Here is a 57,671-nt window from a genome sequence, read left to right on the forward strand (position 1 = left end):
CAATGAATTCCCTTGTATCCACCACTTTTTCACATTTCACCCAACTTTCAGAAATCAGTTTAACTCTATTTGGATCACCTACGATAAGGGTAACTTCTCCCAGCATTCCTTTTTTTAATCCTTTTAAGTGTATACTCATATGAATTCCCCTTTTTATTTTGTCTTAAGCATTAGTACGCAACTTAATGAAATTAAATAAAGAACTGACAGAAAAGCCATTGCTACTGTTAAAGAATAGTTATCCAAAAAGAATCCAATAAACACAGAAGAAAAACCACCTACTGCTCGACCAAAATTGAAAATAACATTATTTGCTGTTGCTCTAATTCTTGAAGGATAGAGATTTCCAACAATTGCTCCATACCCAGCATTCATTCCATTGGCAAAAAAACCAACAATCGCTCCACCAACCAAGATAAGCAATGGACTATTCGCATACGAATAGATAAAAACAGCAAGTGCAGAAGATATAAGGAATAGAGAATATGCAGTCTTAGCTCCAATTTTATCCATAATCTGCCCGAAAAAAAGCATCCCAATCGACATTCCAATAATTGTAGCAATCATCCAATAAGACGAACCAGATACAGTCAATCCTAATTTTTTTTGCAAGATAGACGGCAACCAATTCATTAATCCGAAATAGCCTGCAACTTGTGCAATAGCCATTATTGATAAACGAATCGTCGTCATCGCGCGACCTTTTTGAAACAACTCAATAATCGATGGTCTTGAATCATTCACATTAGTCGCTTTCCATTCTTCAGGATCATCTAGTTTGAAGTAAGCAAAAATTGCTAAGAAAATTGGCAATGCACCAAATATAAATAATGCTCTCCAACCAAATACTGGAATAATCAATGCTGCTGCGATTGCTGCAATAATACTTCCAACTTGTCCCGCAATTGTGACAAAAGAATTTACTCGTCCTCTTCTTTCAGAAGAAAAGGTATCGGCCATCATCGACATAATAACTCCGTATTCTCCACCCCCACCAACACCGACAAAGAAACGCAAAACATACACAATTACAATATTATTAGCAAAGGCCATCCCGCCGGTCGCAATAGCGAAAATTGCTACTGTAAGTACAAACACTTTTGCTCGGCCTTTTCTATCAGCTAAAGTCCCAAAAATCAGTCCACCAGCAAGCATGCCGATATTCGTAATAGTTGAAATGAATCCCCCCGCTGTTCCACTTATACCAAAGTCTGTAATCATAGTTGCCAGTACATAAGAAAGCAACATCGTGCTCATGCTCTGTAATCCCAATCCACTCATAGACATCGCTAAAATACTTTTTTCTGGCCGACTCATTAGCTTTTTCTGATAGTCACGTTCTAAATTCTTCTCCATAATCTGCTCCTTTATAAAAATATTGACATTGATTGCTACGTAAATCCAAACGATTTTTACCTCTTCAAACAAAAAACAGACTCGATACATCCCACCGCTCGTGAAATGGATCAAGCCTGCATACCAGTTACTCTCCAACAATTTTTATTCAATTTTTCGATATTGTTGTGCTTGCGTTGCATTAATAACGTCCCCACGTTTCTTCCCAAAACCGATGCCTCGTTGCACTAGCACCCACTCTCCTTTCCATTCAATTTCTTTTGCGATTACTGCGTTATGCGACAACACTTGAACTACCACCATATTCCCACCCTTTCTGATAGTAAAAATCGACATAAAAAAAGAGGTACTAGACGACTGTCCAATACCTCTGACATAGCAAATAAACGAGCAATAACTTCCCTTAAAATTCTCCTAATTTTATCAAAAAAGTGCGATAAACCGGTAGAAATCCAGCAAAAAATTAGGTACAATTAACAAGGTTAGTGCTTGCACTAACTATGGCAACTTGATTGATCAGGTCCAACTGATTTTTCAAGGCCTTGTGGTTTAGCGCCAACTAAACTGCAAGGTGCCTTTTTTTATTCGATTTAAACTATCTGAGTCTATTCTAATGAAAACGATTCCTATCTGTCAAGCGAACAAGGGTAAAAAGTTAAAAAAGATAGAATTTTCCGATAAGAGTAAGCCAACTCATGTAGTAGAGCATTTTTTTATTCAAAATCTACAGGTCTTGCAACTTCATTGCTTTCATCAAATTCAAATGCAATAGCATCCAAAATACGTTGACTTGATTCTCCATCCCCGTACGGATTTGAAGCTTTTGCCATTGCATGATAGTGTTCCTCGTTATCGAGAAGTAATGAAGTTTCTTCAAAAACAGTTGCTTCATCCGTACCAACTAGTTTCAACGTTCCAGCTTCAATACCTTCTGGTCTTTCAGTTGTATCACGAAGAACTAGTACAGGTACACCAAGAGACGGTGCTTCTTCTTGAACTCCACCAGAATCAGACATAATCAAATGACTTTTATTGGCAATATTTTGAAAATCAACTACATCTAATGGTTCAATCAATTTGATTCGATCAGATTTAATCAGTGTATTTCTTGCCAGCTCACGAACTTTAGGATTTTTATGGATTGGAAAAACAACCGCAATATCTTCATACTTTTCAATTAATCGATTGATTGCATGAAATACGTTTTCCATAGGTTTACCAAGATTTTCCCGTCGGTGCATTGTCACTAGAATAATTTTTTTATCACTAAGTTCATCAAGAAGTTCATTTTTATAATCTTCTCGTACTGTATACTTCATAGCATCAATAGCTGTGTTCCCAGTGATAAAAATCCTGCTTTCCTCATGATTTTCTACCAACAGATTTTGTTTACTTTGTGTAGTTGGCGCAAAGTAAATATCCGCTAATACATCTGTCACTTGCCGATTCATCTCTTCAGGAAAAGGCGAATATTTGTTCCAGGTACGTAATCCTGCTTCAACGTGACCAATCTTAATTTGACGATAGAAGCCTGCGATAGATGCTGCAAAAGTTGTTGTTGTATCACCATGGACTAAAATAATATCCGGTTTTGCTTCTACAAGTACACTATCCAGCTCTTTGATTACACGACTAGTGATATCCGTTAACGTTTGTCCATCCTTCATAATGTTTAAATCATAATCTGGAGTAACTTGAAATACTTCCAGAACTTGATCTAACATTTGTCTGTGTTGTGCTGTAACAGTCACGATTGACTCAAAACGTTCATCTGCTTCAATAGCTTTCACTAATGGAGCCATTTTGATTGCTTCAGGTCGAGTGCCAAATACGGTCATTATTTTTATTTTAGTCATTTTTATACTCCTATAATTTGTAAGCATCATCAAGGAGATTGTGTGTATCTAAAATTAATTTTCCTTTTAGCTTATCCAAGTTTTCTTTTAGATGGGTATGTTCTACCATTAGAACAATAATTTGAGAATTCTCTAAGAACGAATCAAAGTCCGTCACTTGATTATTCATAATTTGCTCTTTTAACATTGGATCAAATACTCGAAATGGTTCAGCAAAATTACTTTCCATTTTTTCAAATAGTTGCAACGTTGGACTTTCACGGATATCATCTACATCTTGTTTGTATGTCATACCATAGATACCAATTTTATTTCTATCCGTGATATTATTTTCTTTCATGATCGTAGTTAGACGATCCAAGACCAATTCAGGCATAGATTCATTGATCTCTAACGCTGTTGAAATCAAATTTGTTAATCGGGGATAATCTCCCACCAAAAACCATGGATCTACTGGGATACAATGCCCCCCTACACCAGGTCCAGGACTTAGAATATTAACCCGTGGATGCATATTTGCAATTCGAATGATTTCATGCACGTCTAAGTCATCATGTCTAGCAATTTTAGTTAGCTCATTTGCATAGGCAATGTTAATCGCACGAAAAGTATTTTCTACAACTTTTGTCATCTCCGCAGTGCGGATATCCGTACAAACAATTTCACCTTCGCAGAAAGATGAATAAATCTCTTTTACCTTTTCCGCAACTTCTGGTTCATCTGCACCAATGGTACGGGAATTAAATTGAAGTTCCTTAATCATTTGACCGGGTAAAATACGTTCTGGAGCATGAACTAAATGTACGTCCTCTCCCAAAACCAAGCCCGCTTCTTCTACCAGTGGGCGAACAAAGCGATCAATCGTTCCTGGAGAAATAGTTGATTCAATAACTAAGATTGTTCCTTTTTTACAAACTTCCAATACCTGTTTTGTTGCGGCAATGACATAAGATGGATCAATTTTCTTATCCACTTTATCATAAGGTGTTGGAACGGTTATGATATAAAAGTCCGTTGAGGAATAATCATTTTCAAACTTGATACCTTTATTCAAGGCGTTATCAAATAACTCTTGTAGTCCTGTTTCTTCAAAAGTTAACTCGCCTTCTTGAAGTTTGTGTAACAGTTTTTTATTGTAATCTGTTCCTACAACCTCATTTCCATTTGCCGCCAACATTAGTGCTGTTGGTAAACCGATATAACCCAAACCAATTACGTTAATCATTTATCTTATCTCCTTTTGAAAATTGATATATAAACCACAAATAACCGAGATATACAATTGAAAAGAAAAATGAAATTAATTTCAAAAATACCAGAATATCTAAGTTACTTATTTTTATAATAAAATAAATACTTATTATTACAATCATGAACATTAATTGTAATAATAGATCTAATTTCTGTTTACCGACAATTATTAATGCAGGAGAGACCGTAGTTACGATAAATCTAATTCCAAACATAGGAGCAAGTATGACAACATATTCGCCTGCAACTCTCCAACTATTTCCAAAGAAAAACGAGAACAGAGTTGGTGAAAATAACATTAAGAAGATAGTCATTGGAATTGAGATTGCTAATTGTAACAGAAAAGTTTGCTTAAATTCTTTTTTAAAATTCGATTTGCTGTGATACGTTGCAGTTGCTCTCTCAAAAAAAATTCTCGAAACATTTCCAGATATCAAAGCTAGTGGTATTCCCAACATCCTAACTGAAATAGAATAGAATCCAACAGCTGAAAAATCAAATAATTGTTCAATAAAAATAGTAATTAATGAATAAGATAACCCATTAAAAAAGATAGCTGGAGTCGAATAGACAGGTTGTTTATATTCTTTCTTTAATATTTCTTGTACTTTGCTAAATGGTATAGTCCTTATTTCTTTAAATCTGGATCTTAACGATTTAGCTTGTTCACTAACTCCGGCAAATTGACCAATTGAATAAAATAAAAGCAAAGTAATTATACCGTTGTAGAATAGACCTATCATAGATACTATACCATTTTGAAATATACTTCGTATTATCGCTACTTTAGAAATTAATTTATAATTTCTTTCTTTATTATTATAGGCGGTAAACACATTAATTAATGAATAGGATACAAGTAATAGAAAGAAGAAGGGAATAGTGGAAAATAATTTTGTGTTATTTGTACCAACGATATAACACCCATAACCTATTGAAATAACGCTTGATAAAACTGTTCCTATAATTAGGCTTCCTTTAATCAGTGGAAAAACTTCCCTATCTTCTACAGAAATCACACTCATATCATATCTTAAGTTTATTACTGGCATAAAAATAGTTGCTGCTGATAATAAATATGTATATATTCCTATATTTTCTGCTGAAAATGCTCTTGTCATAACTGGGGCAAATATTATAGATATTCCTTGAGCAATAAGCGATCCTGAGAAGAGAACCACTAAAGATTTAAGATACTTGCTATCTAATCTCATAATTTTTTGATTATTTTTGCAGGATTTCCTGCCAAAATAATATTCCCTTCTTCAAATTTCTTAGTTACTACTGAACCTGCTCCTACTATCGTATTATTCCCAAGCACCACTCCCGGTAAAATAACCGAATTCATTCCAATCCAACAGTTATCCCCAATAATCACAGATTTACCTTCCAGATGGCTAGAAATATCATGTGGATCATGATTCGTAGTAATAATTCCGCAATTTGGTGCAACTTCACAATTTTTACCAATGATTATTTTAGCTTTATGCGCTTGATAATAACAACCGCTCATTTGGAAGACATTCAAGCTACTCACATCAAATTCAATATTTTTAAATGTTCCAATTAGGGTATTTTTCCCCATGGGCCATGGCGGAGTGCTATTTCTTCTAAAAATACGTTTTCCAAGTCCATTGAATGCCCATATAAATCCTAATCTTTTATCATTAAAAAATTTTCCATCTAAATATTTTTTTTCATAAAACAAAGAAAAAAATAGATATAAGCATTTCCTAACGAATTTAGAGTAAATTATAGTTTTCATCTGTATTTATATTAGCCTTTCCCTTTCTAGATATGAGAGAACCTATAAGAAATACTAAACCTAAGGTAAACATATTCTGAGTTATAAAAATAATCATTGATGGCGTTGAATAATAAATATTGAAAATTACTCTGGACAGGATATACGACCAAAAATACAATGATTCATAACTTCTGGACTTATTGAGTATTTTTTCAATTATTGTAGATAGTTTTATATGAAATATCGTAAATATAGGAGCTAAAATTGCTCCAAAATAATAATATCCAAATCCAATTGATGAAAGTATATGACCAGACTTATAATTATTACTACTATAAAAAACATTATTAAATAATTCACTTGTTAGACTCATGTCTCTGTCTTTAACAAGAAAATTGAAACCAAAGAATGATCGTGCAAAATCATACAATAAATTTAGAAAATTGGGACTGTGAGAGCGTCTCGTTAAAATTGCTATCGAAACATTTTGAGGCCCCGTGAAGTAAGCCTGTAAGTCTTGACTAATATCCGATAGTGTAAAAGTAGTATTAGAAATAGCATCAGAATATGAACCAAACTGATTAGCTAAATAGGATTTATAAAAACTTGCTAAACCCAATAATATAAGGGTTGATAAAATCCCCCATAATAGTATTTGATTTCTGTATTTTTTAAATACCACAATGATAAGTAAAAAAGAAGATATGGCTGTAAAAAGCATAATTGTTCTTCTCTCTCCTACTATTACGGATGTATTCAAAACAGCGAGGATAATTGCGAAAAGAACTAATTTAAAACTTTTTTTTTGCGTATAGCTTTTTTGAAGTAAACTTAACAATAATAGGAACAATAATGTGCATGTAATTTTTATTATTTGAATTACAAGATTTAAAAACTGATTGGTATTATCCCCAATTCTTTCACCTATATCTGAAGTTAATATCCCAAAGGAAACCAATCCATTCCTTCCCCATAGTAAGAAAACAATAATTCCAAATAGAATAAAAACAATATAAAAAAGGTTATTCCCTATAAGCTTTAGATCATATTTTTCAGTTTGATTAATAACTTTTGGCTTTGAAATTAAACCTAGAAATAAGAAACTTATAAAACACTCATAACTAATTAACAGTATAGCTAAAGAAAGATTATTCTCAATCATGGGCGCATATGCAGCCTCAAAATACCATCCCGAAAGTGCAGAAAATAACGGAGAAAGAACCATTCTTAAGAAAAACATTATTAATATTCCAATATTAGTTAGTAAAAACCGCATTGACGTAGAAAAGAAATTCTTATACAAAAAAAAGGTTCCGACAAAAAAAGAAAGCGGCATCAATGTGTATAGTTTAAAGCCATCAGGTAATTTATCCTGTAATATCAATAAAAAAAACATCACAAATAAGGAAATGCCCTGTAGTGCTATTAAAAGAATTTTTCTCATTCTAGTCCTCCATAACCAAAGTCAACGTTTTTTTTAACAATTTCTTATTTTCATCTTCTATATTATTTATCTTTTCTTCTATAAAAAATTCGAATTCACTTGAATTTAAAGAAATATACCATTCATAGATATCACTAGGTAAACTCTCTGGCAACTTTCTTGGAACCACATAACCAATATCCTTCGTTAACGTCTCCATGTAAGTACCTTCAAAGACCAGAATCGGCTTCTTAAAATAGAGAGAAAAAAAATATTTTAAGGAAGTTGCTGTATCTAATGCCATGTTATCAAACCCATATAGATTATTTATTATATCCGAATCTCGAATGAACGATGGTGTATCTTCAGGAATAAAAGAACCATGAAACTTAACATTTCGAATCGAATTTTCTTTCGCGTAGATTTTTAATTTTTCTGATCCAACACCAAAAAACTGTATTCTAAATCTATCATCATTTGCAAATATATCTAGTACCTTCTTATCAATATCAAAAAACCTTACTGATCCAATAAAACTAATTCTTATTGGTTTATTTCTAGGTATAAACTTATAATAGTCATCTCTCAAAAAATTTTTATCAAAGCTATTTAATAAGAAATAATCATGTTTAGGTAAAAATTTTTCAAATCCTCTTGAAGAAATAGTCGTGAAATACGAATTATTAATAATTTTTTTTAGTACATTTTTTATCACTGGTCTATCAGAATTTGCATAATCTCTAATGTTAAGCACATATTTATTGGATGAGAGCAATGTTGAAAATAAAATTGCTGTCTCGGTTCCCCATACTATGATTCTAGAATATTGATTTCGCTTAATTATTTTTGAAGCATATCTTCTAAAAGAAATATATTTCATCAATTTTACTAGTTTGTTAGTACTCTTCTTAAAATTCAAAGGAAACTGATAAATCTTTTCCGTACCAGTTGGCTTTTTTTCTAAACTTCCATACTTATCAACACATATTATATCAAAAGGGATATTTTGTGATTCAAACAAATTATAATACAAAGCTGCTCCAGTCATATGTTTCACATTCACAGTTGAAAGAATTAATACCTTCGCCAATTTTTTTTACATCCTCACTTCCATATTTAGAAGTTATTTTATCCAATACTGTTCTTATACTCATAAATTTTAGCATCTACTAGTACTCTATACCAATACGCCTGAAAAAAAGCGTATAAAAAGCCTGCATACCCATCTAAAAATCCTAGTCTAAATATATATCTATAAAGGAAATAAGCGTTTGTTCTAATGATACTCGGTAATCGATAGTATAAACCGTATTTTAAAAACCTTCTAATCTTTGCAGGTGTGTCTAATGACTGATAATCGTCTTTTCCATTGTTTTGTAAATTATGAAGATAATCCTTTGCAGCTCTACTAGCATACCAATTATGTTTATCAATCCAAAAGGTAAGGTCTTTAAAATCTTCATGTTTCGATATATGTTTCATTTCAACCGAGATACCCTCTGTAAGAACTATTTGTTCGTCCATTTCTCGTTCTTCCATAAAAGCTTTTCCCTGCTTGAATATACATAATTTTTTAAATGGGAAGGTACCACCGTGTCTTAATCTCTTACCTAAAAAGTTTACTTCTAAAGGAAAGATTATACCATTAACATTAGTATCTTTATTTTTCTCACTTAAAACAGCTATCTCATTCAGAGATTCACTTGTCAATCGTTCATCTGCATCTAACCTAAAAATCCATTGTGTAGTAATATCTAGATGAGTAATTGCCCATTGAAACTGTTTCCCATAGTTAACAAATTCATGTTGTACAAATTCTGCATTATAATGTTTTGCAACATTTTTAGTTCCATCTGTGCTAAAACTATCAACTATAACAACTCGTTGAAATCTTTTGTTTAAAGATTCTAAACACTCAGGTAGATTTGTTTCTTCATTTTTTGTTAAAATGACAACAGTCATATCGATTTTCCTCACTTACTCCACACCACTCTGTTCACATAATCTGTATAAGAAAGAATAATTCGCAATACCTTTTCCGAAACATTTGGCATTGAATAATCTGCTACGTGTCGTAAAGTACTTTGTTCCTGTGTTTTCAATACTTCTAGACCTTGTAAGATTCGTTCTTTTTCTAAACCAACCATCATAACGCTGGCTTCTTCCATTGCTTCTGGACGTTCATGCGCTTGACGGATATTCAATGCACGGAAATTCAAGATAGAGGACTCTTCGCTGATGGTACCACTATCACTCAAAACAGCTTTTGCATTGATTTGCAGCTTGTTGTAATCATTGAATCCCATTGGTTTCATAGTTTGTACTAATTCATGGAACTTGATTCCTTTTGCTTCGATCATCTTCATTGTACGAGGGTGTGTACTGATGATGATTGGCAATTGATACAATTCCGCAATTGTATTTAAGCTATCTACCAGGTTCAAGAAATTCGCTTCTGAACTGATATTTTCCTCACGGTGAGCAGATACGACAAAATAATTATCTTTTGTTAGTTCTAAACGATCAAGAATATCCGAATTCTCAATATCTTCTTTTCGTGAATTTAACACTTCAAACATTGGACTTCCCGTCTTAATCACACGATCAGCTGGCAGTCCTTCTCGAAGCAAATATTCTCTTGCGATATCGCTATAAGTCAAATTAATGTCTGAGGTATGGTCAACGATTTTGCGGTTTGTTTCTTCAGGCACCCGTTGATCAAAGCACCGATTTCCTGCTTCCATATGGAAAATTGGAATGTGACGACGTTTTGCCGCAATCGCACACAGGCAACTATTCGTATCGCCTAAAACTAGAAACGCATCTGGTTGGACTTCTTCTAAAATTGGATCGATTTTAATTAGAATATTGCCGACAGTTTCAATAGCTGTGCCGACTGCTGCATTTAAGAAATAATCTGGTTTTTTCAATTTAAAATCTTCAAAAAACACTTCATTTAGTTCATAATCATAGTTTTGACCAGTATGAACCAAAATGTGTTCGATTGCTTCTGATTCTTCCAATTTATTTAATACAGCAGATAAACGAATAATTTCTGGACGTGTTCCAACGACAGTCATCACTTTCAATTTTTTCACAATTAAACCTCCACGTAATAGGTATCTGGATTTTCTGGATCAAAGGGTTCATTGACCCACATAAGCGTCACCATATCCGATTCCCCTAAATTTTCTATATTGTGAGTATAGCCCACAGGTATATCTACTACTTCCAGTTTTTCACCAGAAACAAAATATTCAATCACTTCATCCGAATCAATCTTTCTAAAGCGAATGACACCTGTCCCACTGACCACTAAAAATTTTTCATTTTTGGTGTGATGCCAGTGATTTCCTTTCGTAATTCCCGGTTTTGAAATGTTTACAGAAACTTGCCCACGATCAGGCGTACGCAAAAACTCGGTAAATGAACCACGTTGATCGCTATTCATTTTCAAGGGATAGCTAAACTGATCCTCCGGCAAAAAGCTGAGATATGTGCTATATAGATTTTTTTCGATTCTACGATTTAATTTTGGTAATCCTAATGTTTGTCGATTTTCCTTAAAAGAAACAATCAGATCTCTCAATTCACCAACAGATACTTGATCAATCGCAGGAACAAAACCAAACCCATCTTGCACTGTTGGGTTTCCTTGGAGACAATTCAGCAATTCCTTTACAACATCATCAATATAACATAAGTCAATCGTTGCTTTTGGATCATTTACGCTGACTTCTTCTCCTCTGGCAATCTTATAGCAAAAGGTTGCGACAACCGTATTGTAGTTTGGTCGCGACCATTTTCCATAAAGATTGGCGAAACGATAGACATAAATCTCTGCACCGGTTTCTTCATGATACTTTTGCAGCAACTCTTCTCCTGCACGTTTGCTTTCACCGTACGGATTATCCAGTTTTGCCTGAATAGAGGATGACAACATGATTGGACACGTATTATTGGCTTGTTTCAACAAATCAAGCAGCTCCGAAGTAAAGCCAAAATTACCTTCCATAAATTCAGCCGTTGTTTCTGGACGATTGACACCGGCTAGATGAAAGATGAATTCTGCATTTTTACAATAATCAACTAGCAGTTCCTTAGGTGTTTCCTTATCAAATTCGTAAATTTCATGTTCATCTTGATTTTTTAGTTCAGCAATGAGATTCTTGCCGACAAATCCCATTGATCCCGTTACAAGTATTTTCATTTGTTATTCCATGCCTTTAATTCTTCTTGGACTAGGTCTAATTCAAGCAACCGTTCCTTGATTTCAGCCACAGTCAAACGATGAGTATTATCTGAATTGTATTCTTCATCTTGTGACAATTCTTGTTCCCCATCAACAAAGTATTTATCATAATTCAAGTCGCGTTTGTCAGCCGGTACTCGGTAGAAACCACCCATGTCTTTTGATACCAAGAATTCTTCCTTCGTAAGCAACGTTTCGTAGCGTTTTTCCCCATGACGAGTTCCGATCACATGAATTTCATTATCCACATTGAATAATTCTTTTACTGCTTGTGCTAGATCACCGACTGTTGAGGCAGGGGATTTTTGTACCATGATATCGCCGGCTTCAGCATTTGCAAAAGCAAATTCAACTAAGCCTACTGCTTCATCCAGATTCATTAAGAAACGAGTCATATCGGGATTAGTTACCGTCAATGGCTTTCCAGCTTTGATTTGGTCAATGAATAAAGGAATAACCGAACCACGAGAAGCCATAACATTTCCATAGCGTGTACAGCAAATCGTCGTTTTTGACCCTTCCACGGCACGCGCTTTGGCGATAATTACTTTTTCCATCATTGCTTTAGAAATCCCCATTGCATTGATTGGATAAGCTGCCTTGTCGGTAGATAAACAGATCACCCGTTTTACCCCAGCTTCAACTGCAGCAGTCAGTACGTTTTCTGTTCCTAAAATATTGGTTTTCACAGCTTCGATTGGGAAAAATTCGCAAGAAGGCACTTGTTTCAGTGCTGCTGCATGGAAAATATAGTCCACACCATACATCGCATTTTTTACACTATTGATGTCTCGAACATCGCCAATATAAAATTTCAATTTATCGCTGTTATATTTTTTCCGCATATCATCTTGTTTCTTTTCATCCCGTGAAAAAATACGAATTTCTTTAATATCTGAATGCAGGAATTTCTTCATTACTGCATTTCCAAACGAACCGGTTCCACCTGTAATCAACAACACTTTATCTTTAAACACGTCTATTCCCCCAATATATTACCTACCAAATCAATATATTTTTGAATTTGATATTCTTTTTTGTATTTTTCATTATGCAATTTTGATACATTTTTTTTCATTGCAAGTAATGTTTCCTCATCTTCTTGAATTTTCATAAGAACTCTTATCAACTCTTGGCTAGCATTATTTTCTAGTGCAATACCGGCTTGATATTGTTCGATTTCCAAGATGATATCGGTATCTTTATCCATAATTGCTATGACAGGTTTTTCTGCTTGATAATAGCTATAGGTTTTACTTGGTACTGCTAATCCTGAGATGCTATTTTCTAATGTAACTACAAACAAGTCACTTATATTTAGTGCTTCGGTGAAGTCCTCGCCTTTAAGATAGTCAAAAACATAACAATTAGAAAGTTGATTTTCTTGAACAAATGCTTTTAATTTATCCTTTTTATTTCCGTGACCGGCAAAAAGAAAGGCAATCTTTGACTGTTTGATTTTTTCGTCATTTATAGTTTTCATTAAAGTATCAATATCTTGAGCAGTTCCCATATTTCCAAAATACGAAACAATTAATCGGTATTCAGCTCGAATTTCTCTTAGCTGTTCATTAGTTATCGTATCCGTAGTTTGAAATGATTCTGTGGCCCAATTTGGAATCACCTGAACTTTTTCTGAAGATATTTCTCGATTTTCAACAATATATCGTTTCATATCATGTGATAAACTCACTACTCTAGAAACGTTTTTAAATAATTTTTTGTTAATAAATCTCATTACTTTAGAAATAATTCCACTCTCATTGAGGACACCTGAATTTACTGCAATTTCAGGATACAAATCATAGCTGACGAAAATAATTTTGCAACCAAACAGTTTCTTTGCGATAACAGCAATAATTGGTAATATCGGTGGATTTGAGTAGACAATAAGAATCTTATATTTACGACATTTAAATAAATTAATTCCTATAGCTAGTGTAAACGAAAAATAATTGATTAACCGAGAAAGAAAATTTTTTCTTCCCAATTGAAGATATTTTTTTCGATGAATCGTGATACCTTCCACTGTTTCATTCAAAGGAACAGTTTTTTCTGAATCAGAATATTCTTTTGGATATCCACATAAAACATCCACGCTTATACCGGCTTCAACCAGACCTTTTGCCGTTTGATAGGGCAATAAAGCTGAAGAAACAAATTCTGGATAAAAGAATTGGCACATAAAAAGAACATCACGCTTCATTTTCCGTCTCCATAATACTTTTCTCAAAATTTTTATCCTGATAAGATAATTGAAATTCTTGAATGACACTTTCAGGATAACCTTCCATTTCTTTATCATAAACAAGCGTACCAAAGACTTTGTTGAACACATTGATTTTTTTCGATAAAAGCTGGATTAAACCACTAAACCCAGGAATCATTCTGATTTTTTTATTATTGATCTCAGCAATTTTTTCTACCATATCAGATGTATTTACGTATTCTATATTTTGAGGATGGTATGTCCCTGATAGCTGAGAATCAACCATTAATTTGAGAAATAATGCTAAATTATTGATATAAAGCATACTTCTTTGATTTTTAACTTTTGGGAAGATAGGACTTTTTTTTGCCAGTTTAGCTAAACGTGGATAATTTCCCACTGTATTCGGTCCATAAATCATCGGTGGTCGTAAAATACAAACTTTAAAGCTAGGTGAATCAAGCTCACCGATTAATTTCTCTGCTGCTAGTTTTGATTTTCCATAAGGTGTTTTTGGCTGTGGTATCGTTTCTTTTGATATAACTCCCGTATCTACACCAAAGATTGACATGGAGCTAAAGAAAATAAACTGACTAACCCCTTCGTCTTTTGCTTTTTTCGCTGTTTCAACTGCTAAATCACGATTGACCTGATAATATAATTCTTCATTTTTCTCTTTTACATGCACAATAGCTGCTAGATGGATAATCGAATCATACCCAGAAAAATCCTTTTCTTTCCACGAACCATCCTTTAAATCAATCGTGTCAATCTGATAGTCATCCCCGAATTGTTGCATATAGGTTTTAAAAGAAGTACCAATGTAACTATTAGCGCCAGTAATCAAAATCCGCTTCATTCTTTCTCTCCTTTATCCTTCAACGACCCGGTTCCGCCTTCTACCACACCATCACTTTTAAAGACTGCACCAATTGTGCCAAAGAAACATTTGATATCTAACCCAAAAGACATTTCCTTTGTATAGGTGCCATCTAATTTTGCTTTGATTGGTATTTCCAATTCATCACGTCCACTGATTTGCGCCAATCCAGTTAGTCCCGGACGGATGTCGTTTGCGCCGTAAATGTCTCTTGCTTCAATCAAATCATACTGATTCCATAAGCAAGGACGAGGCCCAATGATTGCCATATCCCCTTTTAGAATGTTCCACAATTGAGGTAATTCATCCAAGCTGGTTTTCCGCAAGAATTTTCCGACTTTTGTAATAAAATAGTCTGGATTTTCCAACAGATGGGTCGGCATTTCTTTAGGAGTATCTACCCGCATCGTCCGGAATTTATAAATATTAAAGTAGCGTTTGTTCTTTCCTACCCGCTTTTGTTTAAAAATGATTGGACCTTTTGAATCTAGCTTGATTGCTAAAAACAAAAGCAGAAAAATTGGCGACAAAACAATGATGCCAATCAATGAAAGCAAGAAATCAATGCCTCGTTTAAGTCCGTTCCTATACACGTTTCCAACTCCTATTTATTCGAAGCATTCGCAAAACGAACGACTTCTTTGGCTAATTCATGATCATCCTTTGGCAGATGATCGACAAAATCCATCACTTTCTGGATGGAATACCCTTTGATATTTCCAACAAAGATTTTTTCATAAACTTCTGCATCGTTGCGTTCTTTGTCTAACAATAATTCTTCATACAATTTTTCTCCGGGACGAATACCGGTTTCGACGATTTCAATTTCATCTTCGGAATAGCCGCTGAGACGGACCATATTTTTGGCAAGATCCAAAATTTTGACCGGTTCGCTCATATCCAATACGAAGATTTCGCCCCCTTTTGCAAGAGCACCAGATTGAATTACCAATCGGCTAGCTTCAGGGATTGTCATAAAGTAACGAGTCATGCGAAAATCTGTCACTGTAATGGGTCCACCTTTGGCGATTTGTTCCCGAAAAACTGGAATTACACTGCCTCGTGAACCTAAGACATTTCCAAAACGGACAGCAGAAAATTTGGTTTTTCCTGTTTCATTTAATCCCGTCACGATCATTTCTGCGATTCGCTTCGTGGAACCCATGACGTTTGGCGGATTATTGGCTTTATCGGTAGAGATCATCACGAAATTTTTGACGTTAGTAGCTTTTGCGGCTTCCGCCACATTTTTCGTACCGTAAACATTATTTTTTACTGCTTCTCTCGGATTATACTCCATCATCGGCACATGTTTATGGGCTGCAGCATGATAGACGATATCTGGCTGATAGTGAGCCATGACTTCGAAAATCTTTTCTCTGTCTTGAACGTCCGCAATGATCGGCACGATTTCGGTTAGCTTGTCGCTATAATTTATTCTCAATTCACGATCAATTAAATAGATGGAGTTTTCTCCATGACCTAGCAATAATAATTGCTTTGGATTAAATTGGATGACTTGACGACAAATTTCAGAACCAATCGAACCACCAGCTCCTGTGACTAAAATCACTTTATCCGTCAACTGATCTTTGATAGAATCAATATCTAAGGCAACTTCCTCTCGTCCTAATAAATCTACGACATCAATGGTTTTTAGACGAGACATACTGATTTTACCAGATGCCATCTCTTCCATAGATGGCATCGCATTTACTTTTACTTTTAAATTTTCAAGAGTATTAAAAATTTCTCGTAGTTTTTTTCGTGACATGGATGGGATGGCGATTGTCACCATATCAATATCATGGGCTTGAATCAAATCCGGTAGATCTTTGATTTTCCCCAGCACTTTGACTCCGCTAAGATACGTTTTTACTTTATTGGGATCATCATCTACAAATCCGATCACATCGATTTCGCCGGCGGTTTTTGAACCTAGCAGACTGTTGTAAAGAATTCGTCCGCCTTCACCTGCACCGATAATTAGTGTTCGTTTAGCTTCAGTACCATCAACCATATGCATATTTCGATGTTCCACAAACAGGCGCCAAACTAATCGACTAGCGATAATCAAAAAAATAGAGACAATATATGCAAAAATTTCAATTCTTCGACTGTATTGATTGCCAAAGAAAAAAAGTATTGCCATGCCAGTAATAAGTTGACAGGTGGCCGCAGCAAAAATCGCCACCATTTCTCGAAGATTTGTGTAGCGATTGATTCGGGTAAATACTTTAAAAATGTAGCCATAAAACCAGTACAACCCAATTGATAAAAGAGTCATTTTTTGAATAAATGCTGATGAAACGGGCAAAAATGGCTGTACGAAATAATAGGTTGCAATGTTGGCAAATGCGATCAGTAAGCTATCTACGACCACTAAAATGATTACTTTTCTTCTCCTTGTTAACTCAAACACCCTAACATCCCCTTAAAACAATCCAAATTTCCTTTTTTTTACTTGTGTATAAGCAGCAAAAGTAATTAGATCACCATTCAATAAATCTTTTGCTACCTGTTGCATTGCCATAACTTTATCCTGTCCAAAGTCTTTGGCAATTTGTTCGTATGCTTCCTTCATATAAAAATTACGTCGATTCACCCCATGAGCATCTGAAGCCACCATTTGAACCAAATTATGCTTCACCATTTCTTTAGCCGTCTTTTGAATCGACTTACCAAAAATCCCTACATAACTAGGAGCGGTCAACTGTGTCAATACTCCCATATCCAAAAACGGCACTAGCCGATTCGGGTCTTCTCGAAATTTAGCGTTTCGCTCTGGGTGAACGATAACCGGTATCTTCCCCAAACCTCGCAGTTCAAAGAGAATTTGTTCTGCGTAAGCAGGAATATCCAACGTTGGAAACTCAATCAGAATATAAGTATCTTCTAAATCAGTAAAGAGGATTTCATCACGTCTTATATCCTCAAGCAAATCACCAGTGATGCGAACTTCTTGTCCTTCTAAAACCGTCAACGGCAATTGACGACGGTCCAATTCTTCTTGCAAACGGAGAACGCAGGGAATGACAGATTGCTTGGGATTGCTGTATTTTCCATTATTATGATGGGGCGTACATAAAATATGTGTGATCCCCTGGCTGATTGCTTTTTCTGCCATGGCAATGCTATCATCCATTGTTTGAGCACCATCATCAATTCCCGGTAAGATATGGCAATGTAAATCAATCATTCCGCCGTCTCCTTTACTTAATTTCCGTAGTAGTAATAGCCTTGATCTTTCATATTTTCTGCACCATTATAGACCACGCCAAGTACCCTTGCTTGGACCATTTCCAGCAAATTCCGTGCTTTTACAAGTGATTCTTTCAATGATACATTTTCCCGCACAACTAAAATCGTACCATCTACTTTTGATGCCATGATTTGGGCATCTGTTACTGTAACGACCGGCGGCATATCAAAAATAAGAATATCATAATGGTTACGTACTTCTGCCAATACCTGATCCATCCGGACAGATCCCAACAATTCAGAAGGATTTGGCGGTTTTGGTCCACTGGTTAACACGCATAGATTGTCAACTGTTGTCGGTTGTGCTGCATCAACAATATTTTGAGTAGTACTTAATACAGTGCTTAATCCAATTTCGTTACTTAATCGGAAGGTTTTATGCACTGTAGCTTTTCGCAAATCAGCATCGATTAACAACACTTTTTGTCCCGCATTAGCAAAAACAACAGCCAGATTAGCAGAAGTGGTTGATTTTCCTTCACCCGGACCAGAGGAAGTTACTACGATGGTTTGGATTTGCTTATCTGTTGAAGAAGCAAATTGAATATTGGTTCGAACTGCCCGATATTGTTCTGAGACGAGTGAAGACTTATCAACTAAAGTAATTAGGCTTACTGCATTACTTTCTTTACCTTTACGTTCATTTTGTTTTTTTGTCATCTTTTTTATCCTCCTATACCCGAGATCGACTGCGACGTGATGTTGACGTATCTTCGTCCTTTTTCTTATTATCTGATAAAACTGAGTTTGTTTGCAGAGTCGTTGCCGAAATTTCCTTTTGGGTCATTTGAGGAACTGTCCCTAGAATAGTGAACCCTAGTGTATCCGTAACGAATTTGTCGTCCTTCACTGTCCGATCCAGTAACTCTAATAAGAAAGCCATCCCCACACCGACCATTAATCCTAATACAATACCAATTGCTAGGTTCAATTTGTTGTTTGGTGAAACTGGAGATAATCTTGCAGTTGCTTTCGAGATAATAGAAATTTTATCAATCGAGGTAGTCATCGTGTCTTTGGCACTTTCTTGAAAGACTTGCGCCGTCGTATTGGCGATATGTTCAGCATCAACTGCTTTCGTACTCGTTGCTTTGATGGAGAACATTTGTGAATTTTGGGACTGAGTAACTTCAATTGCTCCTTTAATTTCCCCCGTAGACAGGTTCAGATCGTATTCTGATTCCAACGTGTCTTTTACTTGACTCATTACCAAATCGCTAACAATTAAATCTTTGTAAGTATTAATCATTTGTAGATTCGTATTGACATCATTGACATTGGTTGTATCATTTTTGGGCAAAGTAACAATCAATTGAGCTTGGGAACTGTATTTAGGTGTAATGACAAAGAAAGTAACTGCCCCGGCAAGCGCCAATCCGGCAAACATACTAATGATAATTGCGGCGATGTGTTTCTTTAAAATTCCAAAAATTTCTTTTAAACTAATTGTCTCTTCCATTTTTTCTCCACTTTCTCTAGTTATTAGTGCCTAATTGCGTTTGCAATTTGGTTTGAACCCGGGTTAATTCGTCTTCACTGACCTGTTGATAAGAGATACCATCTTGCATAAAGCCTTCTCCTTGCATCTGATCTTGCTCAATTGTTCCAAAGGCACTACGGTAATCAAGAGCAATTTTTTTCATGTCATCAAAGCTCATATCCGTTTTTACGTTGTCTTCCATTGCATTAAGTACTTCCTGATACTTGGTCACACCATCAAGTGATAAGATTTTTTTTGCGACTCCTGCCACGATTTGGCGTTGTCTTTCTTGCCGACCATAATCTCCCCTTGGATCTTCCTTCCGCATTCGAGAATAGGAAAGAGCTTGGTCTCCGTCCAGCGTAATTTTTCCATAGTCAAAGGTGTACTCACCTTGCGTGAATTTTTGCTCATTGGCTACTTCAACGCCACCTACCGCATCAACAAGTTCCTTCAACCCTTTCATATTGATTGCTACATAATGATTGACGGGAATGTCCAAATAATTCTCAACGGTATCCATCGACATCCCGGCACCACCAAAGGCATACGCATGGTTGATTTTGTCTTCAGTGCCATGACCGACGATTTTAACATAGGTATCTCGTGCAATGCTGACGATTGTGGTCTTCTCATTCGTTGGATTGACCGCTGCTACCATCATAGTATCGGAACGACCAACTTCTGTACGTCCTAGATCACCGGTATCAATTCCCAATAGCAGAACTGAAAATGGTTCTTTTTGATTCAAATTAGCAGTTTCTGTTTTTCCCCCATCTTGGGTCTGCCGCTCCACCGATTCATAGGTTTTTTGAACCGAATCACTAAGATCAAAATAGACCTTTGCCCCGATGCCGACGATTACCAATGTCAATGCAACGATAACGCCTAAAACACCTAATATGATTTTTTTACCCTTTGACATGCGATTGCTCCAATCTCATCAAAATTTATTAATAATTTTCTCCAGTTGTATCAACGGTTTCTATATTTTCCTCCATTTGTCCATAGTCTATATCACTTTCAGAAGATTCAGCCTCGGAGCTAAGCCCTAGTCCTAATTGGCTATTGATGGTGTCTGCGGATTTTTGATAGTCAGCTTTTAGCTTTTCATTTCGGACTTGCGCAATACTATTCACCAAATTTAGATAACTATCATAAGTGGCAGCCTCTGTAACATTCCCATCTTTCACCATTTTAGCGATTGATTCTCTGATATTCTTGCTGCGTGTGATTTGTGCAGAAGCAAAATCAAGATATTTCGTCACTAATTCATTCCACTGATTACCTTCTACCAATTTTAATTGTTCACGAATCTCACCAACATCAGTATCTTTTAGCGTATCTTTTATAATGACGTCATTTTTTACCGTTTGCCAATTGCTGACTCCTTTCGTAAAGAGCAGATTGACTTCTTCTTGGATATTAAATTTTATGTCAGCATCGTCAAGCTGTGTTTCTAAATTTTCTTTTTGTTCGCCAATTGCTTTTGCCCCTGTAGGCATATCCTTTTCTTCAATACCAAACTCGTCTGCGGAAACTTTTACTGCGTCCAGATTTGCTGCAACTACTGAGACATCCGTATCCTTTAGGCCATTGCGCAAAAAGACTAAGTTTTTGTCGCTGTATAAGGCTTTGATTTCTCCATCAATTTCTGTTAACTTACTGCTTTCTTTTTTCACTGCTGTTTGAGCATATGTGACCATTTGATCATATTGCTTGCCAGCGTTTACTCGGTACCCAAAAAAACAAACCGCTAGCGCACTCGCTCCAACAGCTGCGACCGCAACGGTCTTCAGTAATGGCTTTTTCATCTAACACACTCCTTGTAAATAATTATTTTCACTATTCGTTAAATTTTATTATTTCCTAAATTACTGTGTGCAAAGTCACTAGTTTATATTATAAGCAAGAATGCTGCGAAAAAAAAGTGCTACAAAAGAATTTCCATGTGTTTTAGCAAGCATTTCTGTAAAAACCTGCACTTTCCATAAAAATTTTAATGAAATTGTACGTTTGTAGTCGTTTTCTCCAATTCAAATAGCTTTAATGAGATTTAAATAAGATTTTTCTCATTTTTGTTTTCCCACGAAAAAAGCAGTCCGTGCGAGGCATAGACTGCTTTCCTTAATTTCACTTGATTATCCGCGAATTGTGACCTTCACTTGACGACGTCCCCAGCTTGTACATTGGTCAACGGTCGGAAAATGCACGTCAATAATATTTCCTTTGATGGCACCACCTGTGTCGAGCGCTAAGGCAACTCCGTATCCTTGAACTTCCACAACGGTTCCTAGCGGGATCACACTTGGATCGACTGCGACAGCTTGCGGATTTTTCCGCAAATCTGTTCCGCTGGCAGTAAAATAGCTGGCGCCAGCTTCTGCGTAAGAATAGGCCGTTGATTCCATCATCATAGTCTTACCACCAGTTGTACTTCCGGTATTGTTACTTGAATTATTATTCGATGAACTCTCTTCGGTTTCACTAGTGCTTGTTTCTGAGCTGGCACTGGTTGAGCTGCTGCTTGGTTCACTAGTTGAACTTGCGCTGCTTTCCTTCTGTGCTGTCTTTTCTGCCGCTGCTTTCTCAGCTGCCGCTTTCTCCTGCTCTGCCTTTTCTGCTGCTGCTTTTTCGGCAGCCGCTTTTTCAGCCGCTAAGCGAGACTCTTCTGCTTCTTTGCTGTTGGCGATTTCTTGCAGGATATTTTTATTTTCTGCCAATTGTTCTTGTAAATTTGCGATTTTATCATCTAATTCTTTTGCATCTGCTTCTAAACTGGCCTCATTTTCTTTCAACGTTTCTTGGGTGTTTTCCACCTTGTCTTTTAACGTTTCAAGTTTTTCTTTTTCAGAAGTTAAACTGGTAATCTTCTCTTTTTCCGCATTTTGCAGAACACTCATTGCATAGGCACGGTTAATCAATTCTTGTAGATTGGACGAATCCAATAATGCGGTCCAATCCCGTTCGGCACCCCCGTTGACTTGAATATCCTTCAATCGTTGGGCAGCCGCAGTTTTGCGCTTTTCAATGTTTTGTTCTGTTACCTTGATTTCCCCTTGGGCATCTGTCAATGCTGCTTCGTTTTTAGCGATTTCGGTTTTCGTCGCTTCGACTTCCGCATATTTATCGTTCACATCATTTAACGCCAATTGGACTTCTGCGCTGATTTTATCACTTTGCTGTGTAATCGCGCTTTCTTTTTCATTTAACGAATCAAGAGATTCTGCACTAGCAAATACTGGGACGACAAAATTTGCTACTAATACAGCAGTGAAGACTGTCATTAGTTTCTTTGCTTTCACTGAATCCAACACCTTTCGTTTCTATCCTCAATGCTACTTATTATACAAATTTTGTTGGCGAATATTGTTTCATTTCTTTTACAATTTGTTACATTTTCACCTGAAAGTGGGGAGTATTTCGTGAATTTTTTCAGAAAAACGCAAAAAAGTGGAGAATGAACCTGTTTTCTCCACTTTGTCTTTGTCATTGTTTTGTAATATTGGGTCTATTTTTTTCGAAGATTTTCGACTAATTGACGAATATCTTCCAGACTTTTCACATTTTCGATTTTTAACTGCGAAAAGTTTTTTAAGAGTCTTCGTTGATTAAAATTCAATTTTGGCAAAGCTTCTTTTAATTCAGGATGGTCCTTGAAGTAATTCAGCCATTCAAAACGCTGTTGAACTTCCTGCTTTTGTTGGTCGAAACTTTCTCTCAACTCAGTCTTTCGCTGCTCGACTGCCGCATTCAGTTTCTTCGTAGCCGCTTGGAAGGCAGCAAGGTTCGCCAACGTATAGCCCAGATCAAACATAATGATGGCAATCAAAATCACCGGGAGATAAAAACCAAAATGGGCGGCCAACCAGCTTTCCATTTGCGCAACTTGTGGATGAACAAATTTGACAATCACCACGCACCCGATTCCCCAAAACAGTGAAACCGGCAATGCCACGCGTCCGTTGAGATTCAAAGGAACGTCGCGATAATCCCACCAAGAAGCATGAAACAGTTTTTCCAATCCAAAGCTGGTCACATATTCTAATATCGTCACCAGTACCGTCGCAAAGATATATAATAAGAACAAATTATCATGAAACGGTTGTAAAAAGTATAAAACAGCTAAAATGCCAAACCCGTAGATTGGTGTGATGGGTCCCACCAAAAATCCACGATACACGAACCGTTTTGCTTTGATCGAACAGTAGACGGTTTCCCACAACCAACCAATAAATGAGTAACAAAAAAATAAAAGCACCACACGAATAAATTCTTCCATTGTGCTCTCCTTTCTGAGTTTTCTTCTATTATACCGTATGTGGTTGGACTATTGTAGAATAGAAGCGGAGGAACCTGCTACATCAAAAAAGGACAACCATTCCTCTGTCTTTTTTTTTCGAGAAAAATCCTTTTTTTATTTTCTACATGCTAAAATAAAGATAACTTTTTGAGAAAGTAAAGGTGAAAAAATGCTTCAATTACTTACCTACGCAAAAAATTATCGCAAGCAAATCGTGCTTGGTCCTTTTTTTAAATTCTTAGAGGCCGTCTTTGAATTGATTTTGCCCCTACTGATGGCCCGTTTAGTGGATCATGGGATTCGGGCAAACGATCCACGAACAGTTTGGTTAATGACCGGCTGGATGATTGTGATGTCCCTTGTCGGCTTGATTTGTGCGGTGATTTGTCAATATTATTCTTCGATTGCCTCTCAAGGCTTTGGAACGGAACTGCGAAATCAATTAATGAAGAAAATCAATACTCTTTCCCATGCAGAGCTGAACAAATTCGGCACCGACACGCTGATCACTCGAATGACCAACGATATCAACCAAATGCAATTGGCGTTGGCTATGCTGATTCGTTTAGTCGTTCGAGCACCTTTTCTAAGCGTGGGGGCAGTCATTATGGCCTTCACCATTGATTGGCAAATCGGGTTGATTTTTTTATTGGTCCTGCCTTTATTTTGTCTCGTTTTGTTTTGGATCATTCGCAAAACCGTGCCTTTGTATCAGCAGGTACAAAAAAAATTAGACCGTCTAAACGAATGGATTACCCAAAATCTTAGTGGAATCCGTGTGATTCGCGCCTTTGTTCAAACAAAAAAAGAAACGACTCGTTTCGCAGAAGCCTCCGATGAATTGGCGGACATTTCCGTCAAGGTAACGAATTTGTCCGCTTTGTTGACGCCTGCTACCACCTTGATTATGAACCTTGGCATTTTGCTGGTGTTTTATCTGGGGGGGATCAAAGTCAATCTTGGTCATTTGGCACAAGGAGAAATTTTGGCTCTGGTCAATTATATGAATCAAATGTTGCTGGCGCTGATCGTTGTCTCAAATCTGGTGATTATTTTTACCCGTGCTGCAGCTTCGGCACAACGGATCAATGAAGTTTTGGATGTTGAACCGACAATCAATGCACAAACAGGTACAGTCAGTGAGGAACCGTCCTCTATCATCTTTCAGCACGTTGATTTTCGGTTTGCTCCTACCTTTGGTTTAGCGTTGCAGAATGTTTCCTTCACTGCTCCTGCTGGTTCGGTCGTCGGCATCACCGGACCAACCGGTGGGGGAAAATCTGCTGTCACTCAGTTGATTCCCCGATTTTATGACGTGTCTGCTGGATCAGTAACAGTGGGAGGACTTGATGTTCGCAAGTGGCAGCTTGATGCATTGCGAAAAAAAATCGCTCTCGTTCCTCAAACTGCCGTGCTTTTCACCGGAACGATTCGTGAAAATTTGCAATGGGGGAAAAAAGATGCCACAGACGAGGACTGTTGGGAGGCGCTGAGAATTGCGCAATGCAAAGACTTTGTTGCAGCATTGCCTAATCAGTTAGACACCAAGATTTTCGAAGGCGGAAAAAACTTTTCCGGCGGACAAAAACAACGCTTGACCATCGCCCGTGCCTTGATTGCAAAACCGGAGATTTTGATTTTGGACGACTCCTTGAGTGCTTTGGATTATCAAACAGATCGGAATTTGCGGCAAGCTTTGAAGGAAGAAACTGCCAGCACGCTGTTTATTATTTCCCAACGCATCCGCTCCATTCAATCAGCAGATCAAATTCTCGTTTTTGATCAAGGAACTCTTGCGGCAAAAGGAACCCACCATGAATTACTCAAAGGTTCGCGGGAATACCAAGAAATTGTTGCCTCACAGGAGGAATCAGAAAATGAATAAAACCTTTAATACGGCAGTTTTGCGGCGGTTTCTTCCCTATCTGCTGCGCTATCCCTTGGAGCTGTTCCTTGCTGTACTGCTGGGAATCGTTGCCGGTGGAACCAGTGTTTATATGACTTTTCAAATCGGACAGGCGGTTGATGTCTTGATTGGCAAAAATGCTGTCGATTTTGCGGCGTTTTCCCATATTCTCTTTTTATTCGCCAGTGTGGTGCTTCTTACAGTGGTCAGTCAATGGTTCATTCAACGATTAGGCAACCGAGTGGCGTATCTTTCTGTGACGGAATTGCGAAAAGATGCCTTTGCACAGTTGAACCGATTGCCCCTGCGTTTTTATGACCAAACGCCTCATGGTGATATCATCAGTCGCTTCACCAATGACATGGATGCGATTTCGATTGCGGTGGCTGCGATTTTTAACCAATTATTTTCCGGTTTAACGGTCGTGTTGGTAGCTTTTGTCGTCATGCTGCGGTTGAGTTTTTCCTTAACATTAGTGGTTTTACTAGCCACACCGATTATTTTTCTCGTTAACTTTTGGGTGGCTCGCAGTTCTCAAACGAACTTTGCCAAACAACAGGCAATCGTTGGTGATATTTCGAGTTTTGTTACTGAAATGATCGGCAACCAAAAAATTGTCAAAGCTTTTCAACGAGAAGCAGTCAATCAGACGCAATTTGAAGCAATCAACCAAGAGTTGAATCTTCGTGGACAAAAAGCTCAGTTCTCCTCTTCTTTGACGAATCCTATCTCCCGTTTTGTCGATCACCTTGCCTATTTAGCCGTTGGTTTTGTTGGCGGTTGGCTGCTTTTGGCAGGAGATACCCAAATTACGGTAGGAATTATTTCCAGCTTTACGATTTATGCCAGCCAATTTACCAAGCCTTTTATCGAGATTTCCGGCATCACCACCCAGATTCAAACAGCAATGGCGGGCTTGTCTCGAGCCTTTCAATTAATCGATCAATTGCCGGAGATACCAGATGCTCCCGATGCAGTTTCCTTAGCGAAAATCGAAGGGGCGGTTGCTTTCCAAGAAGTTTCCTTTGCCTATGATCCGCAGACGCCGTTGATTGAGAATTTTACTTTTTCTGCAAATCCCGGCGAAACAGTTGCCATCGTGGGAAAAACCGGGGCTGGAAAATCAACACTGGTCAATCTGCTGATGCGTTTTTATGAGGTAGATAGCGGAAAAATCACGATTGACGGCATCGACATTCGCCAACTCAAACGCAATACCCTCCGCAAAAGTTTTGGTATGGTATTGCAAGATACTTGGTTATTTGATAGTACATTGCGGGAAAATCTGCGCTACGGTAACGAACAAGCTACCGATGAGGAAATTTTTTCTGCCTTGAAGCAAACCTATATGCTGGAATTTGTGGAACGCCTTCCCCACCAGTTGGATACGTTGATTGGAGCATCCGGCATCAAAATTTCTGATGGGCAACGACAATTATTGACGATTGCCCGAACCATGATTAGCAAGCCCTCAATGTTGATTCTTGATGAAGCAACAAGTTCTGTTGATACCTTGACAGAACGTAAAATCCAGCAGGCTTTTCTGGCTATGATGGAAGGACGAACCAGTTTTGTCATCGCTCACCGTTTGGCAACGATCCAAGCCGCAGACCATATTTTAGTGATGGATGCTGGACAAATTGTCGAACAAGGAACTCATGAAACTCTACTTGCACAAAATGGCTACTATGCCCAGTTGTATCACGCTCAATTTGAAGCTTAAAAAGCAAAACGAACATCTGGAGATTGCTCTCACAAGATGTTCGTTTTTTTTATTTGCTGGATTCTGAAAGTAAGCCTAGCGATTCCTTCCACTTCAAAACCCGCATCACAGATTGATCCAATGCACTTTCTGAATAGGTTCCGTCTTTTACAGCTTGGATAATAACCGGAATTTGTTGCGCATATGTGGAAGACATCACCAAATCATTTCCCGCCTGCAATGCTGTCAAACCGGCTTCTTCTTGAGAAATAAAATTCGCCAAGCCCGCCATATCCATGTCATCTGTCATGACGACTCCTTGAAAATGCAATTCCTGCCGCAACAGTTTATGAACCTCTTTTGAAATAGAAGCAGGGTGATCCGGATCGATACTGGCTATAATATTATGAGATACCAGCACGCTGTCCGCTCCGGCTTTGATGCCCGCTTGAAAGGGCAGAAAATCATTTTTTCGCAAGTCTTCTAATGGTCGTTGATCGGTCACGATTTCCACATGGGAATCCCGATTGTCGCCATAGCCAGGGAAATGCTTCATGGTTGAACCGATGCCCGCCGCTTTCATCGCCGTTACAGCCGTTTCCACATAGTGGCTGGTTCCTTCCGCATCCATGCCAATCGTCCGATCATAGATGAATGATTGCGGATCGGTAGAAACATCGGCTACCGGAAACAACCCAGTTTGGATACCGTAATTTTTAAAAATTGCCGCTTTATCCTGAACATCTTGAGTGATGGCATCCCAGCCACCCTGTGCATACAATTCCTGTGGAGAAAGAAAAGGCGAAGCCACTAAATTGCTGTTGCGGCTGATTCGTGTCACAGTGCCACCCTCTTCGTCTGCACCAATCAACAGCGGGATTTCACTTGCTTCTTGATAACTTTGGATTTTTTGCTTCAAACTATCTGCCGTTTCATTTTCGGTATCCCGACCAAACAAAACATAGCCACCTAAATGATAGGATTGAATGTCTTCCACTTGATTGCTTTCCGGCACCCGAACAAAAAACAGTTGCCCAACTTTTTCTTCCAAACTCATGGATTCCAGCAATTTTTCTGTTCGAATTTTTTCGGGTTCTGTGGTTGATATTGCAGTAGTTGTAGCTTCCGATACTTTTGTGGAGGATGCTTCTTCTTGTTCTTTGTTTTCTTGGCTAAAAGACTGGAACAAGAAAAAACCAGCCACCAATAATAAAATGATGATGCCTCCGAAAATAACAATTTTTTTCATGGATTCCTCCTACGATTATGCTCTGTTATTACCCTTTTATTATGCCATAGGTCGAAAAATAATGTGACACGAAAGCTTGGAAAGTCCTCTGTTCCCATTTCTAATGAAATTAACGTATGGTAAACGATTCTTGGAGAAAATTTATGGCGGCTAGCAACTCCATTTGAAGGATGTGGTGCCTATGAGCAATTTCACTTGTGATTCAAAGTCTAAAGAAAGGTGCTGCCTGATTTTGTTCTCTCTGGATAAAACCATTGCTATTATTGGAGTAGTCGCGGGTATTGTGACCGCAACGGCGAAAGCCAGTGACGCCATTTTAGATTAGTTGAAATTCAAAAAAGAGTAAAAAAATAAATCGCTCTAACTTTTGACAAGTCTTGCCCTTACTATCGTGGAGAAATACCGAATAGCGATTTTTCATTGCTAACTAAATTTAATTTTCATTGGCACTCACTTCTTTAATGATTTGAACAAGGATGGCTGGTTTCTTGTCCAATAATTGAATGAGTCGGTTTGCGCTTCCGCTCGGCTTCGCTCCATCTACCTCCCATCGTTCTACTGTTCTAGGCGAAACATCTAAAATATCTGCAAAAACAGCTCGTGAAAGATTCAATTTTTTTCGTACAGCTTTAATCTCAGCTCCATTAAAGTTTGGTGCTTTTGTCACATCATAGGTTCTTACTTCAATATTGGTCCTATCACCATTTGCAAAAGCAGTAAATTCTTCAATAGATTTCTTCAATGTCTCACTCATTTTCTCATTCCCTTTTCTGATTATATTTTAGTCGGTGTATTAATTTTTTTATTTCTTTTTTCTCAGAATCACTCAAATTCTCCTGTTTAGATTTACTGAAAACATCTAAAAAGAAATACTGATTTTCTACGAGAATTAGATAAATAATCCTTGCAGAGCCACTCTTTCCATGAGGAACTTTTTCAGGAGAAAAACGCCATTTAATTGCTCCGCCGGTTCCTTGAATGAGGTCACCCAGAAAACTTTTACCAACGTGGTTTTCACGTTCAGTAAAAAAATTTTGTAGTAATTTCTCCATATACTCCTGATCTACCTCTGTCAAACCAAGTTTTTTCCATTCTTTCATAAATGCATTTGAGTAGTGAAAAATTATTTGTTCTCCCATTTTTTCTCCCAACCATACGCATCTTGCGTATATTATTTTATATATAAAATTAGTACTTGTCTAGTATTCTCGCTTTATTGCTTTACTCAAAAGCAGTTTTCACATTTCTCTACAAATAATTACGAACAATGGAGTGATTTTTTTATTTTTATTTGAAAATTGCTAACATCTTAACTCGATTAAAAGCAAAAAAAATAGACCGTAGCAACTTCGCAGTTGACGCTCTATTCGTGTCAAAATAAAACAACCCATTTTCTATTTTGCTGGAAAAAAGCAATTTGCATTCAGCAGATAGTGAATATAATCAGCCGTCATGCCTCGCCGAAGTTCCACTACTTGATGCCCCTTTTTTCTATTTCCTTCTTCAATCATTTTTTCGATATCTTCACTTTTTTGTTCCGCAGATAGCCCGTACTCTTTAATAATATCGGTCAATTTTCGTGCAGCGCCTACTTTTTGAACAATGACTTTCAACTGCACCTGTCTTGGCTCATTAGAAATATACAGCCACGCCGAATCTCTTAAAAAAATGACATCGGCAATTCGCTTGATTGTCTGACTTAATTCCGGTTTTGCATGGTCCTTATACGGAAAATGAATGACATAATTTCTCTTTTCCAATCTCATTGCCACACCAACTCCTCCTTTTTTTATTTTTCCTTCCTCAACTGATACCTGTCTTGTTCCCATTTTAGAATGTATTTGCCTTTTTTTAATTTCATATAAAATCGACTTGCTTTGACTTTCTTCACACGTATTTTCAGGTCGATGCCCTTACTTTGTAGGCGATATTTTCCACCCGTTAAATCAGGAAAGACAACCAACCCATTCTCGTCAGAAATCATTTCAATCGATACTTTTTTCCGAAAGACCGGACGTTTGCCGTTTTTTGTTTTCAAGGAGAAAACAATGCCTGAGAGCAGTTGATCTTCTTCATCAAATATATAAAAAGAAACTGGATATCTGCGTTTTCCGATTGCCAATAAGCGGAGATAATGAGCAATCAAGCCTATCAAAGCTAGTAATGCTGCAAAACTTCCTACCAGCCACAAAATAAATTTCAATTTTTTCCATTTATCGATAGCTTTGATACTCTTTGCCGCTTCATTTTCGCTATATGGAATGCGGTGACCTGTTACCAACAAGCGATGGGTATTGACCATATAGGGCGTACAGGTCAGCAGTGTGACCAAATCTCGTCCCTCTTGGATCTGTAGCGGTTCGATTTCAGTTGGTAAAATCACTTGTATTTTTTCAATTTCATAAGCCAAGGTCTGGTCGTTGATCTCGATGAAAAATTGATCCTTCACCTTTAATTCTGGCAAATCAGTAAATAATTTAGCTTCTGGCAAACCTCGATGACCTGACAGAACAGCGTGGGTACTTTTGCCGCCAGTAGGATAAGAGCTGCCTTCTAAAAGCGAGGTTCCTTTTTGTAAGAATACATCTGTTGTTTGATCAAAAATGGGCAGACTAACATTGATTTTGGGAATATCTATCACCCCAAGCATATGCTCCATGTAAAAAGAATTGCTAGGGAGATCCTTCAAGGCCTCCGCATCCACAGCATTATTAAAAGCAGTCAATCCGGGAAGCGCGTGTTTTTCTGCAATTTTTTTATTTTCTGCCTCCATTTCTTTCTGACGTTCGTTTACTTCTGCGGTATTTTTTTCATTGGCTTTTTTTTGATAGTGGGTAATCAATTGTTGTGCAAGGTAGTCATTTAGTGAATCCTCCACAAAAGGGTACGCAAAAATCCCAATTCCTCCGACTAAAATGAGAACCATAACAACATCGAGTATTCTAAATCTACGCTTTTTCATGGAAACCACCTATTTTTCTACTATGTATAAAGCCGGGATAAGAATTTATCCCGGCTTTACGAGAGATGAATACGATTTTCTACATCCATTTCATTGGGCGAATCAGTTTTTGATTACGCTTCTGTTTCTTGACGACGTTTATTAAAGTAGATGACTGCCCCGCCAACAAGGACGATACCAGCTACGACAAAGGCAATGATTCCCATACCACCAGTTGAAGGAAGGATTCCTTTTGGTTGGTTCGCGATTTCGGGTATAACTTTTACTTGCTCTTCATCAGGAACAGGAGTAATCGTAAAATTTGTAAAAGCAGCTTCTCCACTTGGTAATACATACCCATCTGGAGCTTTGATCTCTTGTAAAAAGTAAGACCCTACCTTCAAAGATTTAACAGCAATATTACCTTTTTCATCGGAGGTTACTACATAATCAGACCAATTTTTTTGTTCTTCTTCATTTAAATTGCTTACTTCATCAGACCAAGCGTATGGATATTCACCTTCTAAAAGACTAGTTTCTGATTTTTTCATCAAATGAACTTTGTCTGTCGACGCTTTATCTTTGATAACTAGAAAATCTGCTCCAGGCAATTTTTTACCCGTATTATTTACATCAACTTTAGTAAAGTTAGCAGTATCATTTTTAAGCATATTTTCAACGATGATCGTATCTTTTTCTAAATAATTTGTGCTAATCGTAAACCCAACAGGAAAACCTAAATCAACATTATCTATCGCATGATAAATTCCATTTTTTTCAGATAATTTGCCATCAACAATTGTAAACGGTGTTTTTGCATCCTCACCACTAGGAGTAACAAATCCAGTTGAAGCTGCAATTTCAATAAGGTTATAGGAACCATCTGGTAATCCAGAAACCGTAATTTGTCCCTGATTGTCTGTTGTTAAAGTTCCTTTCTCACCCGCAGTATCACCAAAATCTGCAATATCATTTGTAGCAGTGCCCGTATAGTACTTTGTACCATCTGAGGTAGCTATTTGAAATTGTGCGTCGGGTACTCCTGCCCCTTCAGCAAAAGTAGCAACTTTTTTAATTTTAATAGATGAGTTTTCCATCACATTTTTAGGATAAAGATTAATTTCCGTTAATGGTTCATTTGGTGTGTCAGAATTAGGATTATAAAATGGCATAGCTACCATAATGTTTTCGGCACCAGCTTTCATACTTTCAGGTGTCGTTGTTTCAACGAATAAATAAATAGCATAACGTCCATCTGTCGTTTTAGTTGGTAGCCCGTCAAATGTGGCCAATCCAGCATCATTTGTTATTTCTTCTTTATCAAATCCATTTACCAATGCTGCATTTGTCGGTTTTGTTAAAGTATACTCAGCCATGATATCCTCGGGTGTCGTTGTTTTTACTTTGTCATAGTAATCCACTGAAACATCATAGACTGTAAACCCAGCTCCTGCCAATGGCTGACTACCGGGGAATTTGGATAAATCTAATTGACTACCGTCATTCACAACTTTTTTTTCATCTGTTACTTCTGTCATAAATTTTAGTTTATGCAGGTTAACAGTAACTGTATCTGGGTCTCCTTCTACTGTTGCCGCCGATGCATTCATTCCGCCTAACCCTAGAGCAAATGGCAACAACATTACAAGCGTACCCAATAATGCCCAAATTTTTGTCTTAAGATTTTTCATTTTATTTTCCTCCTATATGTCCTTTTTCTGTTGTCTTTTTTTATAAATCCAAACTGCTCCTGCTAGAAGGATCAGTAGAAATCCGATAATTGAAAAGGTGCGAACCGCTTCTTCGCTTGTTTTTGGGAAATATTTTGTGATTCCCGGTTTATCTGTTTTTTCCGGTGTCGATGGATTTGCGGGTGTTGCAATCTCCGATGTACCTGACCCATCTGACGCTGTTCCGGTATTTTCTTGTTCGTTCACTATTTCTAAAGGAAGTGGATTTGCTAAATCAAAACTACCTTTTTCAACCGTAAAGGTGACCGGTGATTTGTTTAAAATATAGCCTTCTGGTGCGTTGGTTTCGACTAGTTTATAGGTGCCAAAGGATAATCCTTTAATCAGAAACGAACCATTTTTATCAGAAGTCAAAACAGTTACGTCTTCGGTTTTCTTGTCTACCCAATGATTCTCTCCATTGATTTGGGCAAGATACTTTCCAGCTTCATTTCGAATGACAAAGCTGGCATTTGTTAGACCTACACCACTTTTTCGATCGACTTTAATAAATTGTTTGCCTCCAGTTTGCGCGCTGATTTGCGCACTCCCATTCATCGACGAATTTTTGCCAAGATTTAGCTCCACCGTGTTATCAAAGGATAGCTCGTCTGAATTTCCTTTGAGCGTCATTTGGTAGCTGATGACGACTTTCTGATTGCTATAGTTGGCTAATATTTTCGGAGATGAAGTCAAACGAAACCCATGTTCAGTCGTTTTCACTTGAAAGACGTCAGTAACTTTTCCATCAAGAGTTACTTTTAAACTTTTAGTATCCAACCATAACTGGCTGTCCGCCGTATCTTTGATAGTATAGCTATCAAAACTCGCGATACTTGCTGGAATTTTAGTTGAAACGTTAAAGGGAATCGAATCCCCATATTCAAAATTTGTACGATTTCCAACAATTTCTTTTTCCAATGGTGGTGACTCGTAAGCAACCTGTTCATTTTTGGGGTACAGATGAATGTTCGTCAAGACTTGATTGTCTGTTGAATAAACAGGCAAGACGACGACCAAGGGATCAGATTTTTTATCCACATTACTAGGTGCATTCGTTTCAACAAATCGATAAACGGCATCCCGCCCCTTGGTATCTTTTGCCGCTGCGGTAAATACCGCAATCCCGTCTTCGCCATTTTGCGTAGCTGTAACTTTTTCTTCTAATAATTTGCCAGAATCAGCGGTTTGCGCTAGTTGTTGTTGCGCTTCTTCAATACTCTTTCCAGATGCCCTCAAGTCGTAAAATTCCTCAGAAACATCGTACAAGGCAAATGTAACATTGTTTAGCCCCTGCGCTTCTTGCAACATCGATGGTTTATTCGTGCCATCATTTGGCAGCTTTTCTGGTAATTCACCATTTTCAAACAATAATTTGTGTAGCGTAAAGGTGATTTGCGATTCACTGGCGGAAACTGATTGAGAGAACGCTTGCAAACCCAGGGGTAGTAGCAACAGTGTCGCTCCCAACATAATCCTTTTGTAAAAATTTCTCATCACGCCTCACCTCCCCGGTTTCGGTAACTGAGGTACAGCCCACCAATTCCGACAAAAGTTAGTCCGGTAAGAATGAACGGCAGTATTCCGATTCCACCAGTTGAAGGAAGAGGTACGGGCGGTGGAGTAATCGTATAGATAGCTGTGGAAACCGATTCAGTAATCACAAAATTCTTCAAAATTTCAAGTTTTGTTTGTCCACTATCGCTAAATGTCACTTTGTACTCGCCGACCCCCACTGCCTCTGTGTAAGAAAGTGGGGTATTATCTGAGGTCAGATATTTAAAGTCTTCAAAATTCCATGTAACAATGGGTACCGCTGTATTCCCTGCCCCCCCTCCGAAGGTTACCTCGGGTACAGAATCGATTGGTTTTCCGTCCTGTGGTTTTGTTCTTTCACCAGAAAGTTCAACCGTGACTGATGCAGGGGTGATTGTATAATCTCCAGCCGAAAATGAACCAGTTGAAAAGCTGTAGCCAGGATTTAAATTGGTTAGATTAGCTAATTGAGTTGTGTCCAATTCCTTGATTGCTCCATTTAAGACTTCATCATCATCTAAAGCATTTGGGCTTACATAATTAAATGAGTTATTCGACGAATATACGTCTTTAATGCCATTTAATGAAAGAGAATTACCATTTTCATCTTTAAATACTAAATGTTCGTAATCCTTTGTCTCATCATCGGCATCGTCACCATCGGCAATACTCTTGCCATCATTATCCAGTCCGTTATAGACCTTGGTTGCTGAAACAGTTACCTTTACTTTTTTTTTGTAGTACAAGATATAAGTAGATATGCCGGGATTAAAGCTAACTTTTGTGGCAGCCTCATTTGCTTTGTCTAAAGAATTAAAAGTGTATCCATCAATACTTACCGGATCATCTGTCAAATCAACTGTATCATCGCCTTCTGTAAGTTCTACTTCAGAGAGAGATAGAATCTCTGTTTTAAAATAGTCTCGATGTTCTACTTTAATTTTCTGTGTTCTAGCTACATAAACGATAACTGACAACCCATCTTCAGTGTATTTAAATTCAGTTGGTTGTGTAGTTCCATTACTTAAAACCTTCGCTGGCGCTATTTTATAAGAAGTGTTGTTTTTTGCATTGTACTCTGCCAATGTTTGGATAACTGTTTCATTTTTTGTTAAATCCTCTGTTGAATTAATTTTATTTGTCGTATTTGCTGTTAAATTCTTCAGCTCAGTTTCGGAATTATTACTATCGATATAGCTGATATTTGCTGAATATGCTTGAACGTAGTTGAACGTTTCAAATTGAATCGACTGTGTATTATTGTTTTGTCCGGTTGAAGCAGTAATCATGAAGTTCATTGCTGCTTGGTTACCAATCCATGCAGTTAAATCCTTTGACCATTCTTTTTTAGAACTTTCTGGGCCATAAGTGGCATTCATTATATGTGTAGTCCCATTATAAGATATGCTGAACGGTATACTCGCACCTTTTGTTAACGCTCCTAAATCCTTTGCTGAATCTACGTCTGTGGAAACCTTCCAATTATTTGATTCTACATTGTGTACAAAAGCACCAAATTGTTTAAAATTTGGATCATCATAATCAGAATTTCTATACGTATCGAACTTAAATCCAAAACCATTTTTCAACCCACTAATTCCCAGCCCGCCACCTGTTTGTCCTAGTCCGGTTTCATCCGCTGAGTAAAAAGCAAAACCGATTCCATCAGATTGTCCAGTTGCGTTACTACCATATAAAGTGATATTCCCTGTTAATTCAAAATTGTTCCCCATATCTATGCGGTTATTTAATTGCATATAGCCGGCCTGCCACCATGGAATATTGCCATCGCTATTAACAATTTGCTTTGTGTCATCTTAGGTTAATGTGATTAAACCAGTCTCAGAATTATATAGTGGTTCCCATGTAACCTTGTCACCAGCCTTTCCTTTAAATGTAAAATAGTTTGGAACCACATCTTTTGTTATTGTCACATTTCCAGATATATTCTCCGCCCCCACTGCCGTAACGGTTTGCGGAATCCCGGTTTCTTCATATACCTTTTTCGCAGAATCTTTCGCATCTTCAATTTCCTTCTCACTAGGGTCAATCAGTTGCACATTTGATGACGCTTCAGATATTTCTGTTGTGGAATTTGTTTCAGTCATACTTTTTGTTTCACTATTTGAAGTACTGGTTTCCGTTGTTTCGACAGATTTAACGCTTTCATTTGACGATGAACTGCTCTGTAGGTTTTCTTGTGTCAATTGACTGGTTGTGGTGTCACTGAGAGTTGTAGCGATTACATTTTTCGTCGTACATGTGCTAAGAAGCAATAAGGTTACTCCAAAGAGGCTTCCAATTTTCCACCAAGTTTTCAGAGAAAGCTGTCTGTCTACTTGCCGAGTGTTCTGCCTTTTTGGACGGCATGTACTACTAGTTCTTTTCATTGTCTTATCACATCCTTTCGTTGCTAATAAAAAATTGTATTACTGAATTCGTTTTTTCTTATTGGCTGATTATAACAATTTTTTTAAGCTTGGAGTCGTCATCTTTTGACACATCCGCGACAATTTATGACAACATTTCAAATAATTGAAGAATTTTGATTAATAAACGAGATTTTGTTTTTTATGAGAAAATTCTTTTGATTTATTTCTACTTTAACTAATTTTTTCTCATTTATTTGAATACTAATTACTTACTTAAATCGTCAAAATAAAAAAACTAGCACATTCCTCTAAATCCCAAGAGCGTACTAGTTCTTTTTTCATTTAATTGCTTATTTTATTCTTCTTCATTTTTTTCTTTCTTTGATCAAGGCTTTAAATGCCAGATCATTTAAGTAATGAAAAGGGGCAGTATACTGCGGCATAAAGGTAAAATTATGGACGGCTAGTTGTCTGAGGTCAACTTTTTCGGACAATAATGTCGCAGCGACATTCAAATCATCAGCCATAAATTCATCGCTGACTAATTGGAAACCTAACACCTTTAATGTCGCTTTCTCGTAAACAATTTTTGCATCCACATAGGTTTGATTTTTGCTGAATTTGGTTTTTAATGGAAAAGTTTCTCGAAATCCTACCGCTTGAAAACCAAACAGCGGCGACTCTTCTTCCGTCAATCCGGCACTGCCTAAAAACTGATCAAAGACAAAAGTTGCGCTAGTTTTGTGCACTAAATCACCATTCACCGGCTCCCCGCAAATATTCATTGCAGCAGCCCGACCCATTCTCACGGCACGATTAACTAAAGGCATAAAAATTTGTGTTCCGTGATGGGGATAAATAATGGGAACGATATCGCCAATAGCAAAGATATCGGGATCACTGGTGCGGCAAGCAGCATCATCTGCGACGGTGTTGTCGATATTCAAGGTTACGATGTTTTCCAACAGCTCCACATTTGTATAAATGGAATCAGGGAAAATCACCATATCCACCGGCAATTCACGGTTAGAAAGTTTGACTGCCTCAATATGTTTTTTCACGATTTTATAGTCTGTCATCTGATCGAAGGGAATCAGTTCAATCTCGGAGTCATTCACCCGTTCCCGCAGATTTTGGACCATTTCCTGATCAAAATAGCGAAAAAGGAGTTCTTGAATGCCATCTAATAGGTAGACTTTTTTTCCTGAATGTTTCAAGGAGTCTGCCAGTTCCATGCCAATATAGCCGGTACCAATAATCGCAATCGTCTGGGAATTTTCAATCGCTTCTAATACACGATAGGATTCTTCGATGGACTTATAGGAATAAATATTATCCACACCGGGAAAATCCCGGGCAACGATCCAAGGGGAGGTTCCGGTGGCAACGATTAATTTGTCATATGTCATCGTGAATGGGTTTTCTTCATCCTCCACGTACTGCATGCTGATTTTCTTTTTTTGGTTATCTATCTTGGTAACTTCAATTCTCGTAAGTAATTCCACGCCACTGGCAGTAATCTCACTGGCTTTGGTGGTGGCTTGTCCTAACTCATCAATAATACCGTTAAACAAAAGGTTGATACCATTGGAAATAAATCCTAATTCTTTTTCTGTTCGTTTGTCGATCAAAACAACTTCATGCTCCGGGTCTAGTTGCCTGATCGTGAGCGCTGCGGTTATCCCACTGTGGGAAGCGCCAATAATGATGGTTTTCATTGCAGGTTCACCTTCAAATTTATTTTATTTTGATAGTTTTGATAAAGAAAATTTTCTAAAATAGGAAAATCAATATTGTGTTCGATGCTTAAAAGGGTGTAAACCGGTACTATTTCTGTCATCAGTGCATCAGAATCTTTGTAGGTGATAATCGCATCATACGTTCCACCACGACGAAATCGGACAAAATTTGCCTTGATTCGGTGATTAATTCGTTCTTCGATATTCTCGATAATGATTGTGTTCATGGATGCCTCAAAAGGAAAATCACAGCCTACCTGCAACACGATATCCAACTCATTGTAGATGGCATGAAGCAAGACCGTGTAACGATTATGGAGTTCTTTTTTGACACTTTCAGCATAAAAATTCTTATTCCCGATTTTATCTGACTGGACCAATGCGAAGATTTTTTCAGTCATGTGGTCCGTTAATTGCTGCAAAGAAAGATTTGGCACTTGTTCCAGCCGTTCTTGCAAGTTGGTATTGCCCCAAATCGAGAAAAAGCTTGGAAAATATAGTGCTTTGTAATGGACTTGCAGCAACGTAAAGTAGACCTTTTTTTTGAGCTCATCTTTCAATAAGCTTGGGTCAAAGTGGGTATACAATTCCTCCAAAAAGGTCTTGTCCATCTGATCAATTTTTTGATTTGATTTTGCAATTTTAATTAAATCCTGTACGTGAGAATTGTCTAACTCTAGTGTATAGTTTGCGATCATAAAAAGATAGAGGTATTCGCTTTCGCTTTGATTCCACTGGAAGGCATACCGACTGAAAAAGCGAATAAACAAATCTTGCAGACCAACAAAAGCAGAGCGATTAAGGTCGGTAAACAGCTGTTCCGGCAAAGGGAGTTCGTGGCTGACTTTTGTATTCCGGAAGCGACATTTCGTGATATACAGCCAGATACAAAGTTTCACTTGTCCTTCTTCTGTAAAAGGATAATCCAGATTATTCTCTAAAAAGGACAGCAGGTCTTTTACTGACGGATTCACGAATTCATCGACATTTACTTGGTAAGGATTGCCAAACCAGAACAGTTGAAAATAAAAGTAGCGAATCGCAATTTCTGAGCCTTCGATTTTTCCCTGATGGATTTTCACATGGTATTTATTTAGAATGGCGTTTAAATCCCGAATTTTTCTCGTTAGGGTGGACATGCTGATGTTCATCATTTCAGCCAAGGTGCCATAGCTTACCTGTTTTGACGTCAGTAGATGAAGCAGAATATGATATTTCAATGAGCGCTGCAAAAAGCTATAGATGATTTTTGTAAAAGAGATTTGTTCATTAATGACCAATCGGATAAGGTTTTCTTCATCAACCACTTCTACTGCATTGTCTAATCGAAGAAGATTTGCCTGTAATTTTTCCAAATCTTCCTTCAATGTGCTTCGATTGATGTTGAGCTTTCGTGCTAAATTTACCACGGTAATTCCTTCAGAATCCGTCATTAGAACCCGTATGATTTGTATTTGCCGCTGTTCACCGACATCTAGAAAATCAGTCGTTCTCAAAAAAATCATCCCCTGCTCTTAGCTACTTTGTTTATCTGATTATACCTCACACTCCCTCTTCTGGATAAATTTTTTATAAAAAAACTACAATTTATTTAATTCGACCCAGCAACGAGCAAAAAAATCTGCCTATAAGTGTCCTTGTCATTTCGAAATCAAAACGTCTTATTCCGCAATCATTATAACTGAAATCTTCGTTTGCAACTGGTCATTTTTTAGTCTCTAAAAAGGAATTTATGACTAAGAAGAATATTTTCTCATTTTTCTGACAACTATTGAGCCAAAAAGAAGAACAAGCAAAAATTTCTTTGCCTGTTCATAGAAATTTATCTTGGGATGTAGATAAATTTTATACTTATTTTGTTAAATAAATCGTTTGGCGATCCGTTTCAACGGAACGGCACGCCCAACAAGATAAACCAGAATTGTTTGGATGGGCAGCATCACGAGAACTTTCGGGATTCGTACCGACCAAATTGCCCAACTGGTCAATGGCAGATTTGCTGTGATTGCCAACCAAATTGGGGTTAGAATCAAACTGATCAAAATCGTGTTTGTCAGGACACATAAAAATGCCCGTACCCATGTAATCTCCTTTTTATAGAAGTAAAAACCGTAAACCAATCCTCCGACCAGCGCATTGATGGTAAAACCAATGAAAAATACCCCTGTCGGAAAAAGTGCCATGCCGATCAGATCCGCCAGCACTGCACCGATTGCCGTCCAAAATGGGCCAAATAAAATCGCCATAATCATTTCCGGGACAAAGGTGAAGGTGATTTTTACCAGTGGGGTGGAAATCCCCAAAACTTGTGACAAGACGACCATCATAGCAATCAATAATGCCATGATTACGATCATCCGTGCGTCGATTTTTCTTTTCATACCTAGCATCTCCTTAACGAGCTGCTACACAAAAAAATATGCAGCGAATGCGAAAACAAAACCGCGGACCATAGTCCTTCGTCCGAGAGGCAACATCCCATCCTCTCAGCACTTAACGCTTTATTTCCTACTCTGTTTTTATTAGGCAATTTGCCTACCGATACTATAGCATGGAATATGTCGTGACACAATTTAAAGAGACTACTTTTGCTGTTTTTTTTGAAACTTTCTGAAAAAGAAGATGATTCGTAAGCCTACTGTCTCACTTCACCAAATACAGCGACTGACTTCCCATGCTTTCATAAATTTTCTCTAAATCACTTTTGGCTATTTTTCGATTTTTATGCCCATAGGGATCGTTGACGTACATTGTTTCTTGATTGATTCCGGTAATCACTACAGAATGAATCAAAGGGGTTACTTCAATTCTGCCAGAGGTGGTTTGCCAATACCAAAAGTCATCTTCGGTTGGGACTTCAAGTTCCACCGTTGCAAGAATCCATACGGGTGTTCCTTTTCTTACCCGTTCTGTAATTTCCTGAAAAGATTCCTCTGAGCCGCTTTTAACTTCTTCTTTAACGATTTTTTTTGCAACCTTGGCAATTGGTTCTACCCAGACGCCCATCGCTTCATCCCCACCGTAAATATTCCCCACAAATCCTTCTCGAGGATCCCCACGATGTATCTCATCCTCATAAAGAGGCACGTAATCCAGAAGTTCTGCTAATTGATTTTTATCAACTTGATACCCATAAAATTGTAAAAGCATCGACAACGCCGTCACCTCACAGCCATTTTCCAATGCCGGCTCCGTAAATTGATTTTCCAAAGGAACGTCCATCAGGCTGGCTTCCGGTGAGGATTCGCTTGTTGCTGTAGAACTTAAACGAGTGACAGGTGTTTCTTTTGGTTGAGACTTCTGAGAAAAAACGAAACCACCGGTAATTATTAGTGCTACGCCGATCACGAGCACAAGCCATTTTTTCTTCACGTTGTCCCACCTCTTTCTTATATCACTTTTTTATTTTAACAGCTAATGTAAAATTGCGCATTTTTTCAGCGATAAAAAACCTCCGCTATTTCTGAGAATAACAGAGGTAAATTATTTTTCATTTATGCGATTGGCTTCATCGATTGTATCTGGGTTTGTTTTGCTTTGGAAAAAATCGGCAACGTAAATTGTTTGCTTAGCACTCCTGCCACAAAATAAGCCAGTGAATAGTCGATCATACTGTGGATTAGACCACCGATTCCCATGAGGACAAAGAAGAAATAAAAGGCACCGCCCTCAATTGAGCTTGCGGGAACATTACCGACAAAGTTAAAGGCCATGACAACCAGCATCTCTACAAACGCATGCAGTACACCAATAACTAAATTGAAGGTTTGAAAACGCAAATTGAATAAACTGACCTTGCCGTTTTGCATGACGATGCCCGGATGTTTTTGTAAGTAAATCGCTCCGGCAATAGCAAAAACAAGATGGCTCAACGCCCGCAGCGTGATAATAATTGGCAAACCTGAGATCAAAAACCCAAATGTCGTGCCTAAAGCAACTGCCACTGCGATGCCTGGTGAAAAGAACATGGCGATAAACAAAGGCACATGACTTGCTAACGTAAATGATGCCGGACCGATGACGATTTTTGGCATGACCATCGGAATCATAATACCCAATCCAATCAACAAGGCACTGATTGTTAAGTGGCGTACAGAATTTTTTTTCATTTTTTTCTCCTTTTTACTAGTGAATTTCCTGACAAACATTTTTTATTTTTTCTTTCAACTGTCAAGACACCTGAATGTCATTTATTTTAGATGGAAATCTTAAATGTGTCAAGACACTTGTCTGGTTTTCTTTCAAAAAAATCCCCGAAAATTCTTCGAGGATTAATGGTTTTATTCAAATGCTTGCGTTGCTTTGACGGCTTTTTTCCAACCGGTATACAATTTTTCCCGCTGCTCTGCGCTCATTTGGGGTTCAAAACGCTTGCCGGCTTCGTAAAATTCACTAATTTCGTCCGTATCCTTCCAGTAGCCGACAGCCAATCCGGCTAAAAAGGCAGCACCTAATGCCGTTGTTTCTAAATTTTCTGCCCGTTGAATTGGTACATTTAAAATATCTGACTGAAACTGCATCAAGTATTCATTATTTGCCGCCCCCCCATCAACTTTTAAAACAGGAATCGTGATGCCGGTATCTGCTTGCATCGTATCCACGATGTCGCGAACTTGATAGGCAATGGATTGTAAGGTGGCCTTGATGATATCTTCTTTGGTGGTGCCTCTAGTCAAGCCAAACATTGCTCCTCTGGCATCCTGGTCCCAATAAGGTGCCCCCAAACCAACAAAAGCCGGAACAACGTACACTTCGTCCTCACTCGTGGAACGACGGGCAGCCTCCTCTGAATCGCTAGCTTTTTCCAACATTTTCAATCCGTCTCTTAACCATTGGATAGAAGAACCGGCAACAAAAATCGATCCTTCCAATGCATAATAGATTTTACCGTTGATTCCATAACCGATTGTCGTTAATAAATTATTTTTGGAAATCTGTGGTTTTTCTCCGGTATTCATTACGATGAAGGAACCTGTGCCATAAGTATTTTTTACCATGCCGGGTTCAAAGGCCATTTGTCCAAACAGCGCTGCCTGCTGATCACCTGCCATACCAGAGATCGGCGCTTCTCCCCCATAAAAATGGTAACCTTGGGTGTATCCATAAATTTCAGAATTTGAAGCAACCTTGGGCAACATCTCCCGAGGAATATTAAGCAGTGTTAAAATTTCTTGATCCCAGTCCAATGACTTGATATTGAACAACATCGTTCGACTGGCGTTGGAATAATCGGTTACATGGGCTTGCCCGTCGGTTAATTTCCATACCAACCAAGAATCAATCGTCCCAAACAATAATTCTCCTTTTTCCGCCCGCTCTTGCGCACCATCTACATGATCCAAAATCCAACGAACCTTGGTGGCTGAAAAATAGGCATCGATCACTAATCCGGTCTTTTCGTGAAAGAATTCTTCGTACCCATCCGCTTTCAACTTATCGGCTATCTCTGCCGATTGTCGGGATTGCCAAACAATTGCATGATAAATCGGCAGTCCAGTCTTTTTATCCCATACTACCGTTGTTTCGCGTTGATTGGTGATACCAATACCTTCGATTTGATCAGGTTTTACACCGGACTCAATGAAAGCTCCGGCAATCACTGATTGAACAGAATTCCAGATTTCATTGGCATCGTGTTCGACCCAACCATCCTGTGGAAAATATTGGGTGAATTCTTTTTGGGAGCTGCCGACATGTTGTCCTTTTTTATCAAAAATAATTGCTCGGGAGCTGGTCGTTCCCTGATCGATTGCCATAATATAGTTATTCGCCATTTTTTCTCTCCTAAAACTATTTTCTCTGTTTGTATCTTACTACGTTTATTTAGCGCGAGGCAACTTTTTTGGGAATTTGTGGTTGGTTTATCAGCAGATAGTTATACTTCTTATAACTAGTTAACAAACGTCTATGAATGACGAAAAAAACGGTCTGATCGTCTATTCCCCAGAAGCACTCCTAAAAAAAATATAACTAAAAAAATGGTAGGAGCGATTATGCTACTCTACCATTTTTTTGTTTTCTACCTATTTTTATGAAGGTCGGCTGTTTTCCAGTGCATTGCTCAAACGGGCAAATTCTTCTAAGGAAAGAGTTTCGCCCCGTCGTTTCGGATCAATTTCTGCTGTGGCAAGACTGTTAATCAACCATTCTTTGGTGGCATCATCTTTGCCATAGCTATGCAAGAGGTTGTTCCACAACGTTTTTCGTCGTAATTGAAACGAAGCCTTCGTCAATTTGAAGAATTCTTTTTCACTGGTGACGGTCACTGCCGGTGTTGTTCGGCGGGTCAATTTTAAAATAGCGGAATCCACATTTGGCTGTGGTACAAAAACCGTTTTAGGAACAATAAAAGCCAATTTTGCTTCCATAAAATATTGCACTGCGATGGACAACGAGCCGTATGCTTTAGTTCCTGGTTTTGCAGAAATTCGATCTGCTACTTCTTTTTGCATCATAACCACCATTTCAGCAACCGGCAACTTTGATTCCAAAAAGTGCATCATAATGGGGGTAGTGATGTAATAAGGCAGATTTGCCACAACTTTGATGGGGTATTCTTCCTGAAAATGATCCGCCACCGTTTCTAGATCAGCTTTTAGTACGTCTTGATGGAGAATCGTGACATTGTTGTAGGCTGACAATGTATCTTCCAATACCGGAATCAACCGATCATCAATCTCAAAAGCCAAAACTTCCGCCGCGTTTTTTGCCAACTGTTCTGTTAATGCACCGATTCCCGGTCCGACCTCAATTACATTGGTCGTAGTATCAATTCCAGCTGTTTCCACGATTTTTCGTAAAATATTCGGCTCCGTCAAAAAGTTTTGACCGAGACTTTTCTTAAATGTGAACCCATGCTTGGCTAAAATATCTCGTGTTTTTGATGGTGCTGCAATTTCTCGAGTATCTTTCAAAAAGATTCTCCTTCCTTTTTCCCCGCTATTTCCTTGCTTCAGCTAGTTGCTCCTCAACTTTTGCCATTGCCGCAAGAAATTCTTCTTCTGTGATTCGAAACATCTGCAGTCGTTTTTCCAGTTGTTTGCTGTTGGTATAACCGATGCGCAGCTCGTCTCCGAGTTTTTCTCGTCGCTGTTTGGCATTCGTACCCGCTATTAAACCATATTCCATCAGGCGTTGTCTACTGATTTCAGAGACGGTATCGCTAGCCGGTGTCACGATTTTGTCCAATGCCTGCAAGATGGAAGCATCACTGGCATGCTCAACGCCGAGACTATTGCCACGTTTTTGCGGTGCTGCTTCACTGCGGGGCAAGAATGCGTGCTTAGCATCCGGCACAACTTCCATAATTTTTTTACGAATTTTTTCACCAGAAAAATCGGGATCGGTGAATACGATCACACCACGTGTTTCTTGCGCCAGTTCGATTTGTGCCAAAATTTCTTCATTAATTGCAGAGCCAATTGTTTCGATGGTATCTGCATCAACAACTTCTTGAATTCTGCGGGTATCGTCTTTTCCTTCAACGACAATGATTTCTTCAATTTTTAATTTACTCATTAATCAATCCTAAACAACCGATGGGCGTTGCCACGCGTCTGATTGGCAAGTTCTTCAAAAGGTACCCCACGAAGCTCAGCAATTTTTTCGACAACATACCGAGTATAGCCGGGCTCATTGCGCTTGCCGCGATAAGGAACCGGCGCCAGATAAGGCGCATCTGTTTCAACCAATAATTTATCCAACGGCACGATTTGTGCTGCCTCCTGAACATCCGTTGCTTTTTTAAAGGTAACCACGCCACTGAAAGAAAGGTGCATTCCCAGTTCTAAAAAGCGTTTCGCCCATTCGGCATCACCACTATAGCTGTGCATGATTCCACCGATATCTCGGACATCTTCTTCCTTCAAAATTTGATAAGTATCCTCAATAGCTTCCCGCATGTGGATACTGATTGGCAGATTCATTTCTTTGGCAATGGCGATTTGACGGCGAAAAACCTTGTCTTGAACTTCTTTCGGATCTTCCATCCAATGATAATCCAAGCCGATTTCCCCTAAAGCAACTACTTTTGGCAAGGTTAGTTTTTGTTGCAGGTCTTCTTCGATTTCTTTGCTGTAACTGCCTGCTTCAGTTGGATGCCAACCGATTATGCTGTAAATGAAAGGATATTTTTTGCTGAGGGCTAGACTTTTTTCAATCGTCGGGGTATCAAAGCCGACAACAGCCATTTCTGAAACCCCCAGTTCTTTTGCTCGCTGGATAGTTTCTGGGATATCCTCATTGAATTGTTCGGCATTTAAATGAGTATGAGAATCAAAAATCATCTCTACTCCTCCTTTGTTTTCGTAATAAACTTTCTATACTAAATCTTCGTTTTCCCAAACACTTGTTGGAAGTACTGTCTTCTTTTCCTCTCTAACTTTAGCATATTTTCAAAAAAATGAAACCTGTCGCGCCCCGATTCTTACAAGCAATTTTATAAAATTGGAAGTAAAAAACATCCGTCTGGAGTTGGATGTTTTTCTTCTCACCAGCTTGTATACTGAAGCTATCTATTAAAGGAGGTTTTCCTGTGGATCATTTTCAGCGATCTTTTCCACGAGTGGCTGCGTATTTGCGCAACCAACAACTGTCTCAGCATGAATCGGGATTGTCCCGATTGCATTGGCTGCTTTTAGGTGTCTTCAGCCTACTGACTGTCTCTGGTTTCTCCACACAACTTTTCTGCTTGTTCCTTCTTATCGGTGCGGCGGCGTTGATCAAAGGACCAGCTATGCTGCTTTATGGCGCTGTCTATTCTTTTTTAATCGGTCTTTTTCCACCATTAGGTATTGTCCTGTCTCTGCTTTTCTTTTTGCTTTCGATCCGCCAAATTACTCGAAATTGGCGTTTTGGTTTGGTGGCAAGTTTCTTTTATCTTTATCCCTTTGCTTTGACGGCTTTTAAGTTTTTTACTGATTGGGACTCTTTTTGGGTGGTCACATTATTGGCAGGTGCGGGAATCTTCACTAGTCATTTTCTGCTAACACAGTTGTATCATCGCTATGGTGCCAGCCGCAGTGTCGCCTGGTCGTTACTTTTAGTTCCTTACGATTGCCTCGTCTTTTTCATTCCGAAAAAAGCAAAAAAAATTCCTGTTTCCAAAGGTCCCCGAAATCGAACGTTTAAATGAAACTTTTCTTTTAAGAAAGGTTTCATTTTTTGTTGTTATTTCACTCTGTTTTATGCCGATTCTTCTTCACCTCAATAAAAAATAATCTGTTTTCTATTCCCTTTTTCCACAAGAATTTCACGGGATGTTCGATTGCTTTTTTTGCTTTTATCCTCTATTCTATACTTTAGCAGACAAACAAAGGAGACCTTCCATATGCTGATCTTTTTAGGGATTCTAGCAGTATTTTTAGGCATAGCTTTCTACGCGGTCTTCATTGAACCCCGCAGGCTGAAAGCCAAACATTATCTCATTCGCAAAAATAAAGCGCGGGTTTTAGATATTTCCAATGCTTATGATCTTTTCACCGCCGATTCGGATGTCGTTATCGCCCACCTCAGCGATTTTCATTTTTCTCACTGGTACAAACCAAAACGTATCAATAAAATCATTCGCTCAATCATGGAAAACCAACCGGATTTGATTGTTTTTACCGGCGATTTATTAGACGACTACAAACATTGGCCGGTGAAGCAGACAAACCGACTGATTGAAAAATTAAAAAAATTGCATGCACCGATGGGAAAAATCGCCGTTCTGGGAAACCACGACTACAAAAGTGACGGAAAGCATTTTGTACTGGAAATCCTGCACGAAGCTGGTTTCACCGTTTTGACCAACGAATCGGTTTTCGGGTCAGATGCTCAGGTATCTATGACGATTGCTGGAATTGAAGATCCTTCTTCAGGGCAAGCTCGGTACAACTATGAGAATACATTGGCAGAATGGCACATCTTACTCGTCCATCAACCTGACAGTATTCAACACGTCAAAAATCTGGCAATCTATGATTTAGTTTTAGCTGGACACAGCCACGGCGGACAGATTCGCCTACCTTTTTATCAGGTCAAAAATGCGGGTGCGACCCGTTACACCCATAGATTGTATTTACCCACGAAGCAAACTATCCTATCCGTAAGTTCAGGAATCGGTACAACAATGCTGCCTGCACGTTTTCGCGTTCCACCAGAAATTCTTTACTATCATTTGTCTAATAAAACGGAAGCTTTCAGCACCGATTTCACTGACATAAAAAATAAGATCAAACAAAAAACAAACCTTTCACCAATAAATCCAACGCCTCCACAAGATACCGAGAAAAAGGAGAATCCTCCTGAAGCCGTGGCAAAACAATCTGGTAAGATCGTTTCCCTCGCTCCGTATCGACGAATAAAAAAAGAGCAGTTGCAAGAAGAGGTTTTGTGAAAGAGCGGTATTGTCGTAAAAAGCAATACGGCTTTTTTTCATGGCTTTTCTATTTTTCTCATTCATCAATTCAGTCACTTGACAGCATCGTAAAAATCGGTTATTATTTGCTTGCGCAAGTAAATTATTTCCAAGTAAGGAGAAGTCTATGAAAGAAACTGAAATTGATTTATTAGAGTGGCTCCCAATTATTTCCCGCAATTACACAATGACCCTTGATCAGCAATTGCTAAAAATCGGCTTGAATTCCAGCCTATATTACTACGTGATCAAATTATATGAGTTTGGCGATTTGCCTCAAGAAAAATTGGTCCGACTTACAGGAGTCAATGCCAGCAACGTTACCCGTGCGGTTCAAAAGTTGATTCACTCTGGCTTAGTGACAAAAAAAGAAAACCCTGACGATCGCCGCGGCTTTTTACTTTCACTAACGACAGAAGGAAGAACCCTTTATCCGCAGATTCTAGATTCTTTGGAAAAAGTTACGGCAGATTTCTTAGCACCACTTTCCCCACAACAAAAAGACATTTTTGTCCAGTCCCTTAGCTTATTACGATCCCATTAGGAGGTAACGTAATTATGGATAAACTTACACTCATCCAACAATTTATCACATTTCCATCAGACTATCAGTTGACGGAACAAACAAATGAAAAAAGAAACAATCGAAAGGTAGATATTTTCCGCTATCAAAAGAATGGCGAATTTACATTGAATGGTCCTCGAATCATCGCAATTTTTCAGAAAGATACCTTAGTAAGTTTAAAAAATTTCTCTTCGCTTCCAACAGGCACACTGTTCGATTTTCCCCGTGCAAAAACGTTTGGTGAAGAACTCTTTGAAAAAATCAACCCAACATATGCCAAGCATCTTTCTTTTCTTCGCATAGAAAAACAACAACGGAGTTATCTCAGCGAGGGAACAGCTGTCACTTTTCCGGTGGAATGGGTCAAATTTGCCCACAGTAATGGCAGCTACAACTGGGTCACTCTAGGAGGCGATGGTACGCTGATTGAAATGGAAATCGATTCACGGTGGGATTATTTTCGTGGACGGCGAAAAACAGAGATGTGGGATAATGATGATTGGGTCCTTGCCCATGAAGGAAACGGTCCACAATTACCAGCACCACAAGCACTAGCTTAATGAAAAAGCCACGAGAGGAAGTTTGTCAATGAATGAAATAGACTACGATACGACCTTGACATTATTGGGACAATTGCGGGAAAAATTACGACGATTGGAAGAAACCGATTATATCACTGCCTATTACAAAGGTTACAGCGCCAGCGGCATGACCTTGGCTGAAATTCAAGAAGCAACTGTGGAACTGACAGAACAGATTTTGGAGATTGAACGGTATTTGGAGGATGAGGAGTTATCCTACTAAAAAAGCCCCTGAGACAACTCTCGTGCAGCGCTACACGCTAGCAAGGTTGTCTCAGGGGTTTTATTTTTTCCATCATTTACACATTCAAAATCCACATAAATCCGATAAATACAAAAAACAATACATACATGATTGGCGAAACTTCTTTGCCTCGTTTTGCAGCGATCATGGTGATTGGGTAGAAAATGAAGCCCAAGGCAATTCCGTCTGAAATGCTGTAAGTTAGCGGCATGCCCAAAAGAATCAGAAACGAAGGAATGGCAATTTCCATCTCGTGCCATTTAATTTCTCGTAAAGATTGTGCCATCAAAATACCCACAACGATTAACGCTGGTGCCGTGACTTGTGATGTAACGACCGATAATAGTGGTGAGAAGAACAAGCCTAGGATAAAGAACAGCCCTGTCGTGATTGCTGTCAATCCTGAACGTCCTCCTACAGCAATTCCTGCTGAAGATTCCACATAAGCACCCACCGGAGAGGTTCCTAAAAGCGAACCCGCCAGCATCGCAGTTGAATCAGAAGCCAACGCTTTTCCGACACGAGGCATTTTATTGTCTTTCATAAAACCTGCTTGATTGGCTAATCCCACCAATGTTCCGGCAGTATCAAAAAAAGTCACCAATAAAAAGGTCAAAACAACGACCCATAGTTGCAGGGAATTGATGTCGCCAATGTGTTTGACTGCAACTAAAAAGGTAGGTGCTAAGCTGGGGGCACCGGAAATAATTTTTTCAGGCATTGAAATCAAGCCTGTAATCAAGCCTAGGACAGTAGTTGCTACCATTCCGATAAATATCCCACCTGGTACCCGACGAACCATCAAAATCGCCGTAATAACCAATCCAAAAATAGTCAGCCAAGTCGTTCCTACAGAAAAGGAGCCTAAACCAACCAGTGTTGATTCATTCGCAACGATGATCCCACCTTCGCTTAATCCTAAGAAGGCAATAAACAAACCAATACCGCCAGAAATGGCGTATTTTAAATCGGTGGGAATTGCATCAATAATCAGCTCCCGCAATTTAAAAATCGTAATCAAAATAAAAATCAGTGAAGCGACAAAAACTCCGGCCAATGCCGTTTCCCATGGAATACCCATTCCGACACAGACAGAATAGGCAAAGAATGCATTGATGCCCAAAGCGGGTGCGGTGGCGATGGGATACCGAGCAAGTACCCCCATTAAAATACAGCCGATCGCACTAGCTAAGGCGGTAGCAGTAAAAACCGCCCCTTCATCCATCCCCGAAGCACCCAACACCGTAGGATTGACAAATAAAATATACGCCATCGAAATAAATGTCGTAAAACCCGCCAAAATTTCTCGTTTTACCGTTGTATGTAATTTCTCGATCTCAAAGTAGGAAAGAATTTTTTCCTTCATTTGATTTCCCCCTAATCAACTAATTAATATTGTTCGTAATAAGTGCATATTTCTCTTAAAGAACGTATTTAATCATATATTATTCGGAATGATAAGTAAATATTGAATTGAGAATTAGCGAAGAATCCGAACGTTTCAAAAAATTGGCTATTAAAATACCTCAATAATTTGTACTTCTTTACATTGCTGCCAGAGCAAGCTTGCCGATTGCTTCTCTCATCTTACTCCGGTCATAAACACCGTTTGACAGTACTACGATGGCAAAGGGATTATTCGGTGCAAAAACCAAACCAATATCATTTTCAACACCAGATAATTCACCAGTTTTATTGGCAACGGGAATCTTCTCAGGCAATTTACTTCGCAGTTTTGTTCCGATTTGCTGTCCCAACAAAATCTTCAGCATTTCTCCATAAGGGAATCTTGCTTGCTGACTATATATTCTTTTCAAAAATTCCATCGTATCAGGTAAAGAAGTGTAATTTTCAATTCCTTGGCTCTGTGCTTGAGTGTCCAACATCTTTCGCTGTATTTTTGTATCGGTGTATCCCGCCTGTAAAAAATATTGATTAAGGGCATCCATCCCGACTTGATCAATAATCGCATTGGTCGCCTCGTTGTCACTGATTTGAATCATCCGCTGTAACAAGCTGTTCAACGGCTCCCCATTTATGCTCCTTTGCAGATCCAACTGGTTTGCAAAAATATATTCCATAATGAAAACTTTGATTATACTTGCTGAAATCATTGGTGCCGAATACGCATTGGAGAGATATTCTTTTCTTGCAAAATAATAAATGCCATAAGCAACTTGTTTTGCCATTGATTCGATCACCGATCCATCAAGCAAGGGCCTTGCTGGTTGTGAAATTGAGTCATGAGTAGCCATCGTCCGCCTCTTTTCTTCCAATTTTTCAGTCATTTGGATTAGTAATTAAGACTAATTGAAAAAATCCTCTTTATTTTAACACAATCTATGGTGAAGAGAAAAAAACGAACCCTCAAGGAGAGTCCGTTTTTCGTCTTTTTATCTTATTCTTTCACCGAAGCACTAGACACGCTGTCTACTGCTGGTTGTGGTGTTTCTTCCTTCGTAGAGGCACTGGATACGGCATCTACTTCTTGTTTTTCACTAGCGCCAGATACGGCATCGGTTTTCTTTTCTTGTTTGGAAGCACCAGATACAGCGTCCACGTCTCCCACCAATTTTTGTCCGGTTTGTTTCAAGTACCATTCAATAATTGGTTTGAAATCTAAAATGTATTCGTTGATTCCCGCATAGTTACCTTCTTCGTCGTGCATTGCTTGGTAATTGTGAACGATATATTTTTCAGGAACATGTTTTGGTACGTGTACCCGCACGACATCTTGTGCACCGGAGCGTAGTTGGGAGATAACCCAGCTAACATTTTTGTATGATTTTTCCGGATGGCATTTCGCAAGAGGGTTCCCTGGTTGCGCAGGTACCCGTGGCGCTAACATTTCTTCTGCCGGTTTGGTTTTATTATAATATAAGAATTGGTTGTTGCTGTCGGCATAGGTCAATTCCATCGGCATAGATTTCAGGAAATAATTCAATTGATCCACCGTCAAAATTCCGCGATCCAATTTCACATAGGTCTTTCCTTCTACCGCATTAACTGCTTTGGCTGCTTGTTCCACCCAATCGTCTGCAGTCATGTCAACGCCTTCGATTGTGGTATCGATTTTTCCAGTCGCATAAAGGTCTTCTGGTGCAGCTTTTGGTTTTGGTCCTTCCAAAACGGCAACAACTTTTACGAACTGCACAAATTTCCCTAAGGTACTGCCAAGGAATTTCACTGTTCCTGGATCTTTTAATTCTTCGTTTTCATCAAAGGCTTCTTTGACCTTACCCAGTAAAAATTCATTTCCTGGAAAAACCATGGCATTCACACCGGGAGCATCCAAAATTTGGCGCAAGTGCAACTGTGCCCGCGAAGAACCTTGATCATAGTAAGAAGCCCCCACGATCATAACGGGTTTGTTTTCTAATGGATGAACTTTGAAGGAAAGCCATTCTAGGACACTCTTCAAGGCCGCAGGAATGGTGTGGTTATGTTCTGGTGTGGCAATAATCACGCCGTCTGCTGCTTTGATTTTATTGTTCAATCGTTGGATTACTTGCGTATTGGTTTGATCGTCACTTTGATTGAACATCGGAATATCTTTGATTTCAACGATTTCTAAATCAAAGAGTCCGCTAAATTGCTTTTTGATATATTTTAACAACAGCCGATTGTAAGACACTTCTGCTGCTGATCCTACGATACCGATAAATTTCATCTTACTTCACTCCTTTAAATTTTTTCCCAGTTAAAGTTTTCCGCTTCTTTTTTGTTGCTTTCATGCGCATGATTAAGTTGCGCCGTGATCGCCACAAAAGTTAAGAAGTCTTCAAACAGTTCTTCCAGTTTTTCCACTTGTTCTTGATCCAATAACTTGTCTTCACTATCAAAAGCTTGCAGTGAGTGTCCCAAAAGATATTCTGAGCTTGGCATGATTCGCGCTTTTAATTCAGGAGCATCAAGAATTTGACGTAAATGGGCTTGTGCTCGGGAAGAACCTAATGTACCGTAAGATGCTCCGGTAATCATAACGGGTTTGTCAACAAAAGGAAAAATGCCATAAGATAACCAGTTTAGTGCATTGATCAGCGAAGCGGTCACCGCATGATCGTATTCTGGCGTGCTGATGATTACGCCATCTGTGGCATCAATTTTTTCAGCGATTTCTTTGACGACATCCGGTAATTGTTTATCCGCTGGTTTATTGAACATTGGAATATCCTTGATTTCAATTAATTCAACCTGTGCTTTATCTGAAAAATGCTTTTTAATAAATTTCAACAACGTTCGATTTGTCGAATTGTCTGAGTTGGTTCCTACTAATCCGATAAATTTTTTCATTTTATTACTTCCTTTCAATTGTTTTCTTGCAAAAACATCCTACGTCCGGATTTTTCCGACCCTCAGACGCTTACAATCCGTTCCTTTAATCCATTTGAATAAGCAAATTGCTCATCCTTGGTAATCAGTAACCCGTCAATTTTTTCCAACTGATTTAACGTGGTGAGAATTTCTTTAGAGGACTTGCCAAACAAACGTGTCGTCCAAATTTCTCCATCGATGGATTTCTCCGATAAAATCGTCAAACTGGCGACATCTGTCGTTGCCGGATAACCAGTATGAGGATCTAAAATATGGTGGTACGTGTGTCCGTTGCTTTCCAAGCTTCGTTCATAAATCCCTGAGGTTACGATTGATTGATTCAATGCTTTTATCGCAAGCAGCGAATGATTACGGGACAATTTTGGATTTTGAATACCAATTCGCCAATAATGATCGCCATGAATAGAGGGTCCCAAGACGACAATATTACCCCCTAAATTAATCAATGCAGAGAAAACCTCCTGCTTTTTTAAATACGCAATAATCAAATCGGCAATAAAGCCCTTCGCCAGCGCCCCTAAATCAATCAGCATTCCTGGATGGGTCAAAAAAACCGATTGCTCGTCATCATTTAGCAAAATATTATGCGGATCTGTTTCCTCCAATAAGCGCTGAATCGTTTTCGGAGAAGGCACCTTCGCATCATCAAAGCCGATTCGCCAAGTTTGGACTAAGGGACCGATGGCGATATTTAAATTACTAGCCGGCGCACAACTGTGGTATTTTCCGATTTTGATCAGCTCATACAAGTCGGGATGCACCTTCACCGCTTGAATACCGGCATTTTTATTAACCACCATCAGCTCTGAATCCGAATCATTTGCACTGAAGCGCTGTTCATATTTTTTTAAACGAGCAACAACTTCATCCAAAATAGCTTCCGGAGCCTCATGTTCGATCTCGATGTCAATTACCGTTCCCATCAGCCGAACTCTTCGATTTTGCTTCACCTTTTTCCCTTCTTTCCTTCAGCATTTTACCGCCTTCACTCATTTCTAACTACACAAACGTTCCCTTTTCACAACAATCGAAATCGATTTTATTTTTTGTGAAAGGATAGCACTTCTAGTTGCAAAAAAAGCACTCTCCTCGTAAAAAACAAACGAAGACAGAGATGATAATTGTGTTATCTTTCACATTTTCTACAACACGATAATACTATTCACCAATATTTATGTCAATGGAATATGTAAAAAAATATATATTATAAAAAAACAGCCGTTGGTTTCAACGACTGTTTCTGTCTTTAGTGCTAAATTTTTTGCTCTACTCCGGTTGCTTCAATCACAAGTACACGGGACAAAAAAGGAAACTCTTCCTTCATACGCTCCACGATTTCTCCGGAAGTTAAAAAGCTGGCTTTTCCTGATACATGAAATCCTGTGCCGGGTCCAACCAGTCCTTCCACTTCTCGACTACCAAGAGTTACTAAAACCTGATCGTTCACCGCTAAATCTTCTTCAACGCTATGCATCCCTGCGGCAGGAATCAATAATTTGTTTCCTTCTACTTTGACATACGAATTCCAGGTATTGACTGCATGATAATCACTTGCGTTATTTGAAATAATCGTAACCACGCCTTCATGCTCTAAAACTGCTAGAAATGTTTCAGTAAACATCCTAAAATCTCCCATCTAATTAATGTATCTTACTGATATCATATTTTATATAAAATGTAAAATATCTCCCCTTGAAAGCCACCAAAAATAGAATGTTTTTCCTGACATACTTCTTTTATATACCTATTTCCTATTTTATTTCTGCACAGTTCTTTGCTGTAAACAAAGAGCTGTTTTGTTATTTCTGCTAAATCTGCTATACTTTTTACAACTTGCAGGAATGAAAACTAGTTGAATGTTAACGACCACTTGACGAGGACAGAAACGAGGAGAGATAAAATGATCAAGACGATTTTATTTGATGTTGATGGCACTCTTATCGACACCGAACAGGCGATTTTGCGTTCCCTTAAAGAGCTATTGAAAGAAGAATTGCACTTAATTGTTCCAGAAGCAGAACTGACTTTTGTTTTAGGAATTCCCGGTGAAAAAGCCTTGGAAAGATATAGTGATTCTCCAGCGGAACGGGCACGTTTGTTAACGATTTGGGTCGAAAAACTGGCGGCTCATTCAACGGATGTTCGGCTTTTTGACGGTATTGTTCCTCTTTTGACAAAATTAAAAAATACCGGGTACCAATTGGGGGTTGTGACCTCCAAATTACGCAACGAGTTGATAAAGGAATTCGCTTCTTTTGAATTGACGGATTTTTTTGAAGTTGCTGTTACTGCTTCGGATACAAAAAAACACAAACCAAACCCGGAACCAATTTTAAAAGCGCTGGAAGAATTAC

At 38.4% G+C, this 57,671-nt stretch carries 56 protein-coding genes and 1 riboswitch (2 of these 57 only partly in view); of the genes, 8 read left to right on the plus strand and 48 right to left on the minus strand.

Annotated features, from left to right (window positions below; translation table 11 throughout):
* The 24 genes from FFM66_RS00315 to FFM66_RS00430 form a co-directional block, all read right to left on the minus strand.
* Positions 1-139: the 5' end (the start) of a nucleoside phosphorylase gene (locus tag FFM66_RS00315; RefSeq protein ID WP_137604675.1), read on the minus strand. It extends 608 nt beyond the left edge of the window; the window shows 139 of its 747 coding nt (coding positions 1-139); it begins with the start codon at positions 137-139; its stop codon lies beyond the left edge, outside the window.
* A 14-nt stretch (positions 140-153) separates the two neighbouring features.
* Entirely contained in the window at positions 154-1,317 is a 1,164-nt protein-coding gene (locus tag FFM66_RS00320) for an MFS transporter (RefSeq protein ID WP_137604724.1), read from the minus strand.
* Positions 1,318-1,500: 183 nt separating this feature from the next.
* Positions 1,501-1,659 carry a CAT RNA binding domain-containing protein gene (locus tag FFM66_RS00325; protein ID WP_137604725.1) on the minus strand — a complete coding sequence of 53 codons (159 nt, stop codon included), beginning with the start codon at positions 1,657-1,659 and terminating at the stop codon, positions 1,501-1,503.
* A 410-nt stretch (positions 1,660-2,069) separates the two neighbouring features.
* Positions 2,070-3,212 carry a non-hydrolyzing UDP-N-acetylglucosamine 2-epimerase gene (gene wecB, locus FFM66_RS00330; protein ID WP_137604676.1) on the minus strand — a complete coding sequence of 381 codons (1,143 nt, stop codon included), beginning with the start codon at positions 3,210-3,212 and terminating at the stop codon, positions 2,070-2,072.
* 10 nt (positions 3,213-3,222) lie between these two features.
* Positions 3,223-4,437 carry a nucleotide sugar dehydrogenase gene (locus FFM66_RS00335; RefSeq protein WP_137604677.1) on the minus strand — a complete coding sequence of 405 codons (1,215 nt, stop codon included), beginning with the start codon at positions 4,435-4,437 and terminating at the stop codon, positions 3,223-3,225.
* On the minus strand, positions 4,430-5,677 hold the full coding sequence (locus tag FFM66_RS00340) for a lipopolysaccharide biosynthesis protein (RefSeq protein ID WP_137604678.1): 1,248 nt from the start codon (positions 5,675-5,677) through the stop codon (positions 4,430-4,432). Before FFM66_RS00340 ends, FFM66_RS00335 begins: the two co-directional genes overlap by 8 nt.
* A complete protein-coding gene (locus tag FFM66_RS00345) occupies positions 5,674-6,228 on the minus strand; it encodes a DapH/DapD/GlmU-related protein (RefSeq protein WP_137604679.1) in 555 nt (184 codons plus the stop codon). Before FFM66_RS00345 ends, FFM66_RS00340 begins: the two co-directional genes overlap by 4 nt.
* Complete coding sequence (locus FFM66_RS00350) at positions 6,206-7,654, minus strand: O-antigen polymerase (protein ID WP_137604680.1); 1,449 nt, start codon at positions 7,652-7,654, stop codon at positions 6,206-6,208. The genes FFM66_RS00345 and FFM66_RS00350 overlap by 23 nt, the downstream gene beginning before the upstream one ends.
* 1 nt (position 7,655) lies before the next feature.
* Positions 7,656-8,723 carry a glycosyltransferase family protein gene (locus tag FFM66_RS00355; protein WP_137604681.1) on the minus strand — a complete coding sequence of 356 codons (1,068 nt, stop codon included), beginning with the start codon at positions 8,721-8,723 and terminating at the stop codon, positions 7,656-7,658.
* 38 nt (positions 8,724-8,761) lie between these two features.
* Positions 8,762-9,595, minus strand: a complete 834-nt coding sequence (locus FFM66_RS00360) for a glycosyltransferase family 2 protein (RefSeq protein ID WP_137604682.1) — start codon at positions 9,593-9,595, stop codon at positions 8,762-8,764.
* Positions 9,596-9,606: 11 nt separating this feature from the next.
* The gene (gene wecB, locus FFM66_RS00365) at positions 9,607-10,731 is read right to left on the minus strand and encodes a non-hydrolyzing UDP-N-acetylglucosamine 2-epimerase (protein ID WP_137604683.1); all 1,125 of its coding nucleotides are present in this window, start codon (positions 10,729-10,731) and stop codon (positions 9,607-9,609) included.
* A gap of 2 nt (positions 10,732-10,733) precedes the next feature.
* On the minus strand, positions 10,734-11,843 hold the full coding sequence (locus tag FFM66_RS00370) for a capsular polysaccharide biosynthesis protein CapF (protein WP_137604684.1): 1,110 nt from the start codon (positions 11,841-11,843) through the stop codon (positions 10,734-10,736).
* Complete coding sequence (locus FFM66_RS00375) at positions 11,840-12,862, minus strand: polysaccharide biosynthesis protein (protein ID WP_137604685.1); 1,023 nt, start codon at positions 12,860-12,862, stop codon at positions 11,840-11,842. Before FFM66_RS00375 ends, FFM66_RS00370 begins: the two co-directional genes overlap by 4 nt.
* 2 nt (positions 12,863-12,864) lie before the next feature.
* A complete protein-coding gene (locus tag FFM66_RS00380; RefSeq protein WP_137604686.1) occupies positions 12,865-14,091 on the minus strand; it encodes a glycosyltransferase family 4 protein in 1,227 nt (408 codons plus the stop codon).
* Positions 14,081-14,953, minus strand: coding sequence for an NAD-dependent epimerase/dehydratase family protein (locus FFM66_RS00385; protein ID WP_137604687.1), 873 nt, complete (start codon positions 14,951-14,953; stop codon positions 14,081-14,083). Before FFM66_RS00385 ends, FFM66_RS00380 begins: the two co-directional genes overlap by 11 nt.
* A complete protein-coding gene (locus FFM66_RS00390) occupies positions 14,950-15,567 on the minus strand; it encodes a sugar transferase (RefSeq protein ID WP_137604688.1) in 618 nt (205 codons plus the stop codon). The genes FFM66_RS00385 and FFM66_RS00390 overlap by 4 nt, the downstream gene beginning before the upstream one ends.
* 11 nt (positions 15,568-15,578) lie before the next feature.
* Positions 15,579-17,396 (minus strand): polysaccharide biosynthesis protein, encoded by a 1,818-nt coding sequence (locus tag FFM66_RS00395; protein ID WP_137604689.1) that lies wholly within the window; start codon positions 17,394-17,396, stop codon positions 15,579-15,581.
* A gap of 12 nt (positions 17,397-17,408) precedes the next feature.
* A complete protein-coding gene (locus tag FFM66_RS00400; RefSeq protein ID WP_137604690.1) occupies positions 17,409-18,173 on the minus strand; it encodes a tyrosine-protein phosphatase in 765 nt (254 codons plus the stop codon).
* Between the two features lie 17 nt (positions 18,174-18,190).
* Complete coding sequence (locus FFM66_RS00405) at positions 18,191-18,895, minus strand: CpsD/CapB family tyrosine-protein kinase (protein ID WP_137604691.1); 705 nt, start codon at positions 18,893-18,895, stop codon at positions 18,191-18,193.
* Positions 18,896-18,908: 13 nt separating this feature from the next.
* On the minus strand, positions 18,909-19,694 hold the full coding sequence (locus FFM66_RS00410; RefSeq protein ID WP_137604692.1) for a YveK family protein: 786 nt from the start codon (positions 19,692-19,694) through the stop codon (positions 18,909-18,911).
* Positions 19,695-19,710: 16 nt separating this feature from the next.
* Positions 19,711-20,640: an LCP family glycopolymer transferase gene (locus tag FFM66_RS00415; RefSeq protein ID WP_137604693.1), complete on the minus strand. Its 930-nt coding sequence runs from the start codon at positions 20,638-20,640 to the stop codon at positions 19,711-19,713.
* 28 nt (positions 20,641-20,668) lie between these two features.
* Positions 20,669-21,529: a hypothetical protein gene (locus FFM66_RS00420; RefSeq protein ID WP_137604694.1), complete on the minus strand. Its 861-nt coding sequence runs from the start codon at positions 21,527-21,529 to the stop codon at positions 20,669-20,671.
* Between the two features lie 327 nt (positions 21,530-21,856).
* Complete coding sequence (locus FFM66_RS00425; protein ID WP_137604695.1) at positions 21,857-23,020, minus strand: 3D domain-containing protein; 1,164 nt, start codon at positions 23,018-23,020, stop codon at positions 21,857-21,859.
* A gap of 206 nt (positions 23,021-23,226) precedes the next feature.
* Positions 23,227-23,997 carry a putative ABC transporter permease gene (locus tag FFM66_RS00430; RefSeq protein ID WP_137604696.1) on the minus strand — a complete coding sequence of 257 codons (771 nt, stop codon included), beginning with the start codon at positions 23,995-23,997 and terminating at the stop codon, positions 23,227-23,229.
* Positions 23,998-24,187: 190 nt separating this feature from the next.
* On the opposite strand from FFM66_RS00430, the gene FFM66_RS00435 reads away from it, so the two are divergent.
* Together FFM66_RS00435 and FFM66_RS00440 are read left to right on the plus strand one after the other, a co-directional pair.
* Positions 24,188-25,903, plus strand: a complete 1,716-nt coding sequence (locus tag FFM66_RS00435; RefSeq protein WP_137604697.1) for an ABC transporter ATP-binding protein — start codon at positions 24,188-24,190, stop codon at positions 25,901-25,903.
* Positions 25,896-27,647 (plus strand): ABC transporter ATP-binding protein, encoded by a 1,752-nt coding sequence (locus FFM66_RS00440; RefSeq protein WP_137604698.1) that lies wholly within the window; start codon positions 25,896-25,898, stop codon positions 27,645-27,647. The genes FFM66_RS00435 and FFM66_RS00440 overlap by 8 nt, the downstream gene beginning before the upstream one ends.
* A 49-nt stretch (positions 27,648-27,696) precedes the next feature.
* Here FFM66_RS00440 and FFM66_RS00445 read toward each other — a convergent pair whose 3' ends face one another.
* The 18 genes from FFM66_RS00445 to FFM66_RS00530 all read right to left on the minus strand — a co-directional run bounded on the left by FFM66_RS00445 (position 27,697) and on the right by FFM66_RS00530 (position 47,478).
* Entirely contained in the window at positions 27,697-28,875 is a 1,179-nt protein-coding gene (locus tag FFM66_RS00445) for a glycoside hydrolase family 3 protein (protein ID WP_137604699.1), read from the minus strand.
* A gap of 433 nt (positions 28,876-29,308) precedes the next feature.
* Positions 29,309-29,629, minus strand: coding sequence for a helix-turn-helix domain-containing protein (locus tag FFM66_RS00450; protein WP_048604272.1), 321 nt, complete (start codon positions 29,627-29,629; stop codon positions 29,309-29,311).
* 4 nt (positions 29,630-29,633) lie between these two features.
* Positions 29,634-30,014, minus strand: a complete 381-nt coding sequence (locus tag FFM66_RS00455) for a type II toxin-antitoxin system RelE/ParE family toxin (protein WP_048604273.1) — start codon at positions 30,012-30,014, stop codon at positions 29,634-29,636.
* A 255-nt stretch (positions 30,015-30,269) separates the two neighbouring features.
* Positions 30,270-30,647: a hypothetical protein gene (locus FFM66_RS00460; protein WP_137604700.1), complete on the minus strand. Its 378-nt coding sequence runs from the start codon at positions 30,645-30,647 to the stop codon at positions 30,270-30,272.
* A gap of 17 nt (positions 30,648-30,664) precedes the next feature.
* Entirely contained in the window at positions 30,665-31,837 is a 1,173-nt protein-coding gene (locus tag FFM66_RS00465; RefSeq protein ID WP_137604701.1) for a class C sortase, read from the minus strand.
* A gap of 113 nt (positions 31,838-31,950) precedes the next feature.
* Complete coding sequence (locus FFM66_RS00470; protein WP_137604702.1) at positions 31,951-33,507, minus strand: pilin N-terminal domain-containing protein; 1,557 nt, start codon at positions 33,505-33,507, stop codon at positions 31,951-31,953.
* 12 nt (positions 33,508-33,519) lie between these two features.
* Positions 33,520-35,043 carry a SpaH/EbpB family LPXTG-anchored major pilin gene (locus FFM66_RS00475; RefSeq protein WP_137604703.1) on the minus strand — a complete coding sequence of 508 codons (1,524 nt, stop codon included), beginning with the start codon at positions 35,041-35,043 and terminating at the stop codon, positions 33,520-33,522.
* Positions 35,043-36,884 carry a lectin-like domain-containing protein gene (locus FFM66_RS00480; protein ID WP_307723013.1) on the minus strand — a complete coding sequence of 614 codons (1,842 nt, stop codon included), beginning with the start codon at positions 36,882-36,884 and terminating at the stop codon, positions 35,043-35,045. The genes FFM66_RS00475 and FFM66_RS00480 overlap by 1 nt, the downstream gene beginning before the upstream one ends.
* A gap of 15 nt (positions 36,885-36,899) precedes the next feature.
* Entirely contained in the window at positions 36,900-37,358 is a 459-nt protein-coding gene (locus FFM66_RS00485) for a hypothetical protein (RefSeq protein WP_137604705.1), read from the minus strand.
* 461 nt (positions 37,359-37,819) lie between these two features.
* A complete protein-coding gene (locus FFM66_RS00490) occupies positions 37,820-39,172 on the minus strand; it encodes an FAD-dependent oxidoreductase (RefSeq protein WP_137604706.1) in 1,353 nt (450 codons plus the stop codon).
* On the minus strand, positions 39,169-40,689 hold the full coding sequence (locus FFM66_RS00495) for an AcpB/EbpR/MafR family transcriptional regulator (RefSeq protein WP_171000759.1): 1,521 nt from the start codon (positions 40,687-40,689) through the stop codon (positions 39,169-39,171). The genes FFM66_RS00490 and FFM66_RS00495 overlap by 4 nt, the downstream gene beginning before the upstream one ends.
* Before the next feature lie 363 nt (positions 40,690-41,052).
* On the minus strand, positions 41,053-41,583 hold the full coding sequence (locus tag FFM66_RS00500) for a folate family ECF transporter S component (RefSeq protein ID WP_171000760.1): 531 nt from the start codon (positions 41,581-41,583) through the stop codon (positions 41,053-41,055).
* A gap of 30 nt (positions 41,584-41,613) precedes the next feature.
* Positions 41,614-41,711, minus strand: a riboswitch (THF riboswitch).
* Positions 41,712-41,836: 125 nt separating this feature from the next.
* Positions 41,837-42,565: a C39 family peptidase gene (locus FFM66_RS00505; protein WP_171000761.1), complete on the minus strand. Its 729-nt coding sequence runs from the start codon at positions 42,563-42,565 to the stop codon at positions 41,837-41,839.
* 122 nt (positions 42,566-42,687) lie between these two features.
* Positions 42,688-43,302 carry a hypothetical protein gene (locus tag FFM66_RS00510; RefSeq protein ID WP_048604285.1) on the minus strand — a complete coding sequence of 205 codons (615 nt, stop codon included), beginning with the start codon at positions 43,300-43,302 and terminating at the stop codon, positions 42,688-42,690.
* A gap of 171 nt (positions 43,303-43,473) precedes the next feature.
* Entirely contained in the window at positions 43,474-44,967 is a 1,494-nt protein-coding gene (gene glpK, locus FFM66_RS00515) for a glycerol kinase GlpK (RefSeq protein WP_048604286.1), read from the minus strand.
* A 255-nt stretch (positions 44,968-45,222) separates the two neighbouring features.
* Entirely contained in the window at positions 45,223-46,107 is an 885-nt protein-coding gene (gene rsmA / locus FFM66_RS00520) for a 16S rRNA (adenine(1518)-N(6)/adenine(1519)-N(6))-dimethyltransferase RsmA (RefSeq protein ID WP_137604708.1), read from the minus strand.
* A gap of 25 nt (positions 46,108-46,132) precedes the next feature.
* Positions 46,133-46,711, minus strand: coding sequence for a ribonuclease M5 (gene rnmV, locus FFM66_RS00525; protein WP_048604288.1), 579 nt, complete (start codon positions 46,709-46,711; stop codon positions 46,133-46,135).
* Positions 46,711-47,478, minus strand: a complete 768-nt coding sequence (locus FFM66_RS00530) for a TatD family hydrolase (RefSeq protein WP_137604709.1) — start codon at positions 47,476-47,478, stop codon at positions 46,711-46,713. The genes rnmV and FFM66_RS00530 overlap by 1 nt, the downstream gene beginning before the upstream one ends.
* A 248-nt stretch (positions 47,479-47,726) precedes the next feature.
* On the opposite strand from FFM66_RS00530, the gene FFM66_RS00535 reads away from it, so the two are divergent.
* From FFM66_RS00535 to FFM66_RS00555, 5 genes are all read left to right on the plus strand, one after another.
* Positions 47,727-48,326: a hypothetical protein gene (locus tag FFM66_RS00535; protein WP_246038404.1), complete on the plus strand. Its 600-nt coding sequence runs from the start codon at positions 47,727-47,729 to the stop codon at positions 48,324-48,326.
* Between the two features lie 195 nt (positions 48,327-48,521).
* The gene (locus tag FFM66_RS00540; RefSeq protein ID WP_137604710.1) at positions 48,522-49,571 is read left to right on the plus strand and encodes a metallophosphoesterase; all 1,050 of its coding nucleotides are present in this window, start codon (positions 48,522-48,524) and stop codon (positions 49,569-49,571) included.
* A 148-nt stretch (positions 49,572-49,719) separates the two neighbouring features.
* On the plus strand, positions 49,720-50,136 hold the full coding sequence (locus FFM66_RS00545; protein ID WP_137604711.1) for a MarR family winged helix-turn-helix transcriptional regulator: 417 nt from the start codon (positions 49,720-49,722) through the stop codon (positions 50,134-50,136).
* 14 nt (positions 50,137-50,150) lie between these two features.
* Positions 50,151-50,717: a hypothetical protein gene (locus FFM66_RS00550; protein ID WP_137604712.1), complete on the plus strand. Its 567-nt coding sequence runs from the start codon at positions 50,151-50,153 to the stop codon at positions 50,715-50,717.
* A gap of 28 nt (positions 50,718-50,745) precedes the next feature.
* Complete coding sequence (locus tag FFM66_RS00555) at positions 50,746-50,961, plus strand: hypothetical protein (protein WP_137604713.1); 216 nt, start codon at positions 50,746-50,748, stop codon at positions 50,959-50,961.
* Positions 50,962-51,037: 76 nt separating this feature from the next.
* On the opposite strand, the gene FFM66_RS00560 is transcribed toward FFM66_RS00555, so the two are convergent.
* The 6 genes from FFM66_RS00560 to FFM66_RS00585 form a co-directional block, all read right to left on the minus strand.
* Positions 51,038-52,348, minus strand: a complete 1,311-nt coding sequence (locus FFM66_RS00560; protein ID WP_137604714.1) for an NCS2 family permease — start codon at positions 52,346-52,348, stop codon at positions 51,038-51,040.
* A 178-nt stretch (positions 52,349-52,526) separates the two neighbouring features.
* Entirely contained in the window at positions 52,527-53,237 is a 711-nt protein-coding gene (locus tag FFM66_RS00565; protein ID WP_171000763.1) for a serine hydrolase, read from the minus strand.
* A 143-nt stretch (positions 53,238-53,380) separates the two neighbouring features.
* Positions 53,381-54,652, minus strand: coding sequence for an NAD(P)H-dependent oxidoreductase (locus FFM66_RS00570; RefSeq protein ID WP_048604311.1), 1,272 nt, complete (start codon positions 54,650-54,652; stop codon positions 53,381-53,383).
* A gap of 14 nt (positions 54,653-54,666) precedes the next feature.
* Positions 54,667-55,275: an NADPH-dependent FMN reductase gene (locus FFM66_RS00575; protein WP_137604716.1), complete on the minus strand. Its 609-nt coding sequence runs from the start codon at positions 55,273-55,275 to the stop codon at positions 54,667-54,669.
* A 62-nt stretch (positions 55,276-55,337) separates the two neighbouring features.
* Positions 55,338-56,240: an FAD:protein FMN transferase gene (locus FFM66_RS00580; protein WP_137604728.1), complete on the minus strand. Its 903-nt coding sequence runs from the start codon at positions 56,238-56,240 to the stop codon at positions 55,338-55,340.
* Positions 56,241-56,569: 329 nt separating this feature from the next.
* Positions 56,570-56,938 carry a pyridoxamine 5'-phosphate oxidase family protein gene (locus tag FFM66_RS00585; protein WP_048604314.1) on the minus strand — a complete coding sequence of 123 codons (369 nt, stop codon included), beginning with the start codon at positions 56,936-56,938 and terminating at the stop codon, positions 56,570-56,572.
* Between the two features lie 279 nt (positions 56,939-57,217).
* Between FFM66_RS00585 and FFM66_RS00590 the strand changes: the two genes are divergently transcribed.
* Positions 57,218-57,671, plus strand: the 5' portion of a protein-coding gene (locus FFM66_RS00590) for an HAD family hydrolase (RefSeq protein WP_137604717.1). The gene runs 173 nt beyond the window's last position; 454 of the gene's 627 nt are visible here — the first part of the coding sequence; the start codon lies at positions 57,218-57,220; its stop codon lies beyond the right edge, outside the window.

This window comes from Enterococcus songbeiensis (assembly GCF_005405265.1).
Taxonomy (GTDB): Bacteria; Bacillota; Bacilli; order Lactobacillales; family Enterococcaceae; genus Enterococcus_C; species Enterococcus_C songbeiensis.

Excerpts from the sequence above, each read along its gene's own strand:
- FFM66_RS00320 (WP_137604724.1), bottom strand. The coding sequence starts at position 1,317 with ATGAGTCGGCCAGAAAAAAGTATTTTAGCGATGTCTATGAGTGGATTG.
- FFM66_RS00325 (WP_137604725.1), bottom strand. The coding sequence starts at position 1,659 with ATGGTGGTAGTTCAAGTGTTGTCGCATAACGCAGTAATCGCAAAAGAA.
- wecB (WP_137604676.1), bottom strand. The coding sequence starts at position 3,212 with ATGACTAAAATAAAAATAATGACCGTATTTGGCACTCGACCTGAAGCA.
- FFM66_RS00335 (WP_137604677.1), bottom strand. The coding sequence starts at position 4,437 with ATGATTAACGTAATTGGTTTGGGTTATATCGGTTTACCAACAGCACTA.
- FFM66_RS00340 (WP_137604678.1), bottom strand. The coding sequence starts at position 5,677 with ATGAGATTAGATAGCAAGTATCTTAAATCTTTAGTGGTTCTCTTCTCA.
- FFM66_RS00345 (WP_137604679.1), bottom strand. The coding sequence starts at position 6,228 with ATGAAAACTATAATTTACTCTAAATTCGTTAGGAAATGCTTATATCTA.
- FFM66_RS00350 (WP_137604680.1), bottom strand. The coding sequence starts at position 7,654 with ATGAGAAAAATTCTTTTAATAGCACTACAGGGCATTTCCTTATTTGTG.
- FFM66_RS00360 (WP_137604682.1), bottom strand. The coding sequence starts at position 9,595 with ATGACTGTTGTCATTTTAACAAAAAATGAAGAAACAAATCTACCTGAG.
- FFM66_RS00370 (WP_137604684.1), bottom strand. The coding sequence starts at position 11,843 with ATGAAAATACTTGTAACGGGATCAATGGGATTTGTCGGCAAGAATCTC.
- FFM66_RS00380 (WP_137604686.1), bottom strand. The coding sequence starts at position 14,091 with ATGAAGCGTGATGTTCTTTTTATGTGCCAATTCTTTTATCCAGAATTT.
- FFM66_RS00385 (WP_137604687.1), bottom strand. The coding sequence starts at position 14,953 with ATGAAGCGGATTTTGATTACTGGCGCTAATAGTTACATTGGTACTTCT.
- FFM66_RS00400 (WP_137604690.1), bottom strand. The coding sequence starts at position 18,173 with ATGATTGATTTACATTGCCATATCTTACCGGGAATTGATGATGGTGCT.
- FFM66_RS00405 (WP_137604691.1), bottom strand. The coding sequence starts at position 18,895 with ATGACAAAAAAACAAAATGAACGTAAAGGTAAAGAAAGTAATGCAGTA.
- FFM66_RS00410 (WP_137604692.1), bottom strand. The coding sequence starts at position 19,694 with ATGGAAGAGACAATTAGTTTAAAAGAAATTTTTGGAATTTTAAAGAAA.
- FFM66_RS00415 (WP_137604693.1), bottom strand. The coding sequence starts at position 20,640 with ATGTCAAAGGGTAAAAAAATCATATTAGGTGTTTTAGGCGTTATCGTT.
- FFM66_RS00420 (WP_137604694.1), bottom strand. The coding sequence starts at position 21,529 with ATGAAAAAGCCATTACTGAAGACCGTTGCGGTCGCAGCTGTTGGAGCG.
- FFM66_RS00430 (WP_137604696.1), bottom strand. The coding sequence starts at position 23,997 with ATGGAAGAATTTATTCGTGTGGTGCTTTTATTTTTTTGTTACTCATTT.
- FFM66_RS00435 (WP_137604697.1), top strand. The coding sequence starts at position 24,188 with ATGCTTCAATTACTTACCTACGCAAAAAATTATCGCAAGCAAATCGTG.
- FFM66_RS00440 (WP_137604698.1), top strand. The coding sequence starts at position 25,896 with ATGAATAAAACCTTTAATACGGCAGTTTTGCGGCGGTTTCTTCCCTAT.
- FFM66_RS00445 (WP_137604699.1), bottom strand. The coding sequence starts at position 28,875 with ATGAAAAAAATTGTTATTTTCGGAGGCATCATCATTTTATTATTGGTG.
- FFM66_RS00450 (WP_048604272.1), bottom strand. The coding sequence starts at position 29,629 with ATGAGTGAGACATTGAAGAAATCTATTGAAGAATTTACTGCTTTTGCA.
- FFM66_RS00455 (WP_048604273.1), bottom strand. The coding sequence starts at position 30,014 with ATGGGAGAACAAATAATTTTTCACTACTCAAATGCATTTATGAAAGAA.
- FFM66_RS00465 (WP_137604701.1), bottom strand. The coding sequence starts at position 31,837 with ATGAAAAAGCGTAGATTTAGAATACTCGATGTTGTTATGGTTCTCATT.
- FFM66_RS00470 (WP_137604702.1), bottom strand. The coding sequence starts at position 33,507 with ATGAAAAATCTTAAGACAAAAATTTGGGCATTATTGGGTACGCTTGTA.
- FFM66_RS00475 (WP_137604703.1), bottom strand. The coding sequence starts at position 35,043 with ATGAGAAATTTTTACAAAAGGATTATGTTGGGAGCGACACTGTTGCTA.
- FFM66_RS00490 (WP_137604706.1), bottom strand. The coding sequence starts at position 39,172 with ATGAAAACCATCATTATTGGCGCTTCCCACAGTGGGATAACCGCAGCG.
- FFM66_RS00500 (WP_171000760.1), bottom strand. The coding sequence starts at position 41,583 with ATGCTAGGTATGAAAAGAAAAATCGACGCACGGATGATCGTAATCATG.
- FFM66_RS00510 (WP_048604285.1), bottom strand. The coding sequence starts at position 43,302 with ATGAAAAAAAATTCTGTACGCCACTTAACAATCAGTGCCTTGTTGATT.
- glpK (WP_048604286.1), bottom strand. The coding sequence starts at position 44,967 with ATGGCGAATAACTATATTATGGCAATCGATCAGGGAACGACCAGCTCC.
- rnmV (WP_048604288.1), bottom strand. The coding sequence starts at position 46,711 with ATGAGTAAATTAAAAATTGAAGAAATCATTGTCGTTGAAGGAAAAGAC.
- FFM66_RS00530 (WP_137604709.1), bottom strand. The coding sequence starts at position 47,478 with ATGATTTTTGATTCTCATACTCATTTAAATGCCGAACAATTCAATGAG.
- FFM66_RS00540 (WP_137604710.1), top strand. The coding sequence starts at position 48,522 with ATGCTGATCTTTTTAGGGATTCTAGCAGTATTTTTAGGCATAGCTTTC.
- FFM66_RS00545 (WP_137604711.1), top strand. The coding sequence starts at position 49,720 with ATGAAAGAAACTGAAATTGATTTATTAGAGTGGCTCCCAATTATTTCC.
- FFM66_RS00550 (WP_137604712.1), top strand. The coding sequence starts at position 50,151 with ATGGATAAACTTACACTCATCCAACAATTTATCACATTTCCATCAGAC.
- FFM66_RS00555 (WP_137604713.1), top strand. The coding sequence starts at position 50,746 with ATGAATGAAATAGACTACGATACGACCTTGACATTATTGGGACAATTG.
- FFM66_RS00560 (WP_137604714.1), bottom strand. The coding sequence starts at position 52,348 with ATGAAGGAAAAAATTCTTTCCTACTTTGAGATCGAGAAATTACATACA.
- FFM66_RS00565 (WP_171000763.1), bottom strand. The coding sequence starts at position 53,237 with ATGGCTACTCATGACTCAATTTCACAACCAGCAAGGCCCTTGCTTGAT.
- FFM66_RS00570 (WP_048604311.1), bottom strand. The coding sequence starts at position 54,652 with ATGAAATTTATCGGTATCGTAGGATCAGCAGCAGAAGTGTCTTACAAT.
- FFM66_RS00575 (WP_137604716.1), bottom strand. The coding sequence starts at position 55,275 with ATGAAAAAATTTATCGGATTAGTAGGAACCAACTCAGACAATTCGACA.
- FFM66_RS00580 (WP_137604728.1), bottom strand. The coding sequence starts at position 56,240 with ATGGGAACGGTAATTGACATCGAGATCGAACATGAGGCTCCGGAAGCT.
- FFM66_RS00585 (WP_048604314.1), bottom strand. The coding sequence starts at position 56,938 with ATGTTTACTGAAACATTTCTAGCAGTTTTAGAGCATGAAGGCGTGGTT.